General features: G+C 69.0%; 45 protein-coding genes and 1 pseudogene (2 of these 46 only partly in view). 22 read left to right on the top strand and 24 right to left on the bottom strand.

What is annotated here, in order from left to right:
• Positions 1-825 carry the 3' portion of a glycosyltransferase family 9 protein gene (locus C5E41_RS04230; RefSeq protein ID WP_104374482.1) on the top strand. Its footprint begins 156 nt before the window's first position, so only the last 825 of its 981 coding nucleotides appear in the window; its start codon lies off the left edge, out of view; it ends in the stop codon at positions 823-825.
• An 80-nt stretch (positions 826-905) separates the two neighbouring features.
• On the top strand, positions 906-1,604 hold the full coding sequence (locus C5E41_RS04225) for a phosphoribosylanthranilate isomerase (RefSeq protein WP_104374481.1): 699 nt from the start codon (positions 906-908) through the stop codon (positions 1,602-1,604).
• Here the strand turns inward: C5E41_RS04225 and C5E41_RS04220 are convergent.
• From C5E41_RS04220 to C5E41_RS34775, 3 genes are all read right to left on the bottom strand, one after another.
• Positions 1,543-2,400 (bottom strand): DMT family transporter, encoded by an 858-nt coding sequence (locus C5E41_RS04220; RefSeq protein WP_146097459.1) that lies wholly within the window; start codon positions 2,398-2,400, stop codon positions 1,543-1,545. The genes C5E41_RS04225 and C5E41_RS04220 overlap by 62 nt on opposite strands.
• A 3-nt stretch (positions 2,401-2,403) precedes the next feature.
• Complete coding sequence (locus C5E41_RS04215; protein ID WP_146097458.1) at positions 2,404-3,690, bottom strand: terpene cyclase/mutase family protein; 1,287 nt, start codon at positions 3,688-3,690, stop codon at positions 2,404-2,406.
• Between the two features lie 1,426 nt (positions 3,691-5,116).
• Positions 5,117-5,443, bottom strand: a complete 327-nt coding sequence (locus C5E41_RS34775) for a hypothetical protein (protein WP_104374478.1) — start codon at positions 5,441-5,443, stop codon at positions 5,117-5,119.
• A gap of 204 nt (positions 5,444-5,647) precedes the next feature.
• On the opposite strand from C5E41_RS34775, the gene C5E41_RS04200 reads away from it, so the two are divergent.
• The gene (locus C5E41_RS04200; RefSeq protein WP_104374477.1) at positions 5,648-5,983 is read left to right on the top strand and encodes an RNA polymerase-binding protein RbpA; all 336 of its coding nucleotides are present in this window, start codon (positions 5,648-5,650) and stop codon (positions 5,981-5,983) included.
• 93 nt (positions 5,984-6,076) lie between these two features.
• Here the strand turns inward: C5E41_RS04200 and C5E41_RS04195 are convergent, their stop codons facing one another.
• The 8 genes from C5E41_RS04195 to C5E41_RS04160 all read right to left on the bottom strand — a co-directional run bounded on the left by C5E41_RS04195 (position 6,077) and on the right by C5E41_RS04160 (position 27,782).
• A complete protein-coding gene (locus C5E41_RS04195; RefSeq protein WP_104374556.1) occupies positions 6,077-6,877 on the bottom strand; it encodes an ABC transporter permease in 801 nt (266 codons plus the stop codon).
• Positions 6,878-6,978: 101 nt separating this feature from the next.
• Positions 6,979-7,971, bottom strand: a complete 993-nt coding sequence (locus C5E41_RS04190) for an ATP-binding cassette domain-containing protein (protein WP_104374476.1) — start codon at positions 7,969-7,971, stop codon at positions 6,979-6,981.
• A complete protein-coding gene (locus tag C5E41_RS04185; RefSeq protein WP_104374475.1) occupies positions 7,968-21,608 on the bottom strand; it encodes a non-ribosomal peptide synthetase in 13,641 nt (4,546 codons plus the stop codon). Before C5E41_RS04185 ends, C5E41_RS04190 begins: the two co-directional genes overlap by 4 nt.
• 369 nt (positions 21,609-21,977) lie before the next feature.
• Positions 21,978-23,570, bottom strand: coding sequence for an apolipoprotein N-acyltransferase (gene lnt, locus C5E41_RS04180; protein ID WP_104374474.1), 1,593 nt, complete (start codon positions 23,568-23,570; stop codon positions 21,978-21,980).
• 88 nt (positions 23,571-23,658) lie between these two features.
• Entirely contained in the window at positions 23,659-25,254 is a 1,596-nt protein-coding gene (locus C5E41_RS04175; protein WP_104374473.1) for an amidohydrolase, read from the bottom strand.
• A 50-nt stretch (positions 25,255-25,304) separates the two neighbouring features.
• Complete coding sequence (locus C5E41_RS04170; RefSeq protein ID WP_063013551.1) at positions 25,305-25,787, bottom strand: FxsA family protein; 483 nt, start codon at positions 25,785-25,787, stop codon at positions 25,305-25,307.
• 84 nt (positions 25,788-25,871) lie between these two features.
• Positions 25,872-26,531 carry a response regulator gene (locus C5E41_RS04165; RefSeq protein WP_104374472.1) on the bottom strand — a complete coding sequence of 220 codons (660 nt, stop codon included), beginning with the start codon at positions 26,529-26,531 and terminating at the stop codon, positions 25,872-25,874.
• A gap of 30 nt (positions 26,532-26,561) precedes the next feature.
• A complete protein-coding gene (locus C5E41_RS04160) occupies positions 26,562-27,782 on the bottom strand; it encodes a sensor histidine kinase (protein ID WP_181063091.1) in 1,221 nt (406 codons plus the stop codon).
• An 87-nt stretch (positions 27,783-27,869) separates the two neighbouring features.
• Here C5E41_RS04160 and C5E41_RS04155 point away from each other — a divergent pair, with 87 nt between their 5' ends.
• Complete coding sequence (locus C5E41_RS04155; RefSeq protein ID WP_439956348.1) at positions 27,870-28,631, top strand: TSUP family transporter; 762 nt, start codon at positions 27,870-27,872, stop codon at positions 28,629-28,631.
• Positions 28,632-28,638: 7 nt separating this feature from the next.
• On the opposite strand, the gene C5E41_RS04150 is transcribed toward C5E41_RS04155, so the two are convergent.
• Positions 28,639-29,292 carry a TetR/AcrR family transcriptional regulator gene (locus C5E41_RS04150; RefSeq protein ID WP_104374469.1) on the bottom strand — a complete coding sequence of 218 codons (654 nt, stop codon included), beginning with the start codon at positions 29,290-29,292 and terminating at the stop codon, positions 28,639-28,641.
• 206 nt (positions 29,293-29,498) lie between these two features.
• Here C5E41_RS04150 and C5E41_RS04145 point away from each other — a divergent pair, with 206 nt between their 5' ends.
• Together C5E41_RS04145 and C5E41_RS04140 are read left to right on the top strand one after the other, a co-directional pair.
• Entirely contained in the window at positions 29,499-31,022 is a 1,524-nt protein-coding gene (locus tag C5E41_RS04145) for a TldD/PmbA family protein (RefSeq protein WP_104374468.1), read from the top strand.
• A 192-nt stretch (positions 31,023-31,214) separates the two neighbouring features.
• A complete protein-coding gene (locus C5E41_RS04140) occupies positions 31,215-32,603 on the top strand; it encodes a metallopeptidase TldD-related protein (RefSeq protein ID WP_104374555.1) in 1,389 nt (462 codons plus the stop codon).
• 18 nt (positions 32,604-32,621) lie between these two features.
• Here C5E41_RS04140 and C5E41_RS04135 read toward each other — a convergent pair whose 3' ends face one another.
• Positions 32,622-33,128 (bottom strand): nitroreductase/quinone reductase family protein, encoded by a 507-nt coding sequence (locus C5E41_RS04135; protein ID WP_146097457.1) that lies wholly within the window; start codon positions 33,126-33,128, stop codon positions 32,622-32,624.
• Between the two features lie 96 nt (positions 33,129-33,224).
• Between C5E41_RS04135 and C5E41_RS04130 the strand changes: the two genes are divergently transcribed.
• A complete protein-coding gene (locus tag C5E41_RS04130; RefSeq protein ID WP_104374466.1) occupies positions 33,225-33,872 on the top strand; it encodes a TetR/AcrR family transcriptional regulator in 648 nt (215 codons plus the stop codon).
• 6 nt (positions 33,873-33,878) lie between these two features.
• On the opposite strand, the gene C5E41_RS04125 is transcribed toward C5E41_RS04130, so the two are convergent.
• Positions 33,879-34,142 carry a helix-turn-helix domain-containing protein gene (locus C5E41_RS04125; RefSeq protein WP_104374465.1) on the bottom strand — a complete coding sequence of 88 codons (264 nt, stop codon included), beginning with the start codon at positions 34,140-34,142 and terminating at the stop codon, positions 33,879-33,881.
• Between the two features lie 76 nt (positions 34,143-34,218).
• Here C5E41_RS04125 and map point away from each other — a divergent pair, with 76 nt between their 5' ends.
• A complete protein-coding gene (gene map / locus C5E41_RS04120; RefSeq protein WP_104374464.1) occupies positions 34,219-34,986 on the top strand; it encodes a type I methionyl aminopeptidase in 768 nt (255 codons plus the stop codon).
• 123 nt (positions 34,987-35,109) lie between these two features.
• Positions 35,110-35,496 carry a PPOX class F420-dependent oxidoreductase gene (locus tag C5E41_RS04115; protein ID WP_104374463.1) on the top strand — a complete coding sequence of 129 codons (387 nt, stop codon included), beginning with the start codon at positions 35,110-35,112 and terminating at the stop codon, positions 35,494-35,496.
• A 28-nt stretch (positions 35,497-35,524) separates the two neighbouring features.
• Here C5E41_RS04115 and C5E41_RS04110 read toward each other — a convergent pair whose 3' ends face one another.
• Together C5E41_RS04110 and cobN are read right to left on the bottom strand one after the other, a co-directional pair.
• Complete coding sequence (locus tag C5E41_RS04110; protein ID WP_104374462.1) at positions 35,525-35,914, bottom strand: PPOX class F420-dependent oxidoreductase; 390 nt, start codon at positions 35,912-35,914, stop codon at positions 35,525-35,527.
• Positions 35,915-36,008: 94 nt separating this feature from the next.
• Positions 36,009-39,632, bottom strand: a complete 3,624-nt coding sequence (cobN, locus tag C5E41_RS04105; protein ID WP_104374461.1) for a cobaltochelatase subunit CobN — start codon at positions 39,630-39,632, stop codon at positions 36,009-36,011.
• 244 nt (positions 39,633-39,876) lie between these two features.
• Here cobN and C5E41_RS04100 point away from each other — a divergent pair, with 244 nt between their 5' ends.
• The 6 genes from C5E41_RS04100 to C5E41_RS04075 all read left to right on the top strand — a co-directional run bounded on the left by C5E41_RS04100 (position 39,877) and on the right by C5E41_RS04075 (position 44,783).
• Positions 39,877-40,131, top strand: a complete 255-nt coding sequence (locus tag C5E41_RS04100) for a hypothetical protein (RefSeq protein WP_104379735.1) — start codon at positions 39,877-39,879, stop codon at positions 40,129-40,131.
• A 4-nt stretch (positions 40,132-40,135) separates the two neighbouring features.
• Positions 40,136-40,465, top strand: coding sequence for a hypothetical protein (locus tag C5E41_RS04095; protein WP_146097456.1), 330 nt, complete (start codon positions 40,136-40,138; stop codon positions 40,463-40,465).
• Between the two features lie 70 nt (positions 40,466-40,535).
• On the top strand, positions 40,536-41,729 hold the full coding sequence (gene cobG, locus C5E41_RS04090; protein WP_104374458.1) for a precorrin-3B synthase: 1,194 nt from the start codon (positions 40,536-40,538) through the stop codon (positions 41,727-41,729).
• A gap of 62 nt (positions 41,730-41,791) precedes the next feature.
• Positions 41,792-42,364, top strand: a complete 573-nt coding sequence (locus C5E41_RS04085) for a hypothetical protein (protein ID WP_104374457.1) — start codon at positions 41,792-41,794, stop codon at positions 42,362-42,364.
• Between the two features lie 113 nt (positions 42,365-42,477).
• A complete protein-coding gene (locus tag C5E41_RS04080; RefSeq protein WP_104374456.1) occupies positions 42,478-43,113 on the top strand; it encodes a precorrin-8X methylmutase in 636 nt (211 codons plus the stop codon).
• 71 nt (positions 43,114-43,184) lie between these two features.
• Positions 43,185-44,783: a precorrin-2 C(20)-methyltransferase gene (locus C5E41_RS04075; protein WP_104374455.1), complete on the top strand. Its 1,599-nt coding sequence runs from the start codon at positions 43,185-43,187 to the stop codon at positions 44,781-44,783.
• Positions 44,784-44,899: 116 nt separating this feature from the next.
• Here C5E41_RS04075 and C5E41_RS04070 read toward each other — a convergent pair whose 3' ends face one another.
• The 3 genes from C5E41_RS04070 to C5E41_RS04060 form a co-directional block, all read right to left on the bottom strand.
• Positions 44,900-45,631 (bottom strand): cobalt-precorrin-6A reductase, encoded by a 732-nt coding sequence (locus C5E41_RS04070; protein ID WP_104374454.1) that lies wholly within the window; start codon positions 45,629-45,631, stop codon positions 44,900-44,902.
• A gap of 19 nt (positions 45,632-45,650) precedes the next feature.
• Positions 45,651-46,259 (bottom strand): hypothetical protein, encoded by a 609-nt coding sequence (locus C5E41_RS04065; protein ID WP_104374453.1) that lies wholly within the window; start codon positions 46,257-46,259, stop codon positions 45,651-45,653.
• 605 nt (positions 46,260-46,864) lie between these two features.
• Positions 46,865-47,512: an HAD-IA family hydrolase gene (locus C5E41_RS04060; protein WP_146097455.1), complete on the bottom strand. Its 648-nt coding sequence runs from the start codon at positions 47,510-47,512 to the stop codon at positions 46,865-46,867.
• Positions 47,513-48,135: 623 nt separating this feature from the next.
• Here C5E41_RS04060 and C5E41_RS04055 point away from each other — a divergent pair.
• Positions 48,136-48,348, top strand: a complete 213-nt coding sequence (locus C5E41_RS04055) for a hypothetical protein (protein ID WP_104374451.1) — start codon at positions 48,136-48,138, stop codon at positions 48,346-48,348.
• Positions 48,349-48,395: 47 nt separating this feature from the next.
• On the opposite strand, the gene C5E41_RS04050 is transcribed toward C5E41_RS04055, so the two are convergent.
• Positions 48,396-48,965 carry a TetR/AcrR family transcriptional regulator gene (locus tag C5E41_RS04050; RefSeq protein WP_104374450.1) on the bottom strand — a complete coding sequence of 190 codons (570 nt, stop codon included), beginning with the start codon at positions 48,963-48,965 and terminating at the stop codon, positions 48,396-48,398.
• Between C5E41_RS04050 and C5E41_RS04045 the strand changes: the two genes are divergently transcribed.
• Both C5E41_RS04045 and C5E41_RS04040 read left to right on the top strand, forming a co-directional pair.
• Positions 48,948-50,183 (top strand): FAD-dependent oxidoreductase, encoded by a 1,236-nt coding sequence (locus C5E41_RS04045; protein ID WP_258080721.1) that lies wholly within the window; start codon positions 48,948-48,950, stop codon positions 50,181-50,183. The two genes, C5E41_RS04050 and C5E41_RS04045, sit on opposite strands and share 18 nt — an antisense overlap.
• 69 nt (positions 50,184-50,252) lie before the next feature.
• A complete protein-coding gene (locus C5E41_RS04040) occupies positions 50,253-50,753 on the top strand; it encodes an acetyltransferase (protein ID WP_104374449.1) in 501 nt (166 codons plus the stop codon).
• Positions 50,754-51,081: 328 nt separating this feature from the next.
• Here the strand turns inward: C5E41_RS04040 and C5E41_RS36115 are convergent.
• From C5E41_RS36115 to C5E41_RS04030, 3 genes and pseudogenes are all read right to left on the bottom strand, one after another.
• Positions 51,082-51,141 (bottom strand): annotated as a pseudogene (locus C5E41_RS36115) (GMP synthase (glutamine-hydrolyzing)); the annotation flags it as partial.
• On the bottom strand, positions 51,142-51,420 hold the full coding sequence (locus tag C5E41_RS36110) for a hypothetical protein (RefSeq protein ID WP_439956349.1): 279 nt from the start codon (positions 51,418-51,420) through the stop codon (positions 51,142-51,144). It lies immediately after the preceding pseudogene.
• An 11-nt stretch (positions 51,421-51,431) separates the two neighbouring features.
• The gene (locus tag C5E41_RS04030) at positions 51,432-51,977 is read right to left on the bottom strand and encodes an endonuclease/exonuclease/phosphatase family protein (protein WP_181063089.1); all 546 of its coding nucleotides are present in this window, start codon (positions 51,975-51,977) and stop codon (positions 51,432-51,434) included.
• Positions 51,978-52,227: 250 nt separating this feature from the next.
• On the opposite strand from C5E41_RS04030, the gene C5E41_RS04025 reads away from it, so the two are divergent.
• Positions 52,228-53,637, top strand: coding sequence for an MFS transporter (locus tag C5E41_RS04025; RefSeq protein ID WP_219823087.1), 1,410 nt, complete (start codon positions 52,228-52,230; stop codon positions 53,635-53,637).
• A 397-nt stretch (positions 53,638-54,034) separates the two neighbouring features.
• Positions 54,035-54,340, top strand: a complete 306-nt coding sequence (locus C5E41_RS04015; protein WP_104374447.1) for a hypothetical protein — start codon at positions 54,035-54,037, stop codon at positions 54,338-54,340.
• Positions 54,341-54,405: 65 nt separating this feature from the next.
• Here the strand turns inward: C5E41_RS04015 and C5E41_RS04010 are convergent, their stop codons facing one another.
• Complete coding sequence (locus tag C5E41_RS04010) at positions 54,406-54,756, bottom strand: winged helix-turn-helix transcriptional regulator (RefSeq protein WP_104374553.1); 351 nt, start codon at positions 54,754-54,756, stop codon at positions 54,406-54,408.
• Between the two features lie 142 nt (positions 54,757-54,898).
• Between C5E41_RS04010 and C5E41_RS04005 the strand changes: the two genes are divergently transcribed.
• Entirely contained in the window at positions 54,899-55,762 is an 864-nt protein-coding gene (locus C5E41_RS04005) for an NAD(P)-dependent oxidoreductase (RefSeq protein ID WP_104374446.1), read from the top strand.
• Between the two features lie 849 nt (positions 55,763-56,611).
• A protein-coding gene (locus C5E41_RS03995) for an esterase/lipase family protein (protein WP_104374444.1) crosses the window boundary here: on the top strand, positions 56,612-57,671 show its 5' portion. It continues 182 nt past the right edge of the window; the window shows 1,060 of its 1,242 coding nt (coding positions 1-1,060); it begins with the start codon at positions 56,612-56,614; its stop codon lies beyond the right edge, outside the window.

Genomic DNA, 57,671 nt, shown 5'->3' with positions numbered 1-57,671 from the left:
GACGAGATGGTCGCGGCAGCCGACCCGCACACCATGCGCTGGGACGGCGCGCCGCCCGCGCTGGCGGTGAACCTCCAGGGCTCCGGCGCCGAGGGCATCGTCGAACTGGCCCGCACCGAACCCACCCGGCTGCTCACATATCGCAATGCCGCCTTCCCCGATCTGGACGGCCCCGAATGGCAAGCGGATATGCACGACATCGACCGCTGGTGTCATCTGCTGGAATCGGCCGGGATCAGCGCCGATCGCCGCAATCTTGGCTTGGTGCCGCCGGTGGCCACCACCAGTCACCGCGACTGCGTGGTGGTGCACGTGGGCGCCGGGGCGCCCGCCCGCCGCTGGCCCGGCGAACGATTCGCCGCGGTGATCCGGCATCTGCTCGTGCAGGGCCGCGAGGTAGTCGTGACCGGCGACGAATTCGAACGCGACCTCGCCCTCGGCATCGCCGCACGCGCCGGGCTGTCGCACGACCACGTACTGGCCGGGCAGCAGAATCTCATCGAACTGTCGGCTACCGTGGCCGAGGCCGCACTGGTGGTGTGCGGCGATACCGGTGTCGCACATCTGGCGACGGCATTCGGCACCCGCACCGTCGCGCTGTTCGGGCCCACCGCGCCCGGCCGCAGCGGACCGCCGCCGCATCTGTCCGGCCGCCACATCTCGCTGTGGGCGGGCCGCACCGGCGATCGCGACGGCGACACACCCGATCCGGGTCTGCTGCAGATCACCGTTCCGGATGTCGTGGCGGCCGTCGACACGCAGCTGGACCGCCGGCGGTGGGCCGAGGCCGACCGGCGCGGCACCGCGTATCGACGCGTCGGCTGAGCGCCCCGCCGCGGGGGCGGGCACCGTGGTAATCGACACGAACCACCGGATGGGACACCTTCGGGCAGTATCGTGTGCCGATGATCACCGTCCGAACGAAAATCTGCGGTATCCGTAGCGAGTCCGATCTCCGGGCTGTCGTCGCCGCTGATGCTGACGCGGCCGGGTTCATTTCGGGCACGACGCATTTCAGCGAAGACGAACTCGACCCGGAATCGGCCCGCCGGTTGTCCCGGCTGGCGCCCTCCTCGATGGAGCGCGTACTGGTCACCCATCTCACCGACGCGGGCGAGGTGTTGCGCCTCGCCGACCGGATCGGCGTCGACTGTATCCAGCTGCACGGCCTGATCTCACACGACACCGCGCGCGCCGTCCGGCGCCGTGCGGGCGGGCGGCGAGTGATCCGCGCGGTCCACGTCACCGGCCCGGAGGCGATCGCCGCCGCCGAGCGCGCGGCCCCGGATTGCGATGGGCTCGTGCTGGATTCGCGCTCCATCGACCGACTGGGCGGGACCGGGCGTACCCACGACTGGTCGCTCAGCGCTCGCATCGTCGAACTGTTCGACGACCCGGCGTTCCCGGTGATGCTCGCCGGTGGACTCAACCCGCACAACGTCACGGCCGCGATCGATGCCGTCCGGCCGGCCTGGGTCGATGTCAATTCCGGCGTCGACGACGGCCGGGGCGACAAGGACCCGGCGACCTGTACCGAATTCGTCAGGGCGGCACGCGATGTCGCGGCGCCGATCGCTGCTCTAGCCCGGCCGCGATCAGAATGAGCAACCCCGCGGCGGCGGTCGCCGCGGTGGGCACGCTCCGGGTGGCCACCGCTCCCACCAGCGTGGCCACCACGGCCTCGTTGAGCCCGATGACGCTGGCCGTGGCCGCGCTCAATCGCCGCAGCGCCTGCCAGTAGAGCGCGAATCCGGGTCCGAGGAGGGTGGCACCGACTGCGGCCAGCTCGGCCGCCACCCGCCCGGACGGTGGATCCAGCGCCAGCAGCGGGCTGCTCGCGATGCCGCCGAACAACAACTGCAACGCCGCCGAGGTGACCGTGTGGTCCGGTCCCGAGTGCCGGGCGACCACACTGACCAGCATCGCCACACAGGCCGCACTGCCCAGCGCCAGAGCGCATCCGGTCAGGGCCGCGATCTGCGCATCGCCGCCCGGGTGCCGCCAGGCGACCAGCCAGATCGCCGCCGCGACCAGGAGCAGTTCGAGCAAGACCGGCACCGTCGGCGCCCGCCGCCCGCGAACGAGCGCGGCGGCGATGATCAGTACCGGCGCGGTCAGGTGCAGCGCGACCACCACGGGGAGCGGACCGATCCGCAGCGCCGCGACGTACAGCGCCAGATTCGCGGCTTCCAGCCCGCCCAACCGGAAATACAACGCCGGGTTGGCGGTCAACGTCGCCCACGGATGCTGTCCACGCAGTCGCGCCGACACCAGCAGCGGCACCGCCCCGCCGAGGGCCACCAGGCCCGCGGTCGTCGGAGCGGCCAGGGCGGCCAGCAGGGCACTGGAGGTACCCCACAGGAAGGTCACCGCGACCATGCGGACGAGCGGGCCGCTCATCGACTAGGCCAGCAGGTAGGTGACCACCGGCATCACCAGTGCGGTGAACGCGGCGAACACCGCGCTCGCCACCCGCCGCTTGGGTAGTCGCGGAAACCGCGTGGCCAGTCCGCAATACGTCCCGATCGCGACGAGCACCGTCCCCCACACCACCAGCGCGCGGCTGCCGACGGTGCCGAATACGGCGTCGAAGCCGACCGCCAGGGCGAACACGGTGCTGCCGGCGGCCGCCGACAGCACCAGCAACGCCTGTCCCGCAGTCGAATTCATCAACATGCGATGGCCGCGCACCGAGGCGATCGCCTGCGGGTCGGTGCGATGGACACCGTCGACGCGGCAGATCTCGTCGTACACCTTGGCCGGGTTCACTCGCTCGTTGATCGCCGGCCGCACCTGTAACAACGCCTCCAGCGCCTGAGTGGTGGCATACGAGGTGACCGGCCCCTCATCCGAGATGCGGAAACCGCCCCGATAGATGGCCAAGGCGTCCATCTCCTGCATATCCAGCAGCGCGACGATCGCGGCGCGCACGGCCGGGTCGAAGATCGTGCGACTGTCGGCCGCGATCACGGCGCCGACCGCCAGATGCAGGGTGAGATGGCGCCAGGTGTCGACCAGATCGTCACGGCGGAAGATCTCGGTCTCGATGTCGCACTCACCCCGGCGCAGGCCGGTCAGCAGCCGCTTGACCGCCAGCTCACACGCGCGCTCGGCGCGTTTGTCCCCGATCCGGACGATCTCCGGCCGAGCGAGCACGCCGGCGATATGGGCCGCCGCGTACATCGGCAAGGACCGAGGCTCCTGATACATCGCCGAGACCAGATAGGCGATGCCGCGCGAGATGGCCTGGTGGCGTTCACCATCGAAGGCGCCGCCCCCGATGAGCGCCTCGACCGCGGCGGCGGTCGCGGTAATCGACACCGGGCCAAGGAAACCCGACATACGCCATCCGCCGGTTTCGGAATCCTGTTGGTCCAACAGGGTTCGCACGGCCCCGACCAACTCGGGCTCGGACTCCCCGACCTCGAGGCAGCGCAGTGCCCGGATGCGCCAGGCGACGTCGATCGGAGTTCGGAAGTACCATTCGTCGCCGTTGGGCCGTTGCACCACCGTTGCTCCGACCAGCGCGGCGACCTTTGCCGCACGAGGGATTTCGCACCCGGCGCGATGCAGCACGCACACCACCTCGGCGGTGTTCTGCGGATTGGGCGGCACGTCGGGGATCCACCCCCAGCCCGCGCCCCCGCCGAGATGCGGTATCTGACTGCCGCGCAGCCATTCGACTGCCATCCGGATACGCTCGTCGATGTTCGACACGGCCTCCGCCCCCTTGATGCGATGCCCCGTAGATTTTCGATGGGGCTGATAACCGCCAAGTTACTCGGATGGTCCGACATGCCGCGCCGTCGTTGTGCGCCCGAATTGCCTGGTAGCGAACATATTTCGGTTATATCTCGAGCAGCGCTGCTCGATGTGTCCCGGATGGCGCCGTGAAACATCAAGGCCGTGACAAGGATTCGCGTTGCGGCCACGGCGGTGTCCACGGTCCTGGACGCGGCGGTTACCTCCCGGCCGCCCACCCGTAGCCGGAATGCGTCCGGCCCGACTCCGAATTGCAACCCACGACGCGCCGGTACCGTCCGCGACCGTCGCGCGGCGGGGAAATCCCGTGACAGAGTTCGCCTCCCGCGAGGGCGAACCGGTACCGGAGTATGAGTGCCGAACAGTACGTCCGGGTGACGCGTGACGGGAATCGGCGACCCTACCTTCGCGTCATGACCACGATCCTCTCCTCCGCCCGTCGATGGCACCGGCCGTTGTTGTGCACCGCGGCGGCGATGGCGGTACTGGCCCTGTGCTGCCTGTGTGCCATGCCGTTCGACGATCGCCGACTCCTCGGTGAGTCGGTGTGGCTCAAACCCGGCAAGTTCGGGATCGCGTTCTGCCTGTACACGCTGACGCTGGCGTGGCTGCTGTCGGTGCCGCATCGCGGTGCGCGTGTGAGCTGGTGGGCGGGCACCGTTTTCGCTGTGACCGGCGTCGTGGACGTGGGTTTCATCGTGCTACAGGCGGCACGGGGCACCTTCAGCCACTTCGACACCGAATCCGATGCGGTCAATTCGATCGGCCAGATGGTGTTCGCCTCCGGCGTACCGGGCCTGTTCCTCGCGAATCTCGTCGTCGCGGTGATCCTGTGCCGGCAGCGCGTCCTCGACCGTCCCACGAGCCGGGCCGTGCACGCCGGACTGGCCATCGCCGTCGCCGGGATGGCGCTCGGATATCTGATGGGCTTCACCGGCGAACAGACGGTGCGTGACGCGCAGGGCAGTCCGGTGCGGTTGGCGGCCGGCCATACGGTGACCGATGCCGTCCTGCCCGTGCGCGACGGCGTGGCAGACATGCCGATCACGCATTGGAGCACGATCGGCGGCGACCTGCGGATTCCGCATTTCGCGGGACTGCACGGCATCCAGTTCCTGCTCGCGATGGTCGCGATCACGGCCTGGCTCGCGCGACGGCGGCCCTGGCTGGACGAACGGGTGCGCGCCCGCTTGGTCGGCATCCTGGGGCTCGGCTACGCCGGACTGGTGGCGCTGCTGTTGTGGCAGGCGCTGCGGGCGCAGCCGTTGATCCACCCCGATCGCACCACCGTGCTCGCATTCCTCATGCTGAGCGTCGCGACACTGGGTGCGGCCGCGGCCGTCGTGCGGGACGGTCAGCGCAGCCGTTCGGCGTCCTTGGCGAGTTCGACCACATTGGCGGTCAACTCGGCCAGCTCCGACGGGTCGGCGCCCTCGGCGACGGCGGTGGCGACATCCTCGGCCGCGCAGCGAGCGGCGAACCAGCGGTCGGCGAGATCGGCGGCCTCCTGAGCGCTCAGCACCACCGAATCCTCCGGAATGCCGGTCCCCTCCAGGCTCTTTCGATGTTCGTAGGCGCGCTGGCGGCAGGATTGCCGGCAATATCGGCGGCGACGGCCGATTTCGGTATCGGCGATTTCCCGACCGCACCACAGACACGACGACAGCACACGGCGCGACATGACCCGACACCTTAGCCGCCCGACCGGCGCCCGCGCCCGGACCACGCCGCAACGGCGAATCGCCGCTACCGGCCGGGCCGGGCACGGCGAGACCCGGCCGAAGCCGTAAAATACCCCGGTTGACCGTCGCGGGAACCGATCAGGCCGCCGGCGCGTTGATAGTCCAGTAGAACGTTGCCGACAGGCCAGAGAGGACCGCACACCATGGCAGATCGCGTACTCCGAGGTAGCCGGCTCGGAGCGGTGAGCTACGAGACGGACCGCGACCACGACCTGGCACCACGTCGAGTGGCGCGGTACCGGACCGACAACGGCGAGGAGTTCGACGTCCCGTTCGCCGACGACGCCGAAATCCCGCCGACCTGGCTGTGCCGTAACGGTCAGGAGGGCATCCTGGTCGAGGGCACCACCCAGGAACCGAAGAAGGTCAAGCCCCCGCGTACCCATTGGGACATGCTGCTGGAGCGCCGCTCCAAGGAGGAGCTCGAGGAACTGCTGCAGGAGCGCCTCGAACTGCTCAAGACCCGGCGCGGCCGGTAATCGAGCCGACGCGAACGTCCCCTCGCACCCAGGTGCGAGGGGACGTTCGCGTATTCGGCGCGACACCGCTGTCGTACGCGGCCGCCGCGGTGATCAGTGACTGGCGACCTTGCGGTATTGCAGCAGCGCCAGCGGCACCGCGACCACCAGGATGGCGACCGAACAGGCCACCGCGTATTCCACGCAGTGGTCGACCGGCCATCCGTGCGGTGCGGCGAACGTAGGCGGAGAACTGTTCGCGAACAGTTTCCGGCCGGATGCCGACACCGCCGTGATCGGGTTCCACTCCGCGATGGAACGCAGCGGTCCCGGCAGCGTCTCGGCGGAGATGAAGGCCGAGGAGATGAACGTGACCGGGAACAGCCAGATCAGTCCGGCGCTCTGCGCGACCTCCACATTCGGAGCGATCAACCCGGTGAGCGCACCCACCCACGACATCGCGAACGCGAACAGCAGAATGATCGCGAATCCGAGCGCCGCGTCTGCCAGGGAGCCGTTGATCCGCCACCCGACCAGATAACCGCAGGCCACCATGACCGCCAGCGCCACCACGTTGACCACTGTGTCGGACAGGGTCCGGCCCATCAGCACCGCCATCCGTGACATCGGGAGCGTGCGCATCCGGTCGATGATGCCCTTCTGCAGGTCGTTGGCCAGGCCCACGGTGGTGAACGCGGCGTTGAAGGCGACCGTCTGGGTGAAGATGCCGGCCAGCAGGAATTCACGGTACTGGCCGCCGCCCAGCGACGCCCCGAAGATGTAGGCGAACAGGAATACGAACATCAGCGGCTGAACCGTCGCGGTCACCAGCAGCGTCGGCACCCGCAGGATGGTCAGCAGATTGCGGTAGGCGACGATCGCGCTGTCGCGGAAGACCCGTACCGGGGCGGAGATCGCGTGGACGTCGCTATCGATGTCCGGCCGCGTCACCGCCGTGTCGGTCTGCGTGGGCTCTGCCGCCGTCTCCGATTCGGCGACCGCCGCGTCGGCGGTACTCACGACATGATCTCCTCTGCTACGTCTTCTTCGGTTTCGGATTCTTCGATCGGTTCCGCGGGCGTGCCGGTCAGCGACAGGAACACATCGTCGAGACTCGGCCGGGTCACCTCCGCGTCGACCACGCACACCCCCGCGTCGTCGAGCCGGCGCAACGCCTCGACCATGGTCCGGGTACCGTCGCCCACCACGATCGACACGTGGTCGGCGCCCGGTTCATGGATGGGCTCGCCGAGCCCGACCTCGCTCAGCACGGACTTCGCCGGGCCCGGGTCCTGCCCCTCGGCGAGGGTGACGGTGAGCCGGTCGCCACCGATCGAGGTCTTCAGTTCGTCGGCGGAGCCGCGCGCGATCACACGGCCCTTGTCGATTACCGTGATCCGGTCGGCCAGCTGGTCGGCCTCCTGCAGATACTGAGTGGTCAGCAGCACGGTGGTGCCGTCGTCGACCAGATCGCCGATCACCTTCCACATGTCGAGCCGGCCGCGCGGGTCCAGACCGGTGGTCGGCTCGTCGAGCACCACCACCGTGGGCCGGGCCACCAGCGCACCCGCGAGGTCCAGTCGGCGGGCCATACCGCCGGAATAGGTGCCCGCGCGCCGCCCGGCCGCGTGTTCGAGTCCCAGCGCCGAGAGCAGTTCGGCCGCGCGCGCGGCGGACTTCTTGTGGTTCATGCCGTACAGCCGGGCCACCATCCGTAGATTCTCGAATCCGGACAGGTTCTCGTCGACCGCGGCGTACTGCCCCGACAGCCCGATCCGGGTGCGCACCCGCGCCGGATGATGCACCACGTCGACGCCGGCGACCCGGACGTTGCCGGAGGTCGGTTTCAACAGGGTGGTGACGATTCGGACCGTCGTCGTCTTACCGGCGCCGTTGGGACCCAGCAGACCCATCACGGTTCCCGAGGGGATCTCCAGATCGATGCCGTCGAGTACCCGGGCCTTACCGTAGGTCTTGACCAGATCGGTGACTTCCACTGCCAGGCTCACAGCGTCTCCTCCGTGTCGCCGCCGGCGGCGGCCTCGAGTTGTTGCCGCAGCACCGGGCCGATCACGGCCAGCGCTTCCGGTGTCGTCATGCCGGAGTGCCGGCAGCGCAGTTTGCGGTCCTCGATCACACCCGTGACGAACGGTTCCCACGCCGCGGCGCAGCGCTCCGGATCGGCGAGGTTGACCTCGTCGTCGGCGGCGGTGAAGAACAGCAGATCACCGTCGAAGACGCGCGGCCGGAATCCGTTGGCCTGCACCGTGCCGTTGGCGTAGCCGGTGTAGAGCCGCTGCAGGTGGTCCATGGTCAGCGCCGCGAACGGGCCCGGCCGGCCGCGCAGCAGCTCGGCCGCCTCCTCCAGGGTCAGGCCCGCGTCCACGCCGTTGTCGCCGCCGAGCAGATCGCTGCCGAATTCGCCGATGATGTCGGCCACGCCCGGCATGGCCTGGTCGAGCCAGCGGTCGCCGAGCTGGTAGCTGTCCATCATCGCCAGCAGCGCCACCCGCTGGCCCGCGTCCTGCAGCTGCACCGCGATCTCGTGGGCGATCAAACCACCCAGCGACCAGCCGAGCAGATGGTACGGCCCCTCCGGCTGCACCGAACGCATATGCGCGACATAGTCTTTCGCGGCGGCCCGGATCGAGTCGTGCTCCTGCTCACCGGTGATGTGCGGCGCCTGCAGCCCGTAGACCGGGCGGTCGCCGGGCAGATGCGCCAGCAGTCCGGCGTAGCACCACGACAGCCCGATCGCCGGGTGCACACAGAACAGCGGCGGCGGCGTGGCCTCGGCGACGGGGCGAATCGGCAGCAGCGGCTGCATCGCGACCGCCAGCACATCCTCGCCGGAGGCCGCCAGCTGCCGGGCGATGCCGGCCGGGGTGGATTCGGCGAACATCAGCTGCACCGGCATCTCGATCCCAGCAGACCGCAGGTGCGCCACCACCTTCGTCGCCAGCAGCGAGTTGCCGCCCAGATCGAAGAACCCGTCGTCGGCGCCGACCTTGTCGACTCCCAGGACATCGGCGAACGCGTCGCAGACCGCCGTTTCCATCGGTCCCGACGGCGCGCGGTAGCCGTGCTCGGTGGCGAAGACCGGTTCGGGCAGCGCCTTGCGATCCAGCTTGCCCACCGGACTCAGCGGAACCGACTCCAGCAGCATGATCGATTGCGGCACCATATAACTCGGCACCAATCCGGCCACGTGAGCGCGCAACTGCGCCGGCGTCGGATTCGTGCCGGTGCGCGGCTTCACATACGAGACCAGCGCGGTGGCGCCCGAGACGGTCCGGTGACCGATCGTCGTCGACCATTCGACCTGTGCGTGGCGGTGCAGTGCGGCGTCGATCTCACCGAGTTCGATGCGGAAACCGCGAATCTTGACCTGGTGGTCGGTGCGGCCCACGTACTCGAGTTCGAAGCGGCCACCGCGCTGCACCCAGCGCACCAGATCGCCCGTGCGGTACATGCGTTCGCCGGGCTTGCCGAACGGATTGGCCACGAAACGGCCGGCGCTGAGCCCGGTGCGGTTGTGGTAGCCGCGCGCCAGCGCCGAACCGGACAGGTACAGCTCGCCGACGACGCCGGCCGGGGTCGGATGCAGCCGCGAATCCAGGACCGCCGCGTGCACACCGCGAATCGGTGCGCCGATGGTGATCGGCGCACCCGGCGCGATCGGCGGGGCCATCAGCGTCACGATGGTCGTTTCGGTCGGGCCGTACACGTTGTGCAGGTTCCGGCCGGGCGCCCACCGCGCCACGAGCTCCGGCGGTAGCGCCTCGCCACCGACGAGCACGTGCCGGAACGAGTCGAGACCGGCCGGATCGACCGTGCCGAGCGCAGCGGTGGTGATGAACGCGTGGGTGATCTCTTCCTCGGCCAGCAGCCGTGCGAGATCCGCACCGCCGTAGATCCCGGTCGGGGCGATCACCAGCGTCGCCGCCCCGCCCAGGGCGAACAGCAGGTCGAGCATCGCCGCGTCGAAGCTGGGAGTGGCGAAGTGCAGCACCCGGCTGTCGGGCCGCACGTCGAACCGCTCGGCGGTTTCGGCGGCGAAGTTCGACAGACCGCCGTGGGTGACCACCACACCCTTGGGCGTGCCGGTCGAACCGGAGGTGTAGATGACGTAGGCCGGGTTCTCGATCCGCAACCGGCCCCGCCGCTCCGCCGGAGCGATCGGCGCATCGGAGGCGCGCAGCACGTGCTCCTGCAGGCCGGGTCCGTCCAGGTCCATCCATTCCGCCCCCGCGGGCATACGCTCGCGGTGGGCGGCGAGCGTAATGCCCAGCGTGGCACCGGAATCGGTGAGCATGTGGGCGATTCGGTGTTCGGGATAGCCGGGGTCGACCGGCACGAACGCCGCACCAGCCTTGGCCACCGCCAGCGTCGCCGCCACCGACTCCATCGACCGCGGAATACCCACGGCGACAAGCATTTCCGGTCCGACCCCGAGGGAGATCAGCACCCGCGCCAGGCGGTTGGTCCATCGGTCCAGCGCACCGTAGCTGATCTCGGCGTCTTCGGTGCGCAGGGCGATCGCCCGCGGATCGACGGCCACCGCGGCGGCGAAGACCTCGGGCAGCGTCCCCGGCCGGCCGCCGAGGGCACCCCGCACGGGCGCCAGCGTCGACCATTCGGTGGGGTCGAGCAGCTCCAGATCGCCGACCGGCAGTTCCGGATTCGCGGCCGCCGCCTGCAGCAGCCGGGCGAAGCGGGCGCCGAGGCGGGCGGCACTGATGTCGTCGAACAGGTCACGGGCGAAATTCACCGAGACGGTGATCCCGGCCGGTTCCCGCTGTTGGGTCCACGATTCGGTGAGGGTGAACTGCAGATCGAATTTCGCGATCCCCGGATCGGCGTCACAGGCCTCGATCGTCACCTCGGGCAGTTCCAGGCTGCGCACCGGCTGATTCCGCACCGAGAGCATGACCTGGAACATCGGGTGATGCGCCTGCGAGCGCGCCGGATTGAGTACCTCGACCAGCCGCTCGAACGGCACATCCGCATGTGCGAAGGCCTCGAGGTCGATATCGCGCACCGCGCGCAGCAGATCGGCGAAGCTCTGCGCGCCGCTGACCGGCGTGCGCAGTACCAGGGTGCCGACGAACATGCCGACCATCGCGTCGAGGGCCTGCTGTCCACGTCCGGCGATCGGCGTGCCGACGGTGATGTCGTGCTCGGCGCTGATCCGGTGCAGCAGCGAGGCCAGCGCGGCGTGCAGGACCATGAACATGGTGACGCCGTGACGGGCGGCGACGGCCTGCAGTTCGCGGTGCGTGTCCGCGTCCAGGACGCAGTCCACCGTGCCGCCGCGATAACTCGGCGTCGCCGGGCGGCGCCGGTCGGTGGGTAGCGGCAGCAGTTCGGGAATGCCGTCCAGTGCCGCGCGCCAGTAGTCGAGCTGGCGGCTGATCGGCGATTCCGGATCGTCCTCCGCGCCCAGCGCGTCCCGCAGCCACAGCGTGTAGTCGGCGTACTGGACAGGCAACTCGGCCCATTCCGGCGCCGACCCGGCCGCATACGACCGGTACGCACTCGCGATATCGGCGGCCAGCGGCTCCAGCGACCAGCCGTCCATCGCGATGTGATGGACCACCAGCACCAGCACGTGATCGTCGGCGGCGATCCGCAGCAGCTGCGCCCGCAGCGGCGCGGTGGAGGCGAGATCGAATCCGGCCTCCGCGAAAGTTCTTACGGCACCGGTAATTTCACCCTCATCGACGTCGACGACCGGCAGCGCCACCGCGGCCTCACCGGGTGCCAGCACTCGCTGATAGGGCTCGCCTTCGACCTCCGGGAAGACCGTGCGCAGTGTTTCGTGACGCCGCTGCACCGCATGCAGCGCCGCGTGCAGCGCCGCCACATCCAACGCGCCGCGCATCCGCAGCGCGACCGGCACGTTGTAGACGCCGGACAGATCCTCGGCCGAGGAGGCGTTGAACCGGTTGAGGAACCACAGCCGCCGCTGCGCCGCCGAGAGCGGCACCCGGGCGGGGCGCTCCCGCCGCGTCAGAGCCGGGCCGTGGTCGCCGTCGCGGGCGCCGCCGTCGAGCAGGGCGGCGAGTTCGGCGACGGTCGGGGCGCCGAAGACCGAACGCACCTGCACCCGCACCCCGGTGGCATCGCTCAGCCGGGCCACCAATTGCGTTGCCAGCAGCGAGTTTCCGCCGATCTCGAAGAAGTTGTCGTCGGCGCCGACGGATTCGGCGCCGATCAGTTCGGCCATCACCCGCGCGACCAGGCGTTCGGTGTCGGTGCCCGGTTCCCGCGCCGCGGTGGTGATCTGCTGCGGTTGCGGCAGCGCGTCACGGTCGAGTTTGCCGACCGGGGTCAGCGGAATCCGGTCCAGCACGGTGACGCTGCTGGGCACCATATGCGCCGGCAGGTGCGCGGCCACATGGTCACGCAGCGCCTCGACGTCGATGTCGGTGCCGGGCTCGGCAGGCTGGACATAGGACACGATCCGCGGTGTACCGGCGATCTCGCGCACCTCGGTGTGGGCGAAACGCAGCGCCGGGTGCGCGGCCAGCACCTCGGTGATCTCGCCGAGTTCGATGCGGAAACCACGCAGTTTCACCTGGTGATCACTGCGGCCGAGGTAGACGATCTCCCCGTCGGCGCGCCACCGCACCACATCGCCGGTGCGGTACATGCGCGCGCCGTCGGGCCCGTACGGGTCGGCGACGAATCGCGCGGCGCTGAGGCCGGGGCGATCGAAGTAGCCGCGCGCGACGGACTGGCCACCGAGATACAACTCGCCCGGGACGCCGACCGGGACAGGCCGCAGCCGCTCGTCGAGCACTACCGCATGCACGCCACGCACCAGCGAGCCGATGGTCACCTGGTCACCGACCGCCATCGGACCCGCGATCGTGACCACGATGGTCGTCTCGGTCGGGCCGTAACCGTTGAACAGCATCCGGCCCGGCGACCACCGCTCGATCAGATCCGTGCCGAGTGCCTCGCCGCCGACCATGATCGAGCGCAGATGTGGCAGCGGCCAGCGCCGGTGGTCGATGGTGGCCAGTGCGGCGGAGGTCATGAAGGTGTGGCTGATGCGTTCGCGATCCATGAGGGCGGCCAGTTCGTCGCCGCCGTAGATGTCGGGCGGGCAGATCACCATGGTGGCGCCGGCGCCGATCGCCAGCAGCAGATCCAGCATCGCCGCATCGAAACTCGGGCTCGCGAAGTGCAGGGTGCGGGCGTCGCGGTCTACCCGCATCCGGTCGCGTGCCTCGTCGGCGAAATTGGACAACCCCGCGTGGGTGACGGCCACACCTTTGGGTTTGCCGGTCGACCCGGATGTGTAGATCAGATAGACCAGATCGCTCGTCCGTACCGTACGGAGCCGTTCGCCGTCGGTGATCGTGCGCTCGTCCCGGGCGTCCAGTTCCGCGAGCAGCCGCGCGTCGTCGAGCAGCAGCCACTCGGTGCCGGACGTCGGGCCATCGTTCTCGGTGGCACGGCTCAGCCGATCCCGATGCGCGGTCGTGGAGATGCCGAGCGCGCACCCGGAATCGGTGAGCATATGGCGAACACGGTCGGTGGGATAGTTCGGATCGACGGGGACGAACGCCGCCCCGGATTTGGTGACGGCGAGGGCGGCGGCCACCGATTCGATCGACCGGGTGAGCCCGATGGCCACCCGGTCGCCGCTGCCGATACCGCGGGCGATCAGGGCGCGGGCGATCCGATTCGAACAGCGCTCCAACTCGGCGTAGCTGAGTTCGTCGTCGCCGCTGCGGATCGCGGTGCGGTGCGGATGCAGGTGAGCGGTGGCGGTGAAGTAGTTCGCCAGGCTGCACTGCGGGGTGGCGGCCGGGCCGCGGCGCGGGGCGAAGTCCGTGCGTTCGACGTCGGTGCGGGCGTCGATGTCGCGCACCCGAATCCGTGCGTCGGCGCTGACCGACTCCAGCACCAGCAGCAACCGCTCGGCCAGCGTGCGCACCGTGTCCTCGTCGAAAAGTTCGGCGGCGTAGACCATTTCGAGGTCCCGGGTATCGGCGGGCACCCGCAGTTCCAGATCGAACTTGGCCACCGCGATGTCGAGTTCCTCCGCGCGCAACCGCAGGCCGGGCAATTCGAGGGCGGGCGGCGTGGTGTCCTGCAGGGTGAGCGCGACCTGCAGCAGCGGCCGCAGTCCGCCGTTGCCGCGTCCGAGTTCCTCGACGATGCGCTCGAACGGCAGTTCCGCGTGCGACATAGCGGAGAGTTCACCGTCGCGGTCGGCGCGCAGCTGATCGGCGAAGGTGTGGTCGGGATCGACATCCGAGCGCAGCATCAGGGTGTTGACGAACATGCCGACCAGGTCGTCGAGGCGGGTATCGGCCCGCCCGGCCACCGGCGTGCCGATGACGATGTCGCGGCCGGCGGTGACGACGCGCAGCACCACCGCCAGCGCCGAGCGCAGCACCATGAACAGGCTCACGCCCTGCGCGCGGGCCAGCTCCTCGAGCCGCTCCCGCAGCTCTTCCGGCATCCGGATCCGCACGACGCCGGCGCGGTTGGTCGGCTCGGCCGGGCGCGGCCGGTCGTAGGGCAGCGGCAACTCCTCCGGCAGGCCCGCGAGGGTTTCACGCCAGAACCGCAGCTGCACCGCCGCAGCACTGGCCGGATCGGATTCGTCGCCGAGGCACTCGCGTTGCCACAGACTGAAATCGGCGTACTGCACCGGCAGCCGCGCCCAGGCCGGAGCCGCCCCGTCGCGACGCGCCGTGTAGGCGACCATCAGATCGGTGGTGAGCGGTCCCAGCGACCAGCCGTCCGCGGCGATGTGATGGACCACGATGCCCAGCTGATAGGTACGAATCCCGGTGCGCAGCACCGTCATTCGCAGCGGCATCTCCCGGGTGAGGTCGAATCCGCGTTGGGCGAGGCCGCGCAGCGCCAGCCGGGCGCCGCGTTCGTCGGTCACCACGGGTTCCAGCACCGGCAAGCAGCGGTCGGAGTCGAGGACCAGCTGGTACGGACCGGCCTGATCTTCGGGGAAGATCGTGCGCAGCACCTCGTGCCGCTCGACCAGGTCGGCCACCGCGGCGCGCAGGGCGGGCAGATCCGGATCGCCGTCGATGCGCAACGCGAAAGCGATGTTGTAGGCGCTGGATTCGGGGGCATAGCGGTTCAGGAACCACATCCGCTGCTGCGGCAGCGACAATGGAATCCGGCCGGGGCGTGGGTCGTACCGCGTCAGCGCCACCCGGTTCGTGCGCGGCGCGTGTTCCAGGTGCGCCGCGACGCCGGCCACGGTGGGCGCTTCGAAGATGGCCCGGACGGGGAGTTCCACGCCGAATTCGGTGTGCAGTGCGGCGGTGAGCCGCGTCGCCAGCAGCGAGTTGCCGCCGGCGTCGAAGAAACTGTCCTCGGCGCCCGGGACAGCGTGACCGAGCACCGTGGCGAAGACCTGCGCGACCCGCTGTTCCAGTTCCGATTCCGGCGCACGGGACGGTCCGGCGGAGCTGAAGACCGGCGCGGGCAGCGCCTTGCGGTCGACCTTGCCCGACGGTGTCACCGGCACCCGGTCCAGCACCGTGATCGCCGCGGGAACCATATAGGCGGGCAGGTGGCGGCGCGCTGTCTCGAGCACCTCGGCCGGGTCGATCTCGGTGTCGGCGGCCAGATAGGAGGCCAGCCGGGCGGCACCGTGCTCGCCGGTGTGCACGACGGTCATCGCGAACCGCACTCCCGGATGCGCGCGCAGCACATGGTCGATTTCGCGCAGTTCGATGCGGAAACCGCGGATCTTCACCTGATCGTCGGCGCGCCCCAGGAAGCGCAGCACACCGTTGCCGTCGGTCGTCACCAGATCGCCGGTGCGGTACATGCGCTCGCCGCGGCGCCCGTGCGGATTCGCCGGAAACCGGGCGGCGGTCAGGCCGTGGCGGCCCAGATAGCCGCGGGCCAGGCCGGGCCCGGAGATGTACAACTCCCCCGCGACGCCTGGCGGAACCGGACGCAATCGGTTGTCCAGGATGAACAGTCGCATCCCGCGCACCGGCTTGCCGATGGGGACGGGACGGCCCGCGACCATCGGGTCGCTGGCGGTGGCGGCGACGGTGGCCTCGGAGGGGCCGTACATGTTGTGCATGCGCCGCCCGGCGGTCCAGGTGCGGACCAGATCCTCGGGGCATGCGTCACCGCCGACGATGACGGCCTCGAGATCGTCGAGGCCGTCCGGGGATACGGTCGCCAGCGCGGCCGGGGTGATGAAGGCGTGGGTGATCCGCTCCTCGCGCAGCAGCCGCGCGAGCTCGGCGCCGCCGTAGAGTCCGGCCGGCGCGACCACGATGGTGGCGCCCGCCGCGAAGCCCAGCAGCAGTTCGAGCACCGAAGCGTCGAACGAGGGCGAGGAGAAGTGCAGCGTGCGCGCCGTGTCGTTGACCCGGAACAGGTGCATCTGCTCGTGCGCCAGCGAGGCGATGCCGCCGTGGGTGACCACGACCGCCTTGGGCCTGCCGCTCGAGCCGGAGGTGTAGATCAGATACGCCGGATGCGAAATACGCAGCGGCAGTGGACGATCCCGATCGGTGATCGGGGCCGGCGAGACCCGCGCGAGGGCGTCGGTGAGGACGCCCGAATCCATCAGCAGCCAGTCGGCGCCCTGTTTACGATGCCGCCCGCGGTGCATCGGCCGCCTCGGCATGGCGGCGTGGCTGCGGGCGTCGGTCAGGCCGAGCATCGCACCGGAATCGGCGAGCATGTGCTCGATACGTTCGGCGGGATAGCCGGGGTCGACCGGCACATAGGCCGCACCGGTCTTGGCGACCGCCCAGATCGCGGTGATCGAGGCCAGGCTGCGCGGCAGCGCGATCGCGACCACCACCTCGGGACCCGCGCCGTGTTCGATCAGCACCCGCGCCAGTCGGTTGGAAGCCTCGTCGATCTCCCGGTAGGTGGTGTCGCGGCCCCGGTATCGGACCGCGACCAGATCCGGCACCCGTTCCGCGGTCTCGTGCAGCAGCCGCGCCAGGCTCAGCGGCGGCACGCCGGGCGCCCCGGCGATCGGCACCAGTCTGCCGACCTCCCGCGCGTCGAGAATCGGCAGATCACCGACCGGGGTCTCCGGCGCGCCGACCGCGGCGTCGAGCAGCCGGACGAAACGCCGCGCCACCGACTCGACCGTGGCGCGGTCGAAAACATCGGCGGCATAACCGAATTCGGCGGTCAGCGGGCCGTTCTCGGCGTCAGCGGCATCGCTGTCGTGGACGATCAGTTGCAGATCGAATTTCGCGACGCCGACATCCATCGGCAGCACCCGCGCGCTGAGACCGGGCAGGTCGACTCGCAGTTCGGGGTTGTTCTCGTAGGACAGCATCACCTGGAACAGCGGGTGCCGGCCCGCGTCGCGGGAGGGGTTGACGACCTCGACCAGCCGCTCGAACGGCACATCGGCGTTGGCGAAGGCGTCGAGGTCGGTTTCGCGGACGCGGTCGAGCATGCGATCGAATCCGGTGGCGGGGTCGACCTCGGTGCGCAGTACCAGGGTGTTGACGAACATGCCGACCAGATCGTCGAGCGCCGGATCGGAGCGACCGGCGATCGGGGTGCCGATGGCGATATCGGAGGTGCCGCACAGGCGTGAGAGCAGGCTCGCCAGGGCGGCATGCATGATCATGAACGTGCTGACGCCGCGCTCGGCCGCCACCTCGGCCACCGCGCGGCGGGTGTCGGCCGGAATCGTGAATTCGACTCGGCCACCGGCGGTGTCGCGCTGCCGCGGGCGCGGGCGGTCCAGCGGTAGGTCCAGCTGATCGGGGAGTTCGGCCAGGGCGGTGCGCCAGTAGGCCAGTTGCCGCGCCAGCGCACTGGTCGGGTCGGTCTCGTCGCCCAGCAGTTCGCGCTGCCACAGGGCGAAATCGGCGTACTGCACCGGCAGCGGGGCCCACCGCGGGGCCCGGCCCGTGGTCCGCGCGGCGACCGCACCCATCAGATCGCGAGCCAGCGGCGCCACCGACCAGCCGTCACCGCAGATGTGGTGCAGGACCACCAGAAAGACGTGTTCGTCGGGTCCGGTGGCATACAGCGCCACCCGGATCGGCGCCTGACTGCGCAGATCGAAACCGTATCCGGCGTATTCGGTGGCCAGGGCCAGCGCGTCGGCACCGGTGGCGTCGATCGGCTCGAGGTTCAGCGGGATCTCGGCGGCCGGATGGATCACCTGGACCGGGCCGGTCGGCGAATCGGGGAAGGTGGTGCGCAGACTCTCGTGCCGGTCGAGCACATCGAGCAGCGCGGCGCGGAGCACCTCGACCTCGAGCGGTCCGCTCAGCTCGACGGCCAGTGGCATGTTGTAGGCGCCGGCGTGTTCGGCGAAACGGTTGAGGATCCACAACCGCTGCTGGGCGAGCGAGAGTGGGATGTGTTGCGGCCGTGGGCCAGCCACCAGTTTCGGAGAGGACCGGTCGACGCCGTGCGCGCCGATTCGTTCGGCGAGCTGGGCGACCGTCGGCGACTCGAACAGATCGCGGATGGTCAGTCCGGAGCCGAAGGCGGCGTTGATCCGGGCCACGGCCCGGGCGGCCGACAGCGAATTGCCGCCGAGGTCGAAGAAGCTGTCCTCGACGCCGAGGCTCTCGCAACCGAGGACCTCGGTGACGAGGGCGGCCAGCTGGCGTTCGGTGGCCGTGCGCGGCTCGACGATGCGGTCGCCGCCGCGACGCGCGGGCGCCTCCGGTGCGGGCAGCGCCTTGCGGTCGATCTTTCCGTTGGCGCTCAAGGGTAATTCGTCGAGCACGACGACCACCGTCGGCACCATGTACCCGGGCAGGACGCCGCGCAGGTCGGCGATCAGCGCGGCGCTGTCGACTGTGCGCCCCGGCGCGGCTACCACGTAGCCGACCAGCTCGTCACCGGCCGGGGTGGTGTGGGCGACGCAGACCGCGCGGGCGATCCGCTCGTCGGCCAGCAGCGCCGCCTCGACCTCGCCCAGTTCGATCCGCTGCCCGCGGATCTTCACCTGAAAGTCGCTGCGTCCCAAGTATTCCAGGACCGCGGGCAACTGGTCGGCACCGGTCGCGGGCGGGATCGGATCCATCCGCCAGCGCACCAGGTCGCCGGTGCGATACATGCGGGTGCCGGGGGTGAACGGATTGGCCACGAAGCGATCCGCGGTCAGGCCGGGGCGGCCCAGATAGCCGCGAGCCAGCTGCACCCCGGCCAGATACAGCTCGCCGACCACGCCGGGCGCGACCGGACGCAAGGTCTCATCGAGGACGTAGACCTGGGTGTTCCAGACCGGCGCGCCGATCGGGATGATGTCGTTCTCCGGCGCGCACGCCCAGTGGGTGACGTCGACGGCCGCCTCGGTGGGCCCGTACAGGTTGTGCAGCTGCGCCCCACCGGACGGCGAGGCCCCGGATCGGCGCGCACCGGGAACGACGGCGTGGAAATCGCGGACGGTCGCCGCCGGCAGCGCCTCACCGCTGCAGAACACCCGGCGCAGTCCGCCGCAGCCGCGCACATCGGTGTCGGTGACGAAGACCGACAGCATCGACGGCACGAAATGGGCTGTGGTCACGTTCTTTTCGGCGATGATCCGCGCGAGATAGGCAGGATCGCGGTGGCCGTCCGGCGCGGCGATCACCAGCCGCGCGCCGATCTGCAACGGCCAGAAGAACTCCCACACCGACACGTCGAACGTCGCGGGGGTCTTCTGCAAGACGGTGTCACTCTCGTCGAGCGGATACCGATGCTGCATCCACGCCAGGCGGTTCACGATGGCGGCGTGGGTGATGCCGACGCCCTTGGGTTTACCGGTCGAGCCGGAGGTAAAGATCACGTAGGCCAGGTGGTCGCGGCGCAGCGGTGCTTGCCGGTCGGCGTCGGTGATCGGCGGTTCGGCGCCGGAATCGGCGGTGCCGAGCGTTTGGATGTCGATCACCGCGACCTCGGCGGGGAGATCGGCTTCATCGCGGGTCGCGGTCAGAACGCACAGCGGCGCGGCCTGCTCGAGGATCTGCGCGGTGCGCTCGGCCGGATGATCCGGATCGATCGGCAGATAGGCCGCCCCCGCACGCACGATCGCATACATGCCGACCACCAGGTCGAGACTGCGCCGCATAGCCAGGCCCACGACCGTGTCGGGTCCGGCGCCGCGGGCGATCAGCATCCGGGCCAGCCGGTCGGCGCGCTGCCGTAGTTGTTCGTAAGTCAGTGTGCCGCCGTCGAATTCGAGTGCGATCGCATCCGGCGTGGCCCGCGCCTGCGTTCCGAACAGGTCGGCGAGCGTGCCCGGCTGCTCCGGCACCGCGGTCGCATTCCATTGCCGCAGTACCTCGTCGCGTTCGGCGTCGGTGATCACCGGCACCGCCGCGACCGGCTCGGCGGGATCGGCGGTCAGAAAGCGGTTCAGGTAGCCGAGGAACCGCTCGTGGTGGCGCGCCAGTTCGGCCGCGCCGTAGAGCTGCGGATTGGCCTCGAAATCGACGTGGATGCGCCCACCCTCGCCGTTGTAGAGGTTGATCGACAGATCCTCGACCGGCCCGGTGGACAGGACGTTCAACGAGCCGACGAGGCTGCCGAAGTTCAGTTCGCTGTGGAACAGCATGATATTGACCATCGGCCCGAAGAAGCCGCGGGCATCGCGCGAATAACCGCAGTCGCGTCTGATGTCGTCGTGGCGGTAACGCTGGTGCCGCAGGGCGCCGGTGATCTGCAGTTCGGTCGCCTTGACCACGTCGGCGACCGTGGTGCCGGCGTCGAATCGCACCCGGATGGGCACCACGTTCGACACCACGCCCGCGGAGCGGCGCAGCGCGACGGTGGTCCGCGCGGACATCGGCAGGCTCAGCACCACATCGGAGGTGCCGGTCGCCGCGCGCACGTACCCGGCCAGCGCCGCGACCACGAGTGCGGAGTTCTGCGAGTCGAATGTGGTTGCGGCGGTGTTGAGTTCGACTTCTGTCTCGGCGTCGAGCACGGCCGCCGCGAGGCGCCGGCCGGGGTCCGGCGCGGACGGGACGATCCCCGACGACGACAGTGTCAACGGCGCGCCCACCCCCGCGAGCTGCTCACGCCAGTACTCCCGGTCGGCACGGAAGCGGCTCGACTCCCGGTACTGCGACTCCCCGGCGTAGATTTCCGCCAGCGGGGTCGCCCGCGAGACCGAGGGCTCGGTGTGGTTCTCCAGCGCGGTATAGATCTCGGCAGTCCGGGTCAGCGCGTTCATGGAGCCATAGCCGTCGATGACGATGTGGTGGGCGCGGCAGTACCAGATGTAGTCCTGGTCACCGATGCGCAGAACGGCGTTGAGGGTCAACGGTTCCTGTTCGATATCGATCGGGCTGCTGGCGTGCTCGTTCATCCACCGCAGCGCCGCCGCGCGCGGATCGGGTTCCTGGCGCAGGTCCATCCGGGCCCAGCCGGGCCGATGCGCCGAATCCACCACCTGCTGCGGCATGCCGTCGATCTCCACGACGCGCAGCTGGCCCACCTGGGACTCCGCGCCGAACCGCTCGATCGAGTAGAGCAGCCGGCCCACGTCGAGATCACCGTGAATTTCCACGTATTGCGCGATGGTCAGTGGCACATCGGGTCGAATCCGCTGCGCGTACCATAGGGCGGTTTGCGCCGGTGACAGAGCGAAGGGTTGTGCTGAGAATTCGCCGGAAGCACATTGGTCGACACGATCGGTGGCCAATGAACTCATCAATCACTCCGTTCTGCCGCTGTATCCGCAACTCCCCGGTCCCCGTCCGCGGGCGGAAAAGCGCGCGCCAGCGGGAGGACGTGATCCACGCCCTATGATTCGGAGCCCCGTTGCGGCCGGACTGGTAACGATGTCGTGATCTTCGGCCGCGAACACCACAGACAGGTAAGGCAATTGAATAGCTATTTCACCGCAAATAACGGCCTAGCTGCCCAGCCTCCCCGTCAACAGGAGGATCGACGGCGCACCTTTTCGGGAGCGCAATCGTCCGGCGAATGCGTATGGACGGCCCGCGGAATCGAGGTGGTGCGAAATGCCGATTCGCGGGTACCCGCGATGTGTGATTGTCCGCAACAGCTGCGGCGGCCGTCAATCGAATGCCGGGTCGCCGGTGACGTCCTCATCGGCACGACGGGTCGAGCGCGTCGTTCGCCACCGAGTAGCCGCGACCAGGGCGACGGCCGCAGCAAGAATACACAACATCCGTTCCGGAAGGGGTCCCATCGCGGTCGCGGGTGTCGTCTCGCCGCGCAACGGCAACGTCGCCTCCAGTGCGGCGGGCGCGAATTTCTCGCTGTGCTGCCGCACCACGCCGTCGGCGGTGACGACGGCGCTGACGCCGGTGGTCGCGGCGACCACGAGTGCCCGGCCGTGCTCGACGGCCCGCACCCGTGACATGGCCAACTGCTGGTAGGTCATATCGCTGTCGCCGAATGTGGCGTTGTTCGTCGGGACGGTGAGCAATTGCGCACCGGCGCGCAGCGAATCCTCGAAGGCCCGGTCGAAGGCGACCTCGTAACAGGTCGCCACCCCGATCGCGACCATCGGGCCACCGCCTGCCGGTCGGGCGTGCACGACCCCGTCGCCGTGGCCGGGTACGAAGTAGCCGGCGCGGTCGGCGTAGCTGGAGAAGTGTCGGAAGAAGCCGCGATAGGGCAGGTATTCACCGAAGGGCTGAATGATCTTCTTGTCGTGGCGCTCCCCGGGTCCGTCGGCGTCCCACACGATGACCGAATTGGTGGTGGTGCGGTCGTCGTTGACGAGGACGGCGCCCACCAGGATCGGGGCGTGGATGTCGCGGGAAGCCGCAGTGATCTCGTCGTAGGCGTCGGAATTGCGCAGCGGGTCGATATCGGAGGAATTCTCCGGCCAGATCACCACATCCGGGTGGGCGGCTGTCCCGGCGGCGACCGCGCGGGCCAGCTCCTCGGTACGGCGAATGTGATTGTCCAGCACGGCCCGGCGCTGAGCGTTGAAGTCCAGGCCCAGCCGCGGCACGCTGCCCTGGATAGCGGCGACCGTGATCGACCGGTCTCCGTCGTCCGGGGCGGGCAGCGCGGTCCGGAGGATCACTCCGGTAATCGGGATAATAGCCACAAGGGTTGCGAGAGTGATAATTACGACCGCACGCCGTTCGGGTGCCCGCGGGCGCAACCGAAGGACAAACGCGGCCAGAACGGTTCCGGTCAAGGCGACCGCTAAGCTCACCGCCGGTGCGCCGCCGAGCCAGGCCAGCGGCAGGTACCAGCCGTCGGCCTGACCGAAAGCGAGTCGGCCCCACGGAAATCCGCCGAACGGGAAGCTGGACCGTCCCCATTCGGTGAGAGTCCACATCAACGCGCCCCACACCGGCCAGCCCGGCAGTGGGCACACCAGCCGCGACAGCAGCCCGAACAAGCCGACATAGACAGCGCACGCTGCCGAGAGCGCCAGCCACGGCACCGGGCCGACGTAGATGCCGGTCCACGGCAGCAGCGGCAGAAAGAACGCCAGCCCCGCCAACAGTCCGTAGCCGAAGCCGCCACGCAACCTCGTCGCATCCCGCACCGTCAGGGTCAGGATCGCGATCCCGATCGGCGCGAGATACCAGCAGGTGCGCGGCGGAAAGCTCGCGAACAACAGCAGCCCGGCGACGACAGCGGCCCCGATCCTCCCCCACACCCGCCACGTCACGCCCAGCACCGCGCCAGCCTACTGGGATGCCGCGCGGTTCCCGCCGGCCGGGGCTCCGCGGCGGCGAAGCGCGGTCGCTCTCCGTCGCGCGCATTCCTCAGCCGGCGTAGATGGTCACTCCGTCGCGGACGGTACGCAGGCAACGCGGGAGGTCGGCACCCGCCGCCAAGGACGGGAGGCCGGGGACGCGCGAGCGCGGATCGGTGGACCATCGCTGCACCGTGTCCGACGCCGCGGCGACCACGAGTTCCGCCGCGTCCCACACCGCATAGTTGGCGGGAGCGCCCGGAACCAGGGTCCCGGCGACACCGTCACGAACACCACCGGCCCGCCAGGCGCCGCGGGTGGCGGCGGCGAAGGCGGCGCGCGGGGAGATGTGGTGGCCCGGGGTGCGGTGGTTCGCGGCCGCGCGGATGGCCTCCCACGGGTTCAGCGCCGTCACCGGGGCATCGGAGCTGATCGCCAGCGAGATACCGGCGGCGGCCATCGCCGCGAACGGGTTGGTGGCCGCGGCGCGTTCGGCGCCCAGCCGGGTGGCGTACATCCCCTCGGCGCCTCCCCACGCGGCGTCGAATCCCGGTTGCACACTGGCGATCACGCCGAATTCGGCCAGTTTCGCGATCTGCCCGGCATCGAGCAGTTCGGCATGTTCGAGCCGGTGGCCGCGGGTGGCCACCGCAGGTGCGCCGAGTTCGGCGGCGACCCGGGCGAAGCCCTCGACCACCGCATCGATGGCGGCGTCGCCGATGGCGTGGAATCCGGCCTGGATCCCCGCCTCGGTGCAGGCTCTGACATGGGCGGCGATCGCGGCGGCGTCGAGGTAGAAGACACCGGTGGTGTCGCGGTCGGCATAAGGTTCGCGCAGCCAGGCGGTGTGCGAGCCGAACGAGCCGTCGACGAACAGGTCCCCGGCCAGCCCGTGTACACCGAGGTCGCCGAGCAGCGAGCGCGCCTCGTCGGCCGAGGTGACGGCCTCACCCCAGTAGGCCCGCACCTGCACACCGTGCTCGAATTCCAGCAACTCGCGCACATCGGTGCGCCCGGAGATCCGCGGGCCCGCACATTCGTGGACGGCGACCACACCGTGCGCGGCCGCGTAATCGAGCGCGGTGGCCCGAGCCCGGTCGCGCTGAGCGCGGTCGAGGCCGTCGAGTGCGGCCTCGCGGACGAGGTGATGGGCGTCGGCCCGAAGCGGTGCGCCAGCGGTGTATCCCGCGGCCGTGCGAACGCCGTTCACCGCGTCGAGCAGCGCGGTCGAGGCGACCGCGGAATGGGCGTCCACGCGGGCCAGATAGGCCGGTCGGCCGGGCCCGGCGGCGGCGTCGATCTCGTCGACGGTAGGCGGGCGGCCCTCGGGCCAGCGGGTCTCGTCCCAGCCGTCACCGATGATCGTTCCGGTATGGGTGGCGGCGTACTCGCGCACGAGATCCAGGCACTGCGCCACCGAATTCGCCCGGGACAGGTCCAAACCCGTCAGTTGCAGGCCGAGCGCGGTGACGTGCACATGCGGATCGACGAAGGCCGGGGCGACGAAAGCGCCGTCCAGATCGATGATTTCGGCGTCGGGGTGCAGGGCGCGCCCGGGGCGTTCGGCGCCCAGCCAGACCACGGTGCCGTCGGTGACCGCCATCGCGGTGGCATCGGGGGAACTGGAACTGTAGATTCGGCCGCCGACCAGCAACTGGGTACTCACGGGTGACCAGTGTGCCGCACGGCCGGCGGCCCGCGATCAGTGCGGGTCGGTCAGCGGGGGTCGATCATGCGCCGCGCGTGGCCCTGACCGTCGTCGTAGTACTGCTCGACGACCACCCCGTCGACGACCTCACCGGAAGGTTCCACCACCACGCCGCGATATCCGGTGGCCATCGTCAGCCGATCGATGCGCCGCAGCGCCGCGGCCGAGACCAGCGGTCGCAGCAGCGCGCGAGTGGGCAGGAGCAGTAGCAGTCCGAACACCGAGGTGACCAGGCCGGGAACGAACATCAGCAGCGCGCCCACCCCGACCAGCGCGCCGTCGGCGACGGCGGTTCCCGGGGCGATCTCGCCGCGGCGGGCACGGCGGAACTGCTGGAAGACCCGGCGGCCCTGGGAACGCACCAGGATCAGCCCGAGCGCGGATCCGGCGATGAGCAGCAGAATGGTCGGCACGGCACCGATGAGGTGGCCGACCACGACCAGCGCCGCGATCTCGACCACGAGATAGAGGGCGAACAACAGGGCGGGCATCGGCGATCCTTTCCACGATCTACCCTGCCCAACGCGCGACGGGCCCGATTTTCTCCCGATTCGGGCAATCACCGCTCCCGCGGGTCAGGTACCCGGCGTGACCAGCCCGGTTTCGTAGGCCAGCACGACCGCCTGCACCCGGTCGCGCAGTCCCAGTTTGGTCAGTACCCGGCCGACGTGGGTCTTCACGGTGGCCTCCGACAGATACAGCTCGGCGGCGATCTCGGCGTTGGAGCGGCCGGCGGCGATCTGTTCGAGCACCTCGCGTTCGCGCGCGGTGAGCACATCGAGCACCGACGGGTCGCGCACGCGGGCCGGGTCGGCGGCGATCAACCGGTTCAGCAGTCGCTTGGTCACCTTCGGCGAGACCACGGCGTCACCGGCCGCGACGCTGCGGATGGCGGAGATCAGATCCTCGGGCGGGGTGTCCTTGAGCAGGAAACCACTGGCACCGGCCCGCAGGGCGCCGAGTGCGTGTTCGTCGAGGTCGAAGGTGGTCATCACCAGAACCCGGCTGCCACACCCGGATTCGAGGATCTGGGCGGTCGCGGCCACGCCGTCGACCACCGGCATCCGCACATCCATCAGCACCACGTCGGGGGCCAGCTCACCGGCCAGGCGCACGGCGGTCGCGCCGTTGTCGGCCTCGGCGACGACGTCGACGTCCGGGTGCGCGCCCAGCACCATCCTGAGTCCGGCACGCATGAGTTCCTGATCGTCGACGACGAGTACGGTGATCGGCACGGCACCAATCTAACCGGGACTCCTCCCCGGTCAGTCGGGTAGTTCACGCTGCAGGGGAATGGTGGCGCAGACGCGCCAGCCGCCCTCGGGACGTCGTCCCACCTCGAGGGTGCCGCCAAGTACCGCGATCCGCTCCCGCATGCCAACCAGTCCCAGCCCGCTACCGGCGATGCCGTTGCGCAGCGCGGTGTCGTCCACAACGGGCGCCTGCGCCGCCACGGTGGACCCGCTCGCGGACGGCCCGGCATCGCCGCGGTCGAGGACTTCGACCAGCACGTCCGCGCCGCGTCGGCGCACCCGCACCCACGCCTGCGGATCGGGGCCGGCGTGGCGGAAGGTGTTGGTCAGCGATTCCTGCACGATGCGATGCATGCCGAGGCTCACCTCGGGAGCGACATCGTCGAGTTCTCCGGTCAGTTCCAATTCCACGGCCAGCCCGGCGCTGCGCATCATCTCCACCACCTTCGCCAGTCCGGCGGTGCCGTGCTGTGGCAACTGTTCCGGGGCGTGCTCGGTGCGCAGCAGTTCCACCGTGCGGCGCAGTTCCCGCAGCGCCTCGCGGCCGGTGGCGGCGATGGTGGCCAGCGCCTGTTCGGCGGCCTCTGGGTCGCGGCGCAGCGCGTATTTCGCCCCGTCGGCCTGCACGATGATCACGCTGACCGCGTGGGCGACAACATCGTGGAGTTCCCGGGCGATACGGGTGCGTTCGGCCGAGACCGCGTCGTGGGCGCTGCGTTCACGGTCGTAGTCGGCGACGGCGAGCCGGGCCGCGACCTCGGCGTCGTAGGCGTGGCGGGCGCCGAGGAATTCCGCGAGGGTCCAGCACAGCGCGTAGAACATGATCAGGAAGCCGATGACGATCGGCACCGACTGGTCGACCACGGCCAGCGAGAACGCCCCGTCCACGGCGAGGCCGACCAGATACAGCAGACCCTCGCGCCGGCCGACATACGCGACGAGGGTGTAGAGCGCGACGCCGACCGCCAGCAGGGCCGGCGGCTGCAGATCCTCGTGCAGGACCACGCTCACCGCGCTGGTGGTGATCGACAACACCAACAGGGCGACCGCGCTGGCCCGCGGATAGTTGCGCCGCCAGATCACCGGCACCGGAACCAGCAGCCCGAGGATCAGATAGACGATCGCATGATCCTTGCCGCCGAGCGTGAGCAGATCGAGCAGCACCAGTGCGGCCGCGAGGATGGAATCGGCGACCATGGGTTTGCCACGGAGCCACAGACTGAATCGGCGCACCCGCTCAGCCTAGGTGGCCGCCACCGCGACACCGCGCGCCACGATTTGCCGCACGTCGCCGACTCTGATTGGGTCGCCGCCGTGGGTATGGCCGAGTGGGCGATGCTGCTGCCTGCGGCCACGGCCGCCGGATGGGTGGATGCGGTGGTGGGCGGTGGCGGTTTGATCATTCTGCCAACCCTGCTGCTGGTGGCGCCGACGCTGCCCCCGCAGACCGCGCTGGGCACGAACAAGATCGCCGCATTCGCCGGAACCAGTGCCGCGGCGCTGACTTTCGCGCGCCGGATGCCGATGCGATGGCCGCTCATGCTGTCGGGTGCGGTGATCGCGGCGTGCGCGGCGGCCGCCGGTTCGGCCGCGGTGGCGCTGATCGACCGGCGCTATTTCATCCCGATCGTGATGACGGTGCTGATCGGTGTCGCGATCGTGGTGGCGACGCAGCCCTCGATCGGGGTGACGATGGCGACCCACCCGCCGACCCGGCGCCGCACGATCCTGGTGGTGGGCCTGTCGGCGGGGCTGATCGGCGGCTACGACGGGCTGGTCGGCCCCGGCACCGGTACCTTCCTGATCATCTCCTTCGCCACCCTGCTCGGTACCGAGTTCGTGCGCGCCGCGGCCATGGCGAAGGTGATCAACTGCGGTTCCAATCTCGGCGCGCTGATCCTGCTGGCCGCCACCGGGCACATCATCTGGTCGGTGGGCCTGGGCATGGCGGTGGCGAATATCGCGGGGTCCGTGGTGGGTTCGCGGATGGCGCTCGCGCGCGGGGCCGGGTTCGTGCGCGCGGTGCTGCTGATCGTGGTGACCGCGATGGTGGTGCGCCTGGGCTGGCAGCAGTTCGGCTGAGCGGCGCTCAGCAGCGCGCCTCCGCGGTCAGATGCCGGCCGGCCGAGAGCCAGGGCGCCAGCACCCGCGACGTGGTCTCGCGAATGGTGCGATGCAGCCGTTCCCCGTCCTCGATCACGTGGCGGCCGGAGAACAGCACGGTCAGCGCACCCGACACCGCCCCGACGACGGCGCCGACCAGCGCGGCCGCGCCGACCTCGTCCAATTCGTCGGGGAAGGCGTCGCGCAGCCGCCGCGCGATCTCCTGCTGAGCGGCCAGCTGGGCGTGCGCGGCGCGGCCGCTGACGGCGGGAACGGTGCGCGATACCTGGGCGCGCAACACGGCGATGCGGGCCGCCAGATCGTCGCCGAGATGATCACCGGGATTGTCTCCGGCGGCCCGCAGCGCGCGCAGCAGCACTTCGACGGGCCGTTCGTCGGCGCGACGGCTCGCGATCGCGGCCACCGCGGCGGTGACGCGTTCGTCGGGTTCGGGGAAGAGCAGTTCCTCTTTGCTCTCGAAGTAGTTGAAGAACGTCCTCGTACCCACCTCGGCGGTCGCGGCGATATCGGCGACGGTGGTCGCCTCGTAGCCGCGGGATTCGAACAGATCGGCGGCAGCCTCGAGGAGGGCGCGGCGGGTGCGTTCCCGCTTGCGGTCACGGAGTGCGGATGGCGGCACGCGGGCAGACAGTACGCCATCGGCACCGCAACCTGCGGCAGGCTGCGCGTTTCGCGCGCGTTTCAGTCCGTGCCACACCGCATTTCGTGCATGTTTGCATCGCCTGCAAACATGCACGGCGTGTCGCGTTGGGGCCCAGAGTGTTTCGCCGCACCCGTCGGCGAATCTGGTGGCCCGGCCGGCGTTCAGCAATTAGCGTAGGCCGGGTGAGCATCGCATCTGCGGGCGTGGACGACCAGTTCCGCGCGCTGCCGCTGGCCGCCCTGACCGACGCGGCGTTGACGGCGGCGCGCGCGGCCGGCGCCGACTACGCCGATCTGCGGGTGCATCGGCTGCTGACGCAATCGATCCGGTTGCGCGACGGCCGCGTCGAATCCATCGACAATGCCGACGACCTGGGCTTCGCGGTCCGCGTGATCGTCGACGGCACCTGGGGTTTCGCCTCGCACTGCGAGCTGACACCCGCGACCGCCGTGGCGGTGGCCCAGCGCGCGGTCACCGTCGCGGCGACGCTGCGGGCGCTCAACCGCGAGCGGGTCGAACTCGCCGGCGAACCGGTCTACCGCGACGCGAACTGGGTCTCGCCCTACCAGGTGGACCCGTTCACCGTGCCGACGCCGGAGAAGGTCGCGCTGCTGCAGGACTATTCGCAGCGCCTGTCCTCGGCCGCGGGCATCGATCACGTGACGGCATCGGTGCTGCAGGTCAAGGAGCAGACCTACTACGCCGACACTGCGGGTTCCACGATCACTCAGCAGCGGGTGCGACTGCATCCGCAACTCGAGGCGATCACCATCGACGCCGCGACGGGTGGTTTCGAAACCATGCGGACCCTCGCCGCCCCGGCCGGGCGCGGCTGGGAATACGTCACCGGCGCCGACGGCGTCTGGGACTGGAACGAGGAACTGGCACGGATGCCGCAGTGGCTGGCCGAGAAGGTCGCCGCGCCGTCGGTGACGCCGGGCCCCACCGACCTGGTGATCGACCCGACCAATCTGTGGCTGACGATTCACGAATCCATCGGTCACGCCACCGAATACGATCGCGCGATCGGCTACGAATCGGCTTACGCCGGAACCTCCTTCGCCACCCCCGACAAGCTGGGGACGCTGCGCTACGGCACCCCGATCATGCACGTCACCGGCGACCGAACCCAGGAGTACGGCCTCGCGACGGTCGGCTACGACGACGAGGGGGTGGCCGGGCAGCGCTGGGATCTGGTGCGCGAGGGCATCCTGGTCGGCTATCAGCTCGACCGCGTCTTCGCGCCTCGTCTCGGGGTGCCTCGGTCCAACGGCTGCTCCTACGCCGACTCCGCCCATCACGTGCCCATCCAGCGCATGGCCAACGTGTCGCTGCAGCCCGATCCGGAGTCCGATACCAGCACCGCCGAGCTGATCTCGCGCGTCGAGGACGGGATCTACATCGTGGGCGACCGGTCCTGGTCGATCGACATGCAGCGCTACAACTTCCAGTTCACCGGGCAGCGCTTCTTCCGGATTCGCAACGGGGAGTTGGCCGGACAGCTGCGCGACGTCGCCTACCAGGCCACCACCACCGACTTCTGGGGCGCGTTGGAAGCCGTGGGCGGCCCGTCGACCTGGGTGCTGGGCGGGGCGTTCAACTGCGGTAAGGCCCAGCCGGGCCAGGTCGCGGCGGTGTCGCACGGGTGCCCGTCGGTGCTGGTGCGCGGAGTGAACATCCTCAACACCCGCCAGGAGGCGGGGTGAGTAACACTCGCGCAGCCACTCACCGGGCCTCCCGGGTGCGGGTGTCCCGCAAGACACAGGAGGCGGGGTGAGTAACACTCGCGCAGCCACTCACCGGGCCTCCCGGGTGCGGGTGTCCCGCACGACACAGGAGGCGGGATGACCGGCCGCAATTCGGAATTGGCACACAACGCGGGAGGCCGGTCGGTGACGATGATGCACGGCGCACAGGTCGTGGAGCGGGCGCTGGCCGTCGCGCGCGCGGACGAGACGATCGTCATCGTCACCGACGCGTCCGAGGCCTCGCTGCGCTGGGCCGGCAATTCCATGACCACCAACGGATCGTCGGTGTCACGGTCCTGGGCGGTGGTGTCGATCCTGCGCGAGGGCCCGCGCGCGGCGCGGGTGGGCAGTGTCGGGTCCACGAGCGTGGATCCCGCCGAGATCGAGGCCGTGGTGCGCAGCGCGGAAGAGGCGGCTCGCACCGCGGAACCCGCCGCGGACGCGATGCCGCTGCTGGCCCCGCAAACCGCGGGCGCGCACCCGGATTCGGAGTGGGCCGGCCCCGTGCGCGAAACCGGCATCGAGGTGTTCACCGGTCTCGCCGGTGAACTCGCGGTCGGGTTCGCCGGCGCCGACCGGCTCTACGGTTTCGCCCATCATCAGCTGCACACCACCTGGCTGGGCACGTCCACCGGCATCCGCCGCCGGTGGACCGAGCCCACCGGATCCATCGAGATCAACGGCAAACGCGGCGGAGACGCCGATCCCGCGAGCGCCTGGGTAGGCGCGCCGACCGCCGATTTCACCGATATCGGCGTCACTGCACTGCTGGCCGAGCTGAGCCGGCGCCTGGACTGGTGTGCCCGCCGGGTCGAGCTGCCGGCCGGTCGTTACCCCACCCTGCTGCCGCCCTCGGCGGTCGCCGATCTGCTGATTCCGATGCTGTGGTCGATGGACGGGCGCGGCGCCCACGAGGGGCACACCGCGTTCGCCCGGGCCGGCGGCACCCGCATCGGCGAGCGGCTCACCGACCTGCCGCTGACGTTGTACTCGGATCCGACTACCCCCGGTTTGGAGTACCGGCCGTTCGTCGCGACCGCCGCCTCGTCGGAGACCTCCTCGATCTTCGACAACGGCTTGTCGGCCGGCCGCGTCGACTGGCTGCGCGAGGGGGTGATCGAGTCGTTGGTCTATCCGCGCGCCGTGGCCGCGCAGTACGACGCTCCCGTCACGGTGGCCGGTGAGAATCTGCTGCTGAGCGGCGGGACGGATCGCACCCTCGAGCAGATGATCGCCGCCACCGAGCGCGGGCTGTTGCTGACCTGCCTGTGGTACATCCGCGAAGTCGATCCGGCCACGCTGTTGCAGACCGGCCTGACCCGCGACGGGGTGTATCTGGTGGAGGACGGCGCGGTCACCGCCGCGGTCAACAACTTCCGTTTCAACGAGAGCCCGCTGGATCTGCTGCGCCGCGCCACCGAGGTCGGCGCCACCGAGATCACGCTGCCACGCGAATGGAAGGACTGGTTCACCCGCACGGCCATGCCGCCGATGCGAATCCCCGACTTCCACATGTCCTCGGTCAGCCAGGCCACCTGAACGCGGTGTGACCCGCACTCAGCGCATCGATCGCGGCCGCAGCCGCACGACCACCGTGCCGCGGCCGAGGGCGGCCCGCAGTTGTTCCCGGTCGACATTGCCGTGCGCATCGAGGCTGATACCGGCGAAGCGGCCGTGCGTCGGGTTCTGGGTGAGGATGATGCGGTAGGGCTCGGCGATCTCGTGCTCGCCGGAGATCACCTCCCAGTCCGCGAGCCGCTCCCGGCCGCGCCAGGTGATCCGCACCGGTTCGCCCGACCGCAGATTGCGCCGCCAGCCCGCCGCGGTGCCGACCAGCAGTGCGCCGTCGGATTCGGCGTAACCGACCGGATTGGCGTAGACGCGGCCGGTTTTGCGCCCGACCACGGTGACGATCATCAATTTCGTGCTGAGCAGGCGATGCAGCGGCGACCGCAACAGTGCGCGCAGAACGGCGTCGACCGCCGTCTGCATGCGCAACCGGCCACGGCCCGCCGACTCGCCCGTCGCGGTGCCGCCTGATCGAGGTGTGCTGGGAGTGGACATGTCGACAGCTCCGATCCGTATTTTCGAGTGCCTACTCAGAAAATACGACGGGTTGCGGCATACTGCAAGAGCACGACCGATCGGAAGGAAGACGCGGTGCCCCGCCAGCACGCCCAGAACATCGAACCGCCCGCACGCACTCGTGGGCGGCCGCGCAGCGGAGTGCGAGAGGCCGTCATCGCGGCCGCACAGGAAGTCCTCACGAGTTCCGGAGTCGCGCGGCTCACCACCAAGGAAGTCGCCACTCGCGCAGGCGTCGCCGAGTCGAGCATCTTCTACCACTTCGGCGATCGCACCGGGCTGCTCCAGGCGGTGATCCAGCATCACCTGCGGCCACTGAAGGATATGCTCGCCGACCCGTCCCATTCGGCGGACGAGGCCGAATCCGCCGATCTGCGAGGCGATCTCGTGCGCCTGGTGACCGTACTGGAGGGCTTCTTCCGTGCCGCACTACCCGTCATGGCGGCGATCGAATCCGACGCCGAATTGCGCGCGGCCTACTCCGAACGCAGCCGCGACTTCGATCTGGGCCCGCACCGCGCCCTGGATGTGGTGATCGGGCATCTGACGGCCCGCCACTGCATCGTCACCGAACCACGCACCGCCGCACTGTTGCTCGTGGGTGCGGCCCACCAGCGAGCACTCCAGTCGCGGATGAGCCCACCGGAGACACGGGCCGCGCTCCCCTCCCCGGAGGCGATCGCCGACGCGACCCTTCCCCTGTTCCGCGCGCAGAACGCCTAGTTACCGTCAGGCCGAGGCGCTGAGGCGGGCGGACTGCCACACTTCGGCCAACTCCTGCAGCGGAATTCCGAGCGCCCCGGAGAGGCCGACGACGGTGCCGAATGCCGGGCTGGGCAGCCGGCCGGATTCGATCTTGCGCAGCGTTTCCGGTGAGATGCCGGCCGCCCGGGCGATCTCCGCGAGGTCGCGATCACCCCGGACCGCGCGTAGATGCGCTCCCAGGCGGCGACCGGCCTCCACCTGGGCCGGGGTCAGCGGAAGTCGGACCATGGCATCAGCATAGAGCTGGTATTCAAATACCGCTACGGTTAGAGTTGGTATATAAATACCAATACCAGGAGGTTTCGTGGTCGAACTGAAGACAGCCGCCGAGATCGAGCAGATGGGCGTGGCCGGACGCTTCGTCGCCCACGTGCTCGCGGAGCTGCGGGAGCGGGCCGAGGTCGGAGTGAATCTGCTCGATCTGGAAAAGCATGTGCGCCAGCGCATTCGGGAACGAGGGGCGGTGTCGTGCTACTGGGACTACGCACCCTCGTTCGGGCGCGGCCCGTTCCGCAACACCGTCTGCCTGTCGGTCAACGATGCGGTCCTGCACGGCCTGCCCTACGACTACCGGTTGCGCGACGGTGATGTGCTGACCATGGATCTGGCGGTCTCGGTCGACGGCTGGGTCGCCGATGCCGCGGTCAGCACCATCGTCGGCACCGCCGACCCCGAAGACGCCCGGCTGGTCGCCGCGACCGAGGAGGCCTTGGCCGCCGCCGTCGAGGCTGCCCGGCCGGGAGGGCGGCTCGGCGACATCTCCGCGGCCATCGCGGCGGTCGCGCGGCGGCACGGCTACCCCGTCAACACCGAATTCGGCGGCCACGGGCTCGGCCGCACCATGCACGAGGATCCACACATTCCCAACGCGGGGCGCGCCGGACGCGGCATGCGGCTCGTTCCCGGCCTGACCATCGCGATCGAACCCTGGTTCGCCCGCACCACCGACCGCATCATCACCGATCCGGACGGATGGACGATCCGTTCCGCCGACGGGTCACGCACGGCGCATTCCGAACATACGGTCGCCATCACCGACGCGGGTCCCCGAATCCTCACGCACACGGCATAATTCACTCCTGGCACCGGGCGATCAGCCGGTGCCATCCGGAGCCGGATCGGGGAGCCGGATCGGGAAGCCGGCGCGGTGACGCTCGGCTGCCGCCTCCGGCTCGACCGATTAGGCTCGGCGGTCGTGGACAATCCTTTCGGCCCCGCCGGTACCGCGAACTACGTTCTGCTCACCACCTACAAGAAGGACGGCACGCCGGTCGCGACCCCGGTCTGGGCGGCGCTCGACGATGCGAAATTGTACGTCTGGTCCGAGACCGCCGCCTGGAAGGTCAAGCGGGTGCGGCGCAATCCGGAGGTCACCCTGCAGCCGTGCAGCGTCTCGGGTAAGCCGCACGGGGAAATCGTGCGCGGCACCGCGCGCGTGCTCGACGAGCAGGGCAGCGACCGGACCCGGCAGCTGATCAAACGCAAGTACTCGCTCATGGGATGGCTGATCGTCACCGGTAGCGTGCTGCGACGTGGCCGCACGGGCACGATCGGCATCGAAATCACCGCTGCCCCAGCCTGATCCGTTCGGCCCACTCGATCGACAGCGGCTACTCCCCCGCCGGTTCGGCGGTGATCGCCAGCCCGACCGAGCGATCCTTGCCGAAGATCAACTTGTGGCCGCGGATCAGCACCGTGCCGATCACGCCGTATTTGCGGGCGATGAGATCGCGGACCCGTTCGGTCCCGCCGGCATCGAGGATGCGCGCCGTCCCGGCGCTCACCGGCGATCCGGACGTGCGGCCGCGGGCATCGCAGGCCTGGACTGTCACCGCGGCATTGCGGCGCAGCCTTTTCACCTTCCAGCTCTTCGGATTCGTCCAGACCACCAGCCGGTCGCCGTCGGGAGCCACCCAGACCGGGGCCCCGACCGGCGTGCCATCCTTCTTGTAAGTGGTGAGCAGGACGTACTTCTGCTGTGCGAGTTCGTTCCAGGTCATAACCCCACGGTAGGGGTGCCGCGCGCGTCCGCACATCCGCCGCGCGGCGCAGGATCCGGTGCGCCCGCCGACGTAGCGGCCGTACCGGGCCGCCCTACTCGAGTTCGCCCTCGGTTTCGAGGTAGATCTGCCGCAGCCGGTCCAGTGTTTCCGGCTGCGGGGCCTCCCACAGTGCGCGTTCGGCCGCCTCGAGCAGGCGTTCGGCGATGCCGTGCAGTGCCCACGGATTCGACTCGGTCATGAACTTGCGGTTCACATCGTCGAAAACGTAACTCTCCGACAGCTTTTCGTACATCCAGTCGGCGACGACATTGGTGGTGGCGTCGTAACCGAACAGGTAGTCGACCGTCGCGGCCATCTCGAACGCACCTTTGTAGCCGTGCCGGCGCATCGCCTCGAGCCAGCGCGGATTGACCACGCGGGAGCGGAACACCCGGGTGGTCTCCTCGGAGAGGGTGCGGGTGCGCACCGCGTCGGGACGCGTCGAATCACCGATGTAGGCCTCGGGATTCTTGCCGGTCAGCGCCCGGACGGCGGCGACCATACCGCCGTGGTACTGGAAGTAGTCGTCGGAATCGGCGATGTCGTGCTCACGGGTGTCGGTGTTCTTGGCCGCGACCGCGATGCGCCGGTAGGCAGCGCGCATATCGTCGGCGGCCGGCGCTCCGTCCAAGCCACGGCCGTAGGCGTAGCCGCCCCAGGTGGTGTATACCTGAGCCAGATCGTCGTCGGTCCGCCAGCTCTTGGAGTCGATCAGCTGCAGCAGACCGGCGCCGTAGGTACCGGGTTTGGAGCCGAAGATCCGGGTGGTGGCGCGGCGTCGGTCACCGTGCTCGGCCAGATCGGCATCGGTATGCGCGCGAACGTAATTCGATTCCGCCGGCTCGTCCAGCTCGGCGACCAGCCCGACCGCGTCGTCGAGCAACGCCAGCACGTGCGGGAACGCGTCGCGGAAGAATCCGGAGATCCGCACGGTGACGTCGATGCGCGGGCGGCCCAGCTCGGCTAGGTCGATCACCTCCAGGCGGGTGACCCGGCGGCTCGCCTCGTCCCACACCGGCCGCACACCCAGCAGCGCGAACACCTCGGCGATATCGTCACCGGCGGTCCGCATGGCCGAGGTGCCCCACACCGACAGCCCTACCGAGCGCGGGTAGTCGCCGTGATCGGCGCGGTAGCGCTCCAGCAGCGAATCCGCCATCGCCTGGCCGGTCTCCCACGCCAGCCGCGACGGCACCGCCTTCGGATCCACGGAATAGAAGTTCCGCCCGGTCGGCAGCACGTTGATCAGACCGCGCAACGGCGAACCGCTCGGCCCGGCCGGGATGAAACCACCGTCCAGGGCGTGCAGGATCCGCTCGATCTCGACGCCGGTCTGCCGCAGTCGGGGCACGACTTCGGTCGCGGCGAAGCGCAATACGGCGACGAGGGTGTCCGGCGCGGCGGGTTCGTGGCGAGCCACCAGCTCCTCCACCGCCTCCGGCGACCACTCCGCCGCCTGTAGTGCGGCCAGCAGCGTCCGGGCTCGTTGCTCGACGACGTCGACGCGCTCGCGCGATTCCTCCCCGGATTCGTCGAGACCCAGCGCCTCGCGCAGCCCCGGTACCGCGACTTCCCCACCCCACAGCTGGCGAGCACGCAGCATGGCCAGCACCAGATCCAGTTCGCCCTCGCCGGCCGGGGCCTGGCCCAGGATGTGCAGGCCGTCGCGGATCTGCACATCCTTGATCTCGCACAGCCAGCCGTCGACGTGCAGCAGCATGTCGTCGAAGGTGTCCTCGTCCGGCCGCTCCTCGAGCCCCAGGTCGTGGTCCATCTTCGCGGCCCGCATCAGGGTCCAGATCTGCTGGCGGATCGCGGGCAGCTTGGCCGGATCCAGCGCCGAGATGTTGGCGTGCTCGTCGAGCAGCTGTTCCAGGCGCGCGATATCGCCGTAGGTCTCCGCGCGCGCCATCGGCGGAATGAGGTGGTCGACCAGCGTGGCGTGGGCGCGGCGCTTGGCCTGGGTGCCCTCGCCTGGATCATTGACCAGGAACGGATAGATCAGCGGCAGATCGCCGAGGGCGGCGTCGGTGCCGCAAGCCGCCGACATGCCCAGCGTCTTGCCGGGCAGCCATTCCAGATTGCCGTGTTTGCCCAGATGCACCATCGCGTCGGCGCCGAACCCGCCCTCGTCGGCCGCCGCGGACAACCACCGGTACACCGCCAGATAGTGGTGGCTGGGCGGCAGATCCGGATCGTGGTAGATCGCGACCGGATTCTCGCCGAAGCCGCGCGGCGGCTGCACCAGCAGCACGGTATTGCCGAAACGCAATGCGGCGATGACGATTTCGCCGTCCGGATCGGCGGAGCGGTCGACGAACAACTCACCGGGCGGCGGCCCCCACGCCTCGACGACCGCGGTGCGCAACTCCTCGGGCAAGGTGGCGAACCAGGCCGAGTACTGCCGGGCGCCGATGCGAATCGGGTTGCCCTCCAACTGTTCGGCGCTCAGCCAGTCCGGATCCTGGCCACCGGCGGCGATCAACGCGTGGATGAGCGCATCGCCGTCGCGCTCCTCGAGCCCCGGAACTTCGCCCGGTGCGCCGAGATCGTAACCGGCCGCGCGCATCTCGGTCAGCAGCCGGATCGCGCTGGCGGGGGTGTCCAGCCCGACGGCATTGCCGATGCGAGCGTGCTTGGTCGGATACGCCGACAGCATCAGCGCGATGCGGCGCCGTGCCACCGGCAGATGCCGCAGCCGCGCGTGGCGCACCGCGATGCCCGCGACCCGCGCCGCCCGCTCCGGGTCCGGAACATAGGTCGACAGGCCGTCCGCGTCGAACTCCTTGAACGAGAACGGCACCGTGATGATCCGCCCGTCGAATTCGGGCACCGCGACCTGGGTGGCGACGTCCAGCGGCGAGAGGCCGTCGTCGTTGTCCGCCCACTGGTCCCGGCCGCTGGTCAGGCACAGCCCCTGCAGGATCGGCACATCCAGGTCGGCGAGCGCGCCGATATCCCAGGCCTCGTCGTCACCACCGGCGGCGGCGGTCGCGGGTTTGGTGCCACCCGCGGCCAGTACGGTCACCACCAGCGCGTCCGCGCGGCGCAGCGTGTCGAGCAGATCCGGTTCGGCATTGCGCAGCGACGCGCAGTACAGCGGCAGCGCGCGGGCGCCGGCCTGCTCCAGCGCTCGGCACAGTGCCTCGACGTAGGCCGTATTCCCGGCCAGGTGCTGGGCGCGGTAGTACAACACGGCCACCGTCGGCGCGGCGGCGAGCCGGGAATCGTTGCCGGACAACTCCTCCGGGGTGCGGTCGAGTTCCCCCCAGGACGGCAGCTGGACCGGCGGCTCGAATCCGTGACCGGTCAGCAGCACGGTGTCGGACAGGAAGTTGTGCAGCTGCCGCAAATTGCCGGGCCCGCCCGCGGCCAGATAGTTGTGCGCGTCCGCGGCAACGCCGCCCGGGACCGTCGAGCACTCCATCAGTTCGGCATCCGGCGCCATCTCGCCACCCAGGGCCACGAGGGGGATCTGGCCGGCACGGACCGCGTCCAGCCCGTCCTCCCAGGCCCGCCGACCGCCCAGGATGCGCACCACGACCAGATCGGCGCCGTCGAGCAGTTCCGACAGGTCCTCGACCAGCAGCCGGGCCGGGTTGGCGAGCCGATAGTCGGCACCGCTCGCGCGCGCGGACAGCAGATCGGTGTCGGACGTGGACAGCAGCAGGATCACGATTCTCCTCGGGTGACGCGCCCATAGCGGATACGGCCGCCCGCCCGGAGGGTCTGACTGTCACAGTGGCGCGACCGCACCGGAATTGCACCGGCTTTCCTCGTATCGGCGAGCCCCCGGATGCTATCGCACTGCTGTGACCGGTATTTTCCGATCCGATTCCGCGGCGTACGCTGACAATATGCCGAACACACCGGGATGGAGCAGGCGGAACCGCTTCGCCGCCTGGTCGGGAATTACATGCATGATGATTGCTGTTGCATTGCTGGCAATGGCTTTGGCCGCTGCGGCCGGGGGCCACGGCGGTCTGTTGCTCGTCGCCGCCGGCGCCTGTGCGGCGGTCGCGATCTTCGGGCTGCTGGTCTTCGAGTCCACGGTCCGCCGCGACCACGTCGACCGCCACGACACCCCCCATCTGTTGTCGGACAGTTACATCGACGAGCAGCTGTGGCAGGCCGTGGTCCGCGCCCGGGACGAGAGCAGCCCGAAGGACCGGTGAGACGATGCCCGCCACCCCGCCTTGGGTGCGGCGCAACCGTATGGTCGCCTGGACCAGCTACTTCTGCGTTCTGATCGGATTCGGCACCCTGGCGATGGGACTCACCGCGGCCGGAAGCGGCCATCGCGGCTGGGCTCTCGTTGCGAGCGCGATCTGCGCCGCCGCCTTCCTCGGCGGGATGAGCCTGTTCGGCGCGACCGCCCATCACGACCGAGTCACCCATCACGCAGGCCCCAGCCTGCTGTTCGACCCCTCCTGGCCGGCCGCCTCGCTCGAACCGTCCCGCGCGTCGCACGATCCGCGGCGCCGCCTGCGTCTGCGGCGCGGTCACTGACACCGTGCACCGCACGCGGCCCGGCCTCGCCCGCGTTCGCCGGGCGCCCGGCTCGTAGGCTGGTGACATCATGACGCGCTCCGCCCCCGATTCCTGCCCCGGTGTCCTGCGCCTGCATCAGGCCGCCGACGGTCCGCTGGCCCGGATCCGGCTGCCCGGCGGCGCGATCACCCCCGATCAGCTGCGGGTGCTGGCCGCCGCGGCCGACGAGCTCGGCAACGGCAGTATCGAACTGACCTCCCGAGGCAATGTGCAATTGCGGCAGATGCACGATGCGGCGGCCCTGGCGCAGCGGCTCGAACAGGCCGAGCTGCTGCCCGCGCCCACCCACGAGCGGGTGCGAAACATCGTGGCCTCGCCGCTGTCGGGCCGGGTGGGCGGCTGCAGCGATGTGCATCCGCTGGCCGCGCGACTCGATGCGGGACTGCGGCAGGCGCCGGAGCTGGCCGCACTGCCCGGGCGCGTGCTGTTCACCCTCGACGACGGCCGCGGCGACATCAGTGGTCTCGGCGGCGATATCGGCGTGCACGCCACCGACGAGGCCGAGTTCGCGCTTGTCCTGGCCGGGCGCGATTCGGGCGCGCGGGTCGGCGCCGACCGGGCGGTGGACACGATGCTGGCGGCGGCCCACGGTTTCCAGCGGGTGCGCGGCGAGCAGTGGCGGCTGCGCGAGGTCGCCGACGGCCCGGCCCGGATCCTGGCCGACTTGGCTTTGGAACCGACCGCCGAACCACTGGATCTCGTTGCACGCCAAGATATTCCGATCGGCTGGCTCACCCAGGCCGACGACCGGGTCGCGCTCGGGGCGGCGGTGCCGCTGGGCGCCCTGCCCGCCCGCACCGCGGAATTCGTTGCGGCGGTGGAACATCCGATCCTGATCACCCCCTGGCGCAGCCTGGTACTGGCCGATCTGGACGAGTGGACGGCCGAACAGGTGGTGCGGGTGCTGGCGCCGATGGGCCTGATCTTCGACGCGAACTCACCGTGGCTCGCGGTAACCGCGTGCGCCGGGCGTCCCGGTTGCGCGAAATCACTGACAGACGTGCGGGCCGACGCGGCCGACGCGGTGGCCTCCGGCCGGGTGCTACCGACCGGCACCCCGGCGCCGGACCTGTCCGGGGTCGCGGCCGATCAGGTGGTGGTCTCGGGTCGGCAGCACTGGTCCGGCTGCGATCGGCAATGCGGGCGCCCGGCCGGGCCGGTGACCGAAGTGGTCGCCGAATCCGGCGGGTATCGCATCACCGGGCCCCGCGCAGAGCGCTGACACGCGACCGGCTGGTCGCGGCGACATCCCCCTCGAGGGCCCACTTCGCGCACACTGGATCGATGGACTCGTCCGCGAATCAGTCGCCGTCCACCGCCGATCTGCTCTCCGACGCACAGATCGCACAGCTCTCGCTCGCCCAGCGGCTCGAATTGGTCGCGAGGCTGCGGCCCGACCGGGTGCGGCCGCATCCGCGCCGGGTGCGCGTGGCCCGCGGACTGCGGCTGTCGTTGATGGTCGGCGGCTCGGTCGCGATGATCCCGTGGCTGGTCTACCTCGGGTTCACGCTGCCGCAGGACTACAACGCGAACCATTGGGCGCTGGTGTGGATCGGCTTCGACATCCTGCTGGTGGCGATGATGGCGACCACCGCCTACCTCGGCTGGCGACGGCGGGCGCTGGTGATCCTGCCTGCCTTCGGCACCGGGGTGCTGCTGCTCGCCGACGCCTGGTTCGACACGACCACCGCCGGTCCCGACGACTTCCGGGTGTCGATCGCCACGGCCGCGCTCGCCGAAGTCCCGCTCGCGGCGCTGCTGCTCACCGGGGCGCTGGCCCTGTTCCGCTATCTCGTCTTCGCCAATCCCCTGCACGATCCGGCCGAATCGCCGTGGCGGGCGCGGTTGCCGTTCTGATGTCGCGGGGGGCGGCTTGATGTCGCGGGGGGGCGGCTTGATGTCGCGGGCCGGGCGGCGCCTCGGCCACGCTGCCGCTCGGGGCCCGGATTCTCACCGCTAGGGTGATGCCCATGTCCGATGTGCGTACCAGCTACCTCACCGACGGGGCCGAGATCTATCGGCGCTCGTTCGCGACGATCCGGGCCGAAGCCGATCTGGCGCGGTTCCCGGCCGATGTCGCGCAGGTGGTGGTGCGCATGATCCATGCGTGCGGGCAGGTCGATCTGACCACCGATATCTCGCACACCCCGCAGGTCGTGGCGGCGGCCCGCGCCGCGCTACGCGGCGGCGCGCCGATCCTGTGCGATGCCACCATGGTCGCCTCCGGCGTCACGCGCAAACGGCTGCCCGCCGACAACGAGGTGCTGTGCCTGCTCGCCGATCCGCGGGTACCGCAGCTGGCACAGGAGATGGGCAATACGAGATCGGCTGCGGCACTGGAACTGTGGCGCGATCGCCTCGACGGCGCCGTGGTCGCGATCGGCAATGCCCCGACCGCGTTGTTCCATCTGCTGGACATGCTCGACGGCGGCGCACCCCGCCCCGCGGCGGTGCTGGGCATCCCGGTGGGCTTCGTCGGTGCCGCCGAATCCAAGCAGGCCCTGGCCGAATACGGCGGCGTCGAATACCTCACCGTGCATGGCCGGCGCGGCGGCAGCGCCATCACCGCCGCCGCCCTCAACGCGATCGCGAGTGAGCAGGAATGAGCGGTCAGGGCGCCGACGAGGCAGCGCGTGTAACCACACAGCGCCCCCGCTCATCCGTCGATGGCCACAGCATGAGCACTCCGAATGTGGCTCCCGGGAAGTTGTGGGGCGTGGGGCTCGGGCCCGGGGATCCGGAACTGGTGACGGTGAAGGCGGCCCGCATCATCGAATCCGCCGACGTCATCGCCTTCCACAGCGCCCGGCACGGTCGCAGCATCTCCCGCTCGATCGCGGCGCCGTATATGCGGCCCGGCCAACTGGAGGAACATCTGGTCTATCCGGTGACCACCGAGACCACCGACCATCCGGGCGGCTATCAGGGCGCGATCGACGAATTCTACGAACGTGCCGCCGAACTGCTGGCCGGGCATCTGGCCGCGGGCCGCACCGTCGCGCTCCTGGCGGCCGGCGATCCGCTGTTCTACAGCTCCTACATGCATATGCACCGGCGCCTGGCCGACCGGTTCCCCGCAGAGATCATCCCCGGCATCACCTCGGTCAGCGCCGCCTCCGCCGCACTCGGCACACCCCTGGTGGAGGGCGAGCAGGTGCTCACCGTACTGCCCGGGACCATGCCGCCGGATCAGCTCGCCGAACGCCTCGCCGACGCCGACGCCGCGGCGATCATGAAGCTCGGCCGCACCTATCCCGGTGTGCGGCAAGCGCTGTCGAAAGCCGGGCGGCTCAATGATGCCTACTACGTGGAACGAGCCAGCACCGGGCGGCAGCGGATCCTGCGCGCCGCCGACGTCTCCGACGCCGATGTGCCGTATTTCGCGATCACCGTGGTGCCCGGGCCCACACCGAGCACGGAGATACCGTTCACTACAACCGAATCCGCTGCCGCTCAGGATGTTTCGCCCGCCTCCGCCGCTTCCGAGGTCGGCGAGGTCGTCGTCGTGGGACTGGGCCCCGGCTCCCCGCAGTGGACCACACCCGAGGCCACCCGCGCCCTCGCGGCGGCGACCGATATCGTCGGCTACACCACCTACGTGAATCGAGTGCCGGTCCGTCCCGGGCAGCGCCGCCATCTCAGCGACAACCGAGTCGAATCCGAACGCGCCGCCATGGCATTGGATCTGGCGAAATCCGGGGCGCGCGTGGTGGTGGTGTCTTCCGGCGATCCCGGGGTGTTCGCGATGGCCGCGGCGGTCGTCGAGGAATCGGCCGATCCGCAGTGGCGCGATGTGCCGGTGCGGGTGCTGCCCGGCGTCACCGCGGCCAGCGCCGTGGCCGCCCGCATCGGCGCGCCACTCGGCCACGATTTCGCGATGATCTCGCTCTCGGACCGCCTCAAGCCGTGGGAGACCGTGGCACAACGGATTTCGGCTGTCGCCGCGGCCGATATGGCGATCGCGATCTACAATCCGGCCTCCACCCAGCGGCGGTGGCAGGTGGGCGCCCTGCGTGAGCTCGTCCTCGAGCACCGCGGCCCGGACACCCCGGTCGTCCTGGGACGCGATGTGGGCGGGCCGGCCGAATCGGTGCGCGTGACGACCCTCGCCGAGCTGAATCCGGACGAGGTCGACATGCGCACGCTGCTCATCATCGGCGCGTCCACCACCGCCACAATCGAGACCCCCCACGGAACCCGGGTATTCACCTCCCGCCGGTACGGACAGCTCGCACGGGACAACGACACCCCCACGACGCTCGTGGCCGACAGGTAGGGGCGCAGGCCGCCGGCGTGCGCAGGCGCAGCGGCCTCCAACCGGCGCGCGGACGGCGTTGCCCGGCCGGGGTGGAAACGAGCGAAAACATCTCCGGATCGCCACGAACCCCGGCATCAGAGCGCGTTCAACCACTCCCACGCCGCCGCAACGGATTCCGCGCACTCGACACCCTCCGGCACGGGCGGCCGGTCGACGACCACGACCGGAATACCGCACGTGCGAGCGGCCGTCAGCTTGGCCGCGGTGAGGTCGCCGCCGCTGTCCTTGGTCACCATCGCGGAGATGCGGTGCTCGCGCAGCAGATCGATTTCCTCCGCCACGGTGAACGGGCCACGGGCGAGAAGCAGAAGATGATGCGGCGGAACGGGTCCGGTGGGCGGATCGATGGCGCGGATGAGAAACCACGGCTCACCGAGCTCGGCGAAGGCGGCCACGCCCTGACGGCCGATGGTGAGGAAGACGCGGTCGAATTCAGCCGCGGCGCGGGCGGCGGCGGCCAGATCCGGCACCCGCGACCATCTGTCGCCGGGATGTTGGGACCAGCCCGGCCGGCGCAGGTGCACGATCGGCACCCCACCCGCTCGCGCCGCTGCGGCCGCATGCGAGGAGATGGTGCCCGCGAAGGGGTGGGTGGCGTCGACGACCGCGTCGATCGCATTGTCCGCCAGCCAGTTCCGCAGCCCCTCGACCCCACCGAAACCGCCGATGCGCACCGCACCGGCGGGCAGGACCGGTTCACGCACGCGACCGGCGAGCGAGGACACGATGTCGAATCCTCGCTCGCCGGACGCGATATCGGCGAGCTGCCGGGCTTCCCGGGTGCCGCCGAGAATCAGAACCTTCAGTGTCGCAGCACTTCCACTGTCAGTTGCCGCTGAAGTAGGCGAAGGCGGAGTCGATCAGCGGCTGACCACCCGCGACCAGCAGGCCGATCACACCACCCAGCACCGCACCCGGGATCGAGCCGATGCCGATGAACAGCAGACCGACCAGGAAGCCGATCACCGCGCCCACCGCGGCACCCAGCGAGGCGTGCTGCAACTCGGAGAAGAACCAGTCCTGACCGGAGATGTTCTTCACCGACGAGATCGGATGCCCCTGCGGGGTCAGCGTCAGGCTGGTGCCGTCCTCGTTCACTGCGGCGGCGACGGTGGTGCCGTTGGGGCCCTTGGCCGAGAGCGGGTAGCTCATCACCACGGCACCCTTGTCGTTGGTCAGGGTGACCGCCGACTTGTCCGAGGTGAGGGCAAATTTCCCGCCCGTCACCGTGGTGACGATCTTGTTGCCCATGTCGGCGAGTTCGGTGGTGTAGCCGACGCCCTGGTCCGTGCCGTGCACGGCCGGGCTCTGCTGGGTCTGCACCTGGCTCGGAGCCGGCGCGGGCGCGGCAGGCTCGGCGTAAGCGGTACCGTAGGCGATGCTCGTCGCCGCGATGGCGATCAGCGAGGTGCCGACAAAGTTGGTGAATCTCATCTATTTCCCATCGGATCGATCACCCGACATTAGAATCGGATTGCGCTGACTCGAAACATTTCCGCAGATCAGGCGACTGCCGACTGTGGGAATCGAGCCAGAATCGTTACTTTACCGTCACTTTTGAGATTCAGGTACTCCACCACTGGGAGTTGTCGACGGGTTGGTACTCGAACCCCGAACTACAGTTCCCGCCGGGCCGCCGTATAGCAGCGTTGGCAGATCACGCCTTCGTCGGTGCGCTGGGCGGCCTCGGCCTCAAGCCCACATCGGCCGCACAGTGAGGGGTCGGTGTTGCGGTAGCCGGGTCGGCAGCACCGCCCATGCGGCAGGTGGCTCGTCAGTGGCCGGGTGCTGCCTCCGAATCCGGCGCACAGAGGCAGCGCGACCGGGAATCCGCGCGCGTGCGATTGGGTAGCGCCCGAAATTGCCGGTGGACGAAAGCTCTACGCGCAGTAACGTTCCGACGAGCACCCGGTCGCCTGTGTCGGTGAACCTGGCGTCACTTGAGATCCGAAGATTCTCGTATCGGCGAATTGTGACGCCGTGATCTTGGTTGCTCCCTCGGACGAGGCTGCTGAGGTTGAGCGCGGACCTGGGCTTGTCTATGACAGCAGCGCGTCAACCGTCGAGATGGTTCTCGCGTTACTCTCGTGAAGAACGGCGGTGATACCCACCGACTCAGCCCCCGACACGGCCACTTCGGAGTCGTCTACGAATACGGCTTCGCTGGGCTGGACGCCGAGTCTATGACATGCGAGAAGGTAGATCTCTGGGTTCGGCTTGGCCATCCCGACCTCGTGGGAGTACACGATGTCATCAACAAGCTCCTCGAACCGGTAAGCAGCACTCTCGCGCTCGCGCGCACCAACGAAGCTGTTGCTCAACAACCCTGTCCGGAATCGAGGCCGCAACCTGGCCGCATACTCGATCAGCTCCATGTTCGCTACCCCGAGGTACTGCTCCCACATGTCTGCGATCACCGCGTCCGCGATCTGCTGATCAACCGACAACCCAGTGCAGATCGCCTCTCGCACTTGTGATTCGGTGACCGTACCGAGCTCACCCGCGGCCCACACTTCAATCAGATCCGGCCCGACTGCATCGAGCGCCAACCCCAGCCGACCGAGCCAGATCGCTCGCCTGCGTTCAACTGCTCGCGGCGCGCCGCCCGGCTCGTTGCGAAGTCTGTTGGTGCGGCCCCGGATCCAGGACGGTTCATAGTTGAACGAGTTCCGCAGCAGATGAACCACGCAGACTCCGGCAGTTGAACCTGCCGCCGGAGGACTTCACCGCCGAGCTCATCGACGCTATGACTCGCAGTCGGGCGATCGTCGTGCGCGACGGAAGGCTGTTCCCGTCAGCCGATTACGCAGTGGTCCGCTCGGATTCGCTACGGGTGCCATTTCCGAGGGAATGGCCACCGCTGGAATGAAGCGGCCCGACCGTAGGGCTCGACATCGCCTCGAGCACCTCATTCACACCACAAGGAGGTAGCCGATACCGGCAAGCGAAGTCTCAGCCAAAGCCGAACAGGCACAATTCAAATCCGACACGCGTATCCGGACCAGGATCGCGAGCGTGGTGTTCGCCGTACTGGCCACTGCGCTGGTGGCGGTCGTGGCTCTGGTCGTGCTGGGCGCGTATGTGCCGCGGATCCCCAAAGCAGGCATGGTCGGACCGGTCCTCACTGGCCAATACCCGATCCACATGGCACTTTTCGCAGCGCTCGGCGGGCTTCTCGCGGTAGTGGCCTGGCGACTGGGTCGCATGCGATGGGGTATCTCGGTCACCACGCCTCGCCGCGATCACCGCAGTCGGGGCTCTGGTCGTCAGCGGAATTCAGTACGTCGACGCGAAACGGGCCGGCACCGCCGTGTCCTGGCGCGAGGTGTACTCACAGCTGTTCCTCCCAGCTGCCGCACCCGACGTGGTCGCGACCTTCACCGAACCGGATGGCACACCATTACACGTGGACGCGTATCTCCCGCCACGGCATTCCGACACCCCCACCCCCGCGGTCGTGCTCGCCCACGCCGGCGGGTTTCACACCTTCGACAAGAAGGACCTGCGGGGGCTCGGACGCTGATCTCCGCGCGTGCGAGGAGTCGGACACGCCGGTGCTCCTGCCGCGGCTCAGGCGGCGAACCCACGCAACAAGCCGCGAAACGTCTCACGCAGGTGGTCGATATCCGGCTCGCGAGCTCCCGCCCCGGCGACGTGGTCGAAGATCAGGCCGTCGAAGCAGCCGACGAAAGCCTGTGCTCGCGTAGCGGGATCCGAAACGCCCAGACGTTCGTACAGTGCGGTGGCCATCGCCCGGAATCGCGCTCCGCCGGCGTTCAACGCCTCGCGAATCTCGGGGCGGCGGGTCGCTTCCAGGGCCAGTTCGTAGCGCGCGATCATTCGCGTCCGGTCGCGGGTGAGCCAGCGGTGGGAGACCTCGGCGAGCACCGACGCCACACCGTCGAGATCGGCGGAATCCAGGACAGTGGAAGTGACGTCGGCGGCGTCGAGCTCAGCGAGCCGCTGCACCGTGGCATCCAGCAGCGCGCGGCGGGTACGGAACCGATTCGAACACGAGCCCTCCGGCAGCGCGGCCATGCGATCGACAGCCCGATGGGTGAGACCGCGCATACCGGATTCGGCCAACGTCTCGATCGCTGCATCGGCCAGCCGAGTGCTGCGTTGTGCGGTATCGGTCACTTCCTCTTTACCTTTCCCCAACAATGGACTACATCTGTAGTTAGTTCAACTACGGATGTAGTGGAGGATATCGTGACCAGGACACCGAGTGCGATCGTGGTCGGCGGAGGAATCGCCGGCCTAGCAGCGGCTCTCGGCTTGACCGCTCGTGGATGGCGTGTCGAAGTACTCGAGCAAGCGCCGCGGATCGGAGAATCGGGCTCGGGGATTTCGTTGTGGGCCAATGGCGTTCGGGCTATGGATGCGCTCGGGCTGGGTGATCAGGTCCGATCCGCGGGCCGGATCGAAACCGAGGGCGGCATTCGCGACCGAAAGGGCCGATGGCTATCGCGCACCGACACGAACGTTCTCGAGCGCAGATACGGCCCGCTGGTGGTTATACGGCGCTCCGACCTATTCGACATTCTGGCCGCCGCGCTTCCCGACGGGGTTCTGCGCACTGCAACGAAAGTCACCCGCGTCGAAAACGGTTCGGCAACGACAGTCTCAGTTACCCATTCCATGGGGGTTTCGGAAGCCGACGTCGTCATCGGGGCTGATGGGATCCACAGTGCCGTCCGACGTTCCCTGTGGCCACAAGGCACCCTTCCGCGATACGCCGGGTATACCGCATGGCGGATGATCACCACCGAACTGGATTTCCGGCCCGAGAGTGGCGAAATCTGGGGCCGCGGTGAACGTTTCGGGGTCGTTCCGCTTGCTGACGGCTGCGCGTATCTGTTCGCTGTCGCGAACGCACCCGCGGGTGAACGGCACCGCGATGGCGAACTTGCCCAAGTACGGGCACGTTTCGGCCGCTGGCCGGCGCCGATACCGACGCTGCTGAGCGCGGTATCACCGGAGGCGGTACTGCACCACGACCTGTTCGAGCTGCCCGACCTCGACACCTTCGTTCGTCGCCGCGTCGCCCTGATCGGCGATGCCGCCCATGCCATGACGCCGAACCTCGGGCAAGGCGCCAATCAAGCCCTGGAGGACGCTGTGACACTGGCGGCGCTGCTCGACCGACATGCAATCGACCCTGCCTTGGGCGAGTACGACCGGTTGCGCCGGCCTCGATCGCAAGCGATCGCAAGGCGGTCACGCCGCATCGGAATGGTGGCGCAATGGAGCGCACCGCCGGCGACATTTCTCCGCGACAACGCGATTCGGCTGGCGTCGGGCCGGGCCATGCTGCGAAACTTGGATCCGGTGTTGTCCTGGCATCCGCCGGAATGAACAGCCTCTTCGTCGCGAAAACGCCCAGCCGAGCCGAGATCGTGCAGTCCATACAGTAAAAGGATAACAATGGCTTCCCTCCCGTCGACCGACGAGACCGTGCCCGGTGCCGAACCGACGCTCCGGCCGTGCCGGGGCCGAACCGAGTGGCCGACGCTCGTGGAGATCTGGCGAAGCGCTGTGGAAGCGACCCACCATTTCCTCACCCCCGACGACATCGACTTCTACCAGGAGCGAATCGCCAGCACCTATCTGTCTGCCGTCTCGTTGACGGTGGCGACGCTGGACGATGTGGCGGTCGGATTCTCCGGCGTGGCCGGGTCGAATCTGGAGATGCTCTTCATCGACAACGCGTATCGCGGCCGCGGCGTCGGAACCGCCCTGCTGCTGACAGCGATGGCGGAAATCCCTGATCTGCGTGTCGATGTCAACGAACAGAACCCGCAAGCCGTCGGCTTCTACGAACACCACGGGTTCGTCACAGCCGCCCGATCCGATCATGATGCCGACGGGCGACCATTCCCTATTCTTCACCTCCGCAGAGCGGACCACCGACCGATTCCACGGTAAATCAAGTCGCGCGTCGGAGACCGCCGGACAAATAATGTCCGCGGATTCGAAGACAAACCACCCATGAGAAAGAGGTGTAGTCACGGACCCACACCGCATCGGACACCTTCGTCTCCGGATCCCCCGCCAAGCAACGAAATCCATTGCTGAACAGCAGAACTGGGTCCGATGCCCAGGAGGTGTAAGCCGCTCGTTGCGCGGTGACGGTCAGGAACAACGATCCGAGGGTGTCAGATTTCGAATTCCTCTTCAGTGTCGTTCGAAGGCGTGTCCGGGTACTGCACTTGACCGACGGGTAGGAGGTGGTTGGGGCTCCTGCAAAAGCCTGTCATCCCCATTCGATGGTGCCCGGCGGATTGCTCGTTACGTCGAGCACCACGCGGTTGACCTAGGCCACCTCGTTGGCGATGCGGGGAAAGACGCGTTCGAGCACCTCGTAGGGCAGATCGACGGTGAGTTCGCGGACAAGACGAAGCTGGGTGTAGGCAGCCGGAAGCAGCCAGGTCCACCGGTCCGCGGCGGCGCCTTCGATCACCGGCCACGACACACCACCCTGACCCAAGCGCGGGACCTGCTCGCCGACAGCGAACGGCTCGGAACCGTCGAGACCGACCTCGCCACGGTGCCCGGCGAAGGAAACGCGGGCATATGCCGCGGCTGCCGCCACGCCCCCTGCCGTCAGAGGTCGAGTACCAGAGCGCGGTGGTCGGACACTTCGGGCGCGGGCGCGATCTCGAACCGTCTCACCGCGTCGGGGTCGGAGACCAGCAGGTAGCTCGCGTGCCGAAGCGGCTTCGGGTAGCGGGAGGTCCTGGGGTCGGCGACGCCGACCAGGTCGGTCAGCCCGAGGCCGGCGAGGACCTTGAAGGTCGTGCTGTCGGGGAGCAGGTTGAAGTCGCCGCACACCACAGTCAGATCGCCGTCCTCGCGCGCTTTCTCGACGAGGTCCGCGAGCCGCTCGCCCTGCGCTTGGCGGGCCGGGGTGTCGGCCTTGCCGCGCGGGTCGCGCAGGCCGTGGAGGTTGACGACGGTGACGAACCGCTCCGCCCGGCGGGCCCGCGTCGCTCGCGGTGAAGAGTCCGTGGTGACGCGGGCGGCGGGCGCGGATATCGGCCGTTGTCGGCGCGGGCGGGCGCACTGGGTCGGCTGAGCACCCGCGAGCGAGGGGGAACGACTGGAACTGCGTGGCGAGCGGGTGAATCGATCAGCTCGACTGTGCTGCAAAGGGTTCCATACCTGCCAATTCCTTTCGGTTGTTTCCGTACGAACCTGGATTGCGTCCGCACCGGCAACAGGTAGAACCTCAACGCGGGTTGAGGTCAACTGCTGTCTTGTGTGACGGACTGCACGCTTGACCTGAACCGGTGTTCAGGTATTTCGATCGGATTTCATGACCGGATCGCGAACGCACGACGGTGTGAAGTCCTCGCAGGCATGGAGATCCTCAGCCGCGCAACGGCTTACCCTCCCGACGGTGCTGACGGGGGTGTTGCTGGTCGCCATGGCGATCTCCGGTACCGCGGTGGCGTTGCCGCGCATCGGTGCGGACCTGCGCACTGCGGGCTCGGCGTTGAACTGGGTTGTCGCCGGGTACAACCTCGCGTTCGCGGTCTGCACACTGATCTGCGGGTCGCTGGCCGATGTCGTCGGACGCAGGCGCGTATTTTCCGGTTCGGCTGCCGCTTTCGCCCTAGGGGCGCTCATTTGTGCGGTGGGGCCGAATATCGCCGTGGTCGACCTCGGCCGGATCGTCGCCGGTGTCGGCGGCGCCGGTGTGATGGCCGCAGGCGGAGCCCTACTCGCCCACGCTTATTCGGGCCCGGCCCTGACTCGCGCCTTCGCGCTGATGGGCACCGTGGCGGGAATCGGTATCGCCGTCGGCCCGTCGCTGTCCGGCGTGCTGATCCAATCACTGGGCTGGCGCGGAAGTTTCGGGGCTTATGTCGCGATCGCAATCTTGTTGTTCGCCGGATCTCGGGGGCTTGCCGAATCTCGCGCGCCTGGACCGCACCGTATCGATCGTATCGGCATCTCGACATGTGTGATCGGTCTGTCGGGCGTCATGGTCGTCGTACTCGAAGGCCCGGAACGCGGATGGGATGCCCCGCTGGTCGTCGCGGCCGCCGCGGCCGGAATTGTCCTCCTGGCCGTGTTCATCCTCTCGCAGAGACGCGTTGCGGCGCCACTTCTCGACCCCTCCCTGATGCGCAACCGCCAGTTCATCGGCTGGGTACTGAGCGCCCTGACCACATCGGTCGGGTTCTTGGGAGTATTGGTCTACCTGCCCACCTACCTGCAAAGCGTCGGGGACATGGACTCCGCAGCCACGGGTCTCACCATAGTGTTACTCACCGGGCCTGTGCTCGTCCTGCCCCTCGTCGCCGGTGCGGCGGTCAATGCGGGGGTGTCGCCGCGGCTACTGTTGGCCCTCGCGCTCGGCACGGTTGTCGCCGGAAACCTCTGGCTCAGCACGCTGCCCGTCGATATCACCGCCGCCACGCTCGCCGCGCCACTGCTGTGTATCGGTATCGGAATGGGCATCACCTTCGGCATCAGCGACGGCCAAGCCATGCGCCTGATCCCGGCCCACCGAGCCGGCATGGCCGCGGGCTTCCTCAACATGGTCAGAGGCGCCGCGGAAGCCCTGGTCATCGCCGCCTTCTCCGCGCTGCTCGTCTCGATACTGGCCACCCGCCTCGGCGCCACCGTTGCCGCCACCACCGCTGCGGGCACCATCGATGTGTCGGACCCAGCCGGCCAGGCCGAAGCATTCCGCTGGTCATGGCAGCTCACCCAATACATCGTGGCCGCCGTCTGCGCGGCACTATCAGCGATGGCGCTGATTCTCACCCGGCCCGCCACCCAACACGACACACAGCTTTGACGGACGAATCTGTTTCCGGTCCGTTGCGGCAAGCAGTCGATCGGTCTCGGACGCCGGTCGATACCATGCTGAGCCCACGGTCAGAACACGAACCTGCGGAACCCGCCCTCGGAGTTGAGCACCTGGCCCACGACCCACCCTCCCTCGTCGGATACGCGCCATGCGATCAGGCGGGCCGCATCTGCCGGGCGCCCGGCGCGGCCGCGTGATGGATCGAACATCGAGCGGAACAAGGCGGCAACGGCATGGTGATCGGTGGTGGCGTCACGGGCTCGGTGGCCGCACTGGCGTTTCGCAATGCAGGCATCGCTGCCCCGCCTGGACCTGCCATGAAATCCCGGCGCCGACACGAGTCGCAGACAGTGATCGCGACAGGTGTCGCGGCTAAGTTGCCGATATGGCTCTCGCGCTCGACCCACCCGTGGTCGCCTCCGCGACCGACACCGGCCTGATCCTCGACATCGTCAGCATCACCATCGCCGACCCCCTCGGCCGCGGCGAACCCCACCTGCGACTACGCGACGGCACCATGATCGCACTGCCGGTACCGCTGCGCGACTGGGCGATGACGATGCTCGTCACCCACCACCACCGCGCCGACGACGAAGTCCCGGTCTTCCCTTGTCGTATCGAGTTCGGCGTCCGCGGCGGCCACATGTACGCCCGACCGCTCTCCCCCGGCAAACACCACAAGGCGCAGTAGCAGGACCGGCGCCACCAGGCGGCCGCCTTGTGTCGCGGCTCGTTCGTCGCTGACCAGGGTCCGGTTCAGTCGTGTACGCGTGACGCGCCGATCCGGTCGATTCGGGCGCGCCCCCACGCTCCGAGCGGTTCCAGGGCGGCGTTCAGCGCCGAACCCAGTTCGGTGAGTTCGTATTCCACGCGCGGTGGAACCTCCGGGAAGACGTTGCGGATGATGATGTCGTCTTCCTCGAGTTCGCGCAGATGCTGGATGAGCATCTTCTCCGAGACACCGGGCAGGCCGCGGTGGAGTTCGCCGAAGCGGCGGACGCCGTGTGCCTCCAGCTCCCAGAGGATGAGCGGCTTCCATTTGCCGCCGAGCACGTCCATGGCGGCGTCGATGCCGCAGAAGTATGGTCCGGATCTCTTCACGCCCATCGGCACCCTCGCTACCTGTTCACACACCTGCTGGTAAGTACCCGACCAAATAGTAGGTACTTGTCGAATGAACGGCCTTGCCGCAGGGTTGATTCCGGCGCGCTGACCACAACGTTTCCCACTTCCGAGGAGTTGATCCACAATGGCGGAACAGACGACAGTGACGGTTCTAGGGCTCGGCGCGATGGGCCGCGCGCTGGCCGCGGCGTTCGTGCGGGGCGGCCACCCGACGACGGTGTGGAACCGGACCGCGGGCAAGGATGCCGACCTGATCGCCGACGGCGCCACCGCCGCATCCTCGATCGTCGATGCGGTGCGGGCGAGCGATGTCATCGTGACCGTGTTGCTCGACCATGCGTCCGTACACGCCACGCTGGACCCGGTTGCCGGACAGCTACGGGGGCGGCAGCTGATCAATCTCACCAGTACCGCACCCGAGGAGGCCCGGGAACTGGCCCGCTGGGCCGCCGCCCACGGCATCGACCATCTCGACGGCGGCATCATGGCGGTGCCGCAGATGATCGGCCGGCCGGGCTCGTCGGTTCTCTACAGCGGATCCCGCGCGGTATTCGACACGAATCGCGAAGCTCTCGAATTGCTCGGCACCGCCGAGTATTTCGGCGCGGACGCCGGTCTGGCCTCGTTGTACGACTTCGCCTTGCTGGCCGGGATGTACACGATGTTCACCGGATTCCTGCACGGCGCGGCCATGGTCGCCTCGGCCGGGCAGTCGGTCGCCGCGTTCTCCGATCGAGCCGCGGCATGGACGCGTGCCATGTCGCAATCGCTGCCCGAGTTCGGACGGATCATCGAATCAGGGGACTACACCACCGATCGGCAACATCTGGCCTTCCAGAAGGCGGCGCTGGACGCGATGGTGCGTGCCAGCCGCGATGCCGGCGTCGCCCTCGACATGGTCGCGCCGGTGAAGAATCTGATCGACCGCCAGGTCGCCGATGGGCACGGGGCACTGGCCTTCGCGCGAACCTTCGAAGAACTGCGCTGAAGAGACCGTGGCCCAGCCGAGGGTAAACCCGATGTCGACACTCGCAGCCAGGTCCCCTCACGGAGGCGTGCATCTCGACCGGCTTCGTGCCATCCAGCCACGGTGGGAGGTCTCGCCAGCAAGCTACTTCACTGCGTTCTGGCCGGCGACAGGCGGGCGAGCTGATTCCGGAAGCTTTCACGAAGCGCAGTTTCCGTGAACTCCGCGCGGGCGGTGGGATCTCTGGCTACTCGGCTCTCCCAATGGAGACGAGCATCGTTCTTGGAGATCCTCTTCGCTCCATGACCGGGAAGGGCCCGGTATGCGCCGGGTTGAGGAATGGGGCGGTGCATGAATGCCCAGCCGCCGGTCCAATCGATCCGCAACTGCAGGCGCGCCCCGGGATAGAAGTCGAGAAGCCATCCCCGCCCCGTCAGCAGTGATCGCTCGGGGGACGGGACCTGGCGCGCGCGACACGTTGCCGCGATTTCAGGCGCGAGGCGGTCGAGGGCAATGAGCACGTCGTGCCATCCCACAGGCGCGTTTGTCTCCGACGCAGACTTGTTCGATTGCGGCTCTGCTCCCGGTGTCTGCCAGCGAAGCCGCTGTCCGATCCCCACGGATGAACAGGTTCGCATGACTACTGCATTCCTGCAAGCGAGGGGGCTCGAAGTGGGTTGAAGGGATAGGCACCGGATTGAGAGCGCCTCAGCACGATTCGGAGCACAACCGCCGGACGCTACAGCGCGGCGGCACGCCGGTCGCGGCGCCCGTCGTGCTGCTCGTTGCGTCGAACGGGGCCACGCCGGCAGGTCGCATCCTTACGAGATCGCAGCCGACAACTTAAGTGCACAGCCGTACACTGAATGGGTGAGCGATCGGCAGCAGGCGGAGATCGAGGCGCTCGCCCGGTTGGCCGGCGATGAACTAGGCGGTGCTGTCGCCGGCGTTGCCGCGGTGCATCGCGCCATCTCCGATCATGTCTTCGCGGCCGTGCGGCTCGGGGTCGGCCCGGCCGCACGGCCGGCGCAGGTGGTACACGACACCATCGCCGACACCGCGTACCGGATCCTCCGCGGTTCCGCGGTGTCGGCGGGCATGCTGGTCGAGCATGCCGCGGCGTTCTCCGAGGTACCCGCCCCGTCGCGTACGGTTTTCGGCTCCGGCTTCCTCGCCGCCCTACAGGCCTTGATCGGCGACACTCTCGCACAGGAGCGGCCGATCCTTACCTCGCCCATGACATTTCGGTCCGATGGCGAACCGGTGGCGCCGGAACGGCTCGCGAAGCACATCACGAACCCGAGCGGTAGAGTCGTGATCTTCCTGCACGGCTTGGCGGAGACCGAACACGCTTGGCGTCTCGGCGGCAGACCGACCTACGCCGAACGACTCGAGGCCGATCTCGGCTGCACATCCCTTCAGGTGCGATACAACAGCGGTCTGCACATTTCCGAGAACGCCCAGCAACTGAACGAGCTGTTACAGCGCCTCGTCGAGCACTGGCCGGTGGAGATCGAACAGTTGTCGCTGGTCGGCCATTCGATGGGCGGGCTCATCGCCCGTGGCGCGTGTTTCGACGCCGCCGAGGACCGACGTTCCTGGGTAGGGCACGTGCGCCAGGTGGTCTGTCTCGGGTCACCTCATCTGGGTGCGCCGCTCGAGCAAGTCGTCCATTACCTCGCCGCAGCACTGGTCCGCGTCCCGGAGACCCGCCCCTTCGGACGACTGCTGCGCCGCCGCAGTGCGGGCATCCGAGATCTGCGCCATGGTTCACTGGTCGATCAGGACTGGGACGATCTCAACGCGGATGCGTTGCGGCGCCGCGCGATCCGCGAAATCCCGCTCCTCGAAGGCGCCGATCACTACTTCGTCACCGCGACCATAACCCGCAGCCCGCACAATCCCCTGGGCCATGTCATCGGAGACGGTC

This window comes from Nocardia nova, assembly GCF_002933465.1.
Taxonomy (GTDB): domain Bacteria; phylum Actinomycetota; class Actinomycetes; order Mycobacteriales; family Mycobacteriaceae; genus Nocardia; species Nocardia nova_B.
The sequence above is the reverse complement of the archived record's forward strand: the minus strand, read 5'-3'. Positions and strand labels throughout refer to the sequence as shown.

Excerpts from the sequence above, each read along its gene's own strand:
- C5E41_RS04155 (WP_439956348.1), top strand. The coding sequence starts at position 27,870 with ATGGCCGAGTGGGCGATGCTGCTGCCTGCGGCCACGGCCGCCGGATGG.
- C5E41_RS04140 (WP_104374555.1), top strand. The coding sequence starts at position 31,215 with ATGATGCACGGCGCACAGGTCGTGGAGCGGGCGCTGGCCGTCGCGCGC.
- C5E41_RS04005 (WP_104374446.1), top strand. The coding sequence starts at position 54,899 with ATGGCGGAACAGACGACAGTGACGGTTCTAGGGCTCGGCGCGATGGGC.
- C5E41_RS04135 (WP_146097457.1), bottom strand. The coding sequence starts at position 33,128 with ATGTCCACTCCCAGCACACCTCGATCAGGCGGCACCGCGACGGGCGAG.
- C5E41_RS04075 (WP_104374455.1), top strand. The coding sequence starts at position 43,185 with ATGAGCACTCCGAATGTGGCTCCCGGGAAGTTGTGGGGCGTGGGGCTC.
- C5E41_RS04080 (WP_104374456.1), top strand. The coding sequence starts at position 42,478 with ATGTCCGATGTGCGTACCAGCTACCTCACCGACGGGGCCGAGATCTAT.
- C5E41_RS04170 (WP_063013551.1), bottom strand. The coding sequence starts at position 25,787 with ATGCCCGCCCTGTTGTTCGCCCTCTATCTCGTGGTCGAGATCGCGGCG.
- C5E41_RS04225 (WP_104374481.1), top strand. The coding sequence starts at position 906 with ATGATCACCGTCCGAACGAAAATCTGCGGTATCCGTAGCGAGTCCGAT.
- C5E41_RS04185 (WP_104374475.1), bottom strand. The coding sequence starts at position 21,608 with ATGAGTTCATTGGCCACCGATCGTGTCGACCAATGTGCTTCCGGCGAA.
- C5E41_RS04215 (WP_146097458.1), bottom strand. The coding sequence starts at position 3,690 with ATGGCAGTCGAATGGCTGCGCGGCAGTCAGATACCGCATCTCGGCGGG.
- C5E41_RS04095 (WP_146097456.1), top strand. The coding sequence starts at position 40,136 with ATGCCCGCCACCCCGCCTTGGGTGCGGCGCAACCGTATGGTCGCCTGG.
- C5E41_RS04085 (WP_104374457.1), top strand. The coding sequence starts at position 41,792 with ATGGACTCGTCCGCGAATCAGTCGCCGTCCACCGCCGATCTGCTCTCC.
- cobG (WP_104374458.1), top strand. The coding sequence starts at position 40,536 with ATGACGCGCTCCGCCCCCGATTCCTGCCCCGGTGTCCTGCGCCTGCAT.
- C5E41_RS04125 (WP_104374465.1), bottom strand. The coding sequence starts at position 34,142 with ATGGTCCGACTTCCGCTGACCCCGGCCCAGGTGGAGGCCGGTCGCCGC.
- C5E41_RS04220 (WP_146097459.1), bottom strand. The coding sequence starts at position 2,400 with ATGAGCGGCCCGCTCGTCCGCATGGTCGCGGTGACCTTCCTGTGGGGT.
- C5E41_RS04040 (WP_104374449.1), top strand. The coding sequence starts at position 50,253 with ATGGCTTCCCTCCCGTCGACCGACGAGACCGTGCCCGGTGCCGAACCG.
- C5E41_RS04100 (WP_104379735.1), top strand. The coding sequence starts at position 39,877 with ATGATGATTGCTGTTGCATTGCTGGCAATGGCTTTGGCCGCTGCGGCC.
- C5E41_RS34775 (WP_104374478.1), bottom strand. The coding sequence starts at position 5,443 with ATGTCGCGCCGTGTGCTGTCGTCGTGTCTGTGGTGCGGTCGGGAAATC.
- C5E41_RS04015 (WP_104374447.1), top strand. The coding sequence starts at position 54,035 with ATGGCTCTCGCGCTCGACCCACCCGTGGTCGCCTCCGCGACCGACACC.
- C5E41_RS04200 (WP_104374477.1), top strand. The coding sequence starts at position 5,648 with ATGGCAGATCGCGTACTCCGAGGTAGCCGGCTCGGAGCGGTGAGCTAC.
- C5E41_RS04110 (WP_104374462.1), bottom strand. The coding sequence starts at position 35,914 with ATGACCTGGAACGAACTCGCACAGCAGAAGTACGTCCTGCTCACCACT.
- C5E41_RS04065 (WP_104374453.1), bottom strand. The coding sequence starts at position 46,259 with ATGAGATTCACCAACTTTGTCGGCACCTCGCTGATCGCCATCGCGGCG.
- C5E41_RS04010 (WP_104374553.1), bottom strand. The coding sequence starts at position 54,756 with ATGGGCGTGAAGAGATCCGGACCATACTTCTGCGGCATCGACGCCGCC.